The following is a 55,670-nucleotide window of genomic DNA, read 5'->3' as shown; positions in this document are numbered from 1 at the left end:
GGTGGCGATCGCGGCCACCAGCACCACCACGAGGGGAGCTATCGCGTGCTGCCACACCGGTTCCCCGGTGGCGGTGTACACGGTAGCCATCGCGACGCCGGTGAGTAGCACCACCATCCACTGGTAGTAGGTGCGGGGCGGCTCTACGGTGACCATCAGCCCGAGGAGCATCGCGGCTGCCGCGAGCACTGCGGCCACTGACCAGCCGATCGCTTCACTCACCGGAACAGCTGGGCGGGACCAGTCGCTGGTGGGGTCGATCTGGGCGAGTACGGAGTTGGCGCAGTACACCGCGAGCCAGACGGTCAGTGCGACCGCTACCGCGGTGACCGCGACCCCGGCGGCGAAACTGCCCGGGTGTCCGACGAACAAGCCCAGCCGCGCTGGTTCCGGCTCGATGCGGTAGTCGTCGCGGGGTGGGTCTGGGGTGAGCCACGGCGGGGTCGGCGCCGCAGTTGGCTGGTGCGGTTCAGGCTGAGTGAACTCGGCGGTAGGTATCGGGCCGCGGCTGTAGGCCACGGTGGCGGGATCGGGTTCGGGTACAGCGGAGTAGGCGATCGGCCGGGCGTCGGAGGGGTCGGGGCGGGGCGTGTTGGTCATGACCGGTACATCTCGGCGAGGGTGAGGATGCGGTCGGTGTTGTCCGGATCGGCGATGTCGATTCCTGCGTCCTCGAGTTCGCGAGCCAAGCCGCCGAGATCGACTTCGTGGCCGTCGGGTAGGTCGAGTAGCTCAGCCAGCACGTTGCGGGCGGTCGTGGCAGTCATGGCGTTCGCCTTCCAGAAGGTCGTCGGGTGGGATGCATTGGGGGTCCGAGTGCCGGGGCTCGGGTGGCTCCCGCTTCGCGTCCTGTGCGGTGCACAGCCGGTGCGGTTGGGGGCCGGGCCCGCGCTGTCGTCGTCCAGGACGGCGCGGGAGCCACCCGAGCTTCCTCGTCTCCGTTCCGCGTCGACCTAGTTGGGGGCCAGACCATGTCACGGACCGGAGGGGTCTCTATGGGTTATGCCGACCAGGGGCTGATGGCCCACCATTGGCCGTTGCCGGCGCGGTAGCAGGTTCCGAACCGGGGGCCGAACTTCTTGGCACCGAAGCTGGTCAACCGGTTGGCGGTCGGCGCACATTGTGCGGCGCTGTCGTGGGGCCCGATGCCGAATGCGCGGTGGCCGTCGACGGTGCCGATCGGGGTCACCGCGGCCGTCGCCGGGGCGGCGCCGGCCGTGCCGAGTCCGGTGGCGATCGAGGCGGCGAGCAGCGCTGCGGTCGCAGCGCGGCGCAGGCCGCGGTTGTGGGCGGTTGTGGTGGTGATCATGGCGCTCTCCTGTGGTTTGTTCGGTCTTGTGCTGGCTGCGCCCTGGTGAGCGCCCGACGTCACCACGCCGCCACTGCCTCGCAGCGGCGGACCCGATGACGAAGAATTGCCTGCGCAGCGACGAGCGCGGTGCACACGATCACGATCGTGAGGTACAGCGCCCATGACACCGATGCGACGGCGTTGACCCATGACGCAAGGGTCAGAAACCACACGGCGGCGGGACGTAGCAGCGCGAGAAGCGGCTTGTTTCCGAATGCTGCCGCCGCTATCAGCGCAGCAACGGCCATCACGACACCAGAGATCATCAGCGCGGCGAGGCTCTGCCACGGTTCGGCGAAGCTCACCGCACCGAATCCGAAAAGACCTCCCACGGAGACGATTACGAACAGTGCAGACCGCAGCCAGGAGCGCAGGGCGTCGAGGTCCTGAGTATGGGGAGTAGTGATCATCAGCTCTCCTGCGGTGGTCAGCAGTGTCGTTGGGCAGTGCCCTGATCGGCGGTGGTGATGGGCAGCTGGTAGTTCACGGCGACCCGGAGATAGGTAGCGATGTAGGTGCATACGTAGTCAGGGTTGGGTGGCAGCCATTCGGCGATGGGTTTGGAGCCTTTGGCGCTGTTGGCCGAGCCGTCGGCGGCCAACAGGTTGCTTGGGTCGTTGGCGAAGCTGACCCGCTTGGCCAGTGGCCAGTTGTGGGCGCCGGCATGCCAGGCTGCCTCGAGCGGGAACACGTGGTCGATCTCGATGTCACTGCTGGTGGTGCCTTTGCGGAACTGGAGGACCGCACCGGTGTAGGGGTCTGGATCGAGCACGCCGGAGAGGACTGTGCAGCCGCGGGTTTTCGGGTCGAGCTGCACGTGCGTGAGCTGTGACCTGAGGATGTCGTTGCGTGTGTCGCATCCGTTGTGCGACAACGCCGCATCCGAGTCGTCGGTCCAGGCCGGGCCGAACACGCACCCTTTGCCTTTGCGGCATGACCGCTGGTAGCCGGGTTCTTCGTTCATCGTGGGAACTACTGAGGCAGTGCGCAGGAGCGCCTGGACGTGAGCGGCGTCGACTGGGTCCGTGGTGGGGGGTGGGGCGTCGGCAGATGCCGGGGACAGGACTGACAAGTAGCGGGTGATCGCGTCGGTGGGGTTGTGCGGGTCGATGAATCCGGTTCCCATTCCGAGGCCAAGGACTACGGCGACGGCGATCGCTAGGCGTATCAGGCGGCGCATCAGTTGCCCGGGGCTGGTTCGGTGGACGTTGACGGATTGGCGGGCGTGCGGTCGGTGAGCTTGCCGTCGACCTGTTTACCGGCGGTTACGTGGACGGTGACCTTGTCAGCGGTGGGGCCGGTTTCGCTGTTCGTGCCGGTTGCCACGATTCCGAGTTGGGTGAGGGTGTAGTCACCTTCGGGTACCGCGAGCACGATGGGCTCTTTGCCGGTGATCAGATCGAAGGTGGTGCCGATCGGCAGTCGCACGCTCGCCGGTTGCGGCGCGGGAGTTGCTGCCTCCGAGGGATTGTCGGTGCGTGTCGAAGGTTCGACTGCTGATGTCGGCGGCGTGGAAGTCGTCGGACTGGGATCGGTCGTGGCACTGGGGGTCGTGGTAGTCGTGTTGTTGACGCGTTCGAACTGGATCACCGAGTTCTCCACCGGTGTCCCGTCGGTGGTGACGTGGCTGATGGTGAGCACGCCGATCTTGTCGGTGGGTCCGTCGCCGGGAACACTCGGGGCGTCGTCGGCACGCGCCAGACCGATTCCGGTGCCGACAATCAGGACGGCGAACACCAGGGCCACAATTGCGACGGCGAGTGTGCCTCGTCGGCCCTGGGGCTGCGTGGTGCGTCCGGGCGCGGACGTGGGGTCTGCGCCGGGGATGGTGCTGTGACGAGAGGTCATGGCTGAGGGTCCTCCGGGTGACGTTCAGGCGGTCCGGGCGCCGGTGAGGCCTGTGTAGGTGTGGGCTTCGGCGGCGGTGAGGATGAGGTGCTCGTTGGCTGGATCGCTGGGATCGATACCGGTGTCGGCGAGTTCGCGGACCAAGCTGGTGAGGTCGACCTCGTCGTCGGGTCCGACATCGAGGATGTCGGCGAGCACCAGTTCTGCGGTGGTGGCCATAGCGGAAACCTCCAGTTCGGGTCGGCGACGAAGCGGTTCAGTTGCGGTGTTTGAAAGCGTTGGGGTTGTTGGGTGCGTGGATGGGTTCGCAGCGCGCACCGAAGACGTAGCCGGGGTGCCAGCCGCCGCCGGAGATGTACTGGGTGCCGGGATGGCACGGGACTCGGGGCGGGTTGAGCGCCTGAGCGTCCGCAGACGGGTGGGGGGCGCTGACGAGCGTCAGGACGGCGGCGATTCCGGCGAGCAACAGGGTTGCGGCCAGGCGCCGACCGGGATTGGGCGTGTGACGGCTGTTGGTGCTCATACGCTGGTTCCTCCGACGACGGTGGCGATCCGTTGGTTGATCCAGTCAGCGAGCCATTGGGTGGCGCTGCGGCCGTGCTTGTCGACGGTGAGGTTGCCGTAGCTGACGTGGGACTGTGAGCCGAAAAACGCTGCGGCGTCGAGCCCTTGGGAGACCAGCTTCGTCAGGTCGCTGGCGTTGCTGGAGGTGGCCAGCTCGGTCAGCGATCCGGCGAGGCCGGCGAGGTTCTTGGTCTGGGCGCCCTGGATCAAAGTGGCGGTCTGGGAGGATACCTCGGTGGGCCGACCGAGGAGTTGGGGGTCGGTTTTGGCCGCGGTGCCGGTGAGCATGCCGCTGGCTACCGATGCGATGTCGAGGCCGATCGGGATGAGTCCTGCCAGCGCGGTCGGGTTTTTGAGCGCGGCCCAGGCGACTTCCTGTGCTTGGCCGATGTCGTTGGCCAGACGGACGATGTCGACGTTGCCGATGATCGAGAGCACCATCGCGGCGATCTGGGTGTAGCCGTACGGGTCGGGGATCATGGCCAGGACTTGCGAGGCGGCTTTGAAGTCGATCTGGGCGGCCATGGCCACCAGAGGCCGGAACAGGTTGTTGAGTTCGCCTGCGATGCGGTGGCTTCCGTCGATGTCTGCGGCGGCGATCCGCGCGGGCAGGGCCTGCAAGTTGGCGATGATCTTGGGCAGGTTGGCAGCCATGCCGCCGACGCCGCTGGCGACGTTGGTGAGCTGGTCGACGAGGACTTGCGGTTGCAGCACGGCGAGGACGTTGCTGGCGGTAGTCAGGGTGTCAGCGGGAGTGGCGGCGACTGGTGCGATCTGGTTGGACAGGCCTTTGGCGGTGGAGGTCAGTTGCTGGGCCTCGGGAGTGTTCGCCGGGAGCGATGAGGTGCTGAGCTGGCCGGCGGTCTGTGCGAGCTGACGTGCTGTGCCTACGGCTTGGGAGAGGTCGGCCTTGTTGACCGCGCCGAGCACGGTGGACGCTGCGTGCTCGGGTGAGTTTGCGGGTGCTGATCCGAGCCGCTGGGCCAGTCCAGGATCTCCGGCAACCGACGTAGCGATATCGACGAGCGGGGAGAGGGTGTCGACGAGGGTCGATGCCGTCTGGGCCAGCTGGTTGGGGTTGACCGAACCGTCGGCCGGGGTGGCTGCGCTGGTGAGGTCGGCATGCGTAGTGCTGATGCCGCCCAGAGCTTCCGAATCGAGGTTGCTCGTCAGCGATGTTGCCAGCTCGTCGGCGGTACCAGGTCCGCTTGTGGTCGAGTCGGGGGTGGGGCCGGTGGGGGTGGCCCCACTCTGGCTGAGGATGGTCCCGAGGCTGGCCAGTAGGCCGTCGCGTTTGGCGTCGACACCGCAGTACAGGTCTGCACTGCGGCCGGGGCCGGCGGGGGCGCAAATGGTGGCCACTTTTCCGGCCAGGGCGCCCATCCCCTGTTGGCGGGGCCCGGCGATGCCGGTGGTGCCCACCGGCTGCGGTCCCACACCGACCTCGCCGGCTGTGCCCCGCTTCGGATCGGCGAGCAGCGCTACGGCCAGGACCTGATCTGGCTCGAGGGGGCCCTTGCCGTTACCGATATTGCTGGCCACGTCACCGGCGACGTCGGCACCCTGGGAGAAGCCGCCGAACGCGACCTTGATTGCCCGGCAGGCGGCCGTGATTTTCGACAGCTGAGTATTGAGTGCGCGCACACCGTCGGCCTTCGACGCACCATAAGTCGTTTTACGGAACGCATCCGCGGTGTAGGGAGTGTAGATGATCTGGACTGCCGCACCGTATTTCGCCGCGATGGGGTCGGTGATCTGCTTGAGCATCCCGGTCGCTTGATGCGGACTGGCGGTGGGTGTGGTCTCCCAGGTGCCCGGCACCATCACCACTGCCACCTTCGGGCAGCTCGGCGCCGCCGAGGATGCCGCGGGCATGAGGAAGGTCGCGAACACAGCGATGACGAGGCTGAGGCACGCGGCAGGAACGCCCACTGCTGTCGCCCGGCTTAGCCGGCATCGTGACCCCTTCGCGACGGTCATCTCACTGCCCCCTCCGCGGTTACGCGAACATACAAGCCATTTATCCAGAACAAATATATGCACAATCGTACTACGGGACTCCCCCAATAGACGTGCGGTTTACCTGGCTACGGGCGTGTCACCGGATGGAGCGGCGACCGGCGTTCCTCCTGCGCGTTATGCAGGCGGAGCAAGGGACGCCAGGAGTTCGCGCATCCCTTCGGGGACGGTGTGGGTGGCAGCCACCGCCGGATAGTGCAGCTCGGGGAGAGCGTCTGGTCGCGGATGGGTCTCAAACGCCGTCGTCGCCGCGGTTTGAAGTGTCACCACGTAGCCAATCGGGTTGGGCTCGACCGACCATCGTGGGGCGGGCCGATCCGGCTCGTCGAGAGGGTCGAACCCGAAGCGCTCAACGCGTTGTGCATGCGACTGCCGAGCGGCCGCGCGGTTGAGAGACTCCCAGGTGGTGTCTCTGGCGGAGAAGATGCTGTAGCCGGCGGCCACTGCGCCCGCGGCGGCCAGCGCAAGCCAGGCCGGACCTAGCAGGGCCGCGAGAACGAGCCCCGCCAGGGTGGTTACCACCGCGGTATCACGCAAATATCGCAGCACTGTATGGCGGCGTGTGCGGGGTATCCAGATGCCCGTGTCGTACGCGGTTCGTTCCCCGGCGGTGATGGTGCCGAGGAGTTCCTGCCACTGCTGATGCCAGCGTTCGTCGACGTCGGCGATCCAGGTTGTGATCGTGAAAGCGCGTGTGACCCAGTCGGTGAAGAACTGGCCGTCGCTGGTCTGCCGCCAGATCGCGAACGCCTGCCGGTCGTGTTTGAGCGAGTCGTGGGCGTAGTCCTGGGCGAGTTGGCGTTGCTGGTGCCAGTGCGCGAGCTGTGCATCGAGATGCTGCGCCGCGGGTGCATCGTTGATAGTGGTGGCCTCGCGGAGTTGGCTGGACAGGTCATCGATGTGGCGGCCGTACTGCTCGTAGTCGGCGTCGAGACGTTGCTGCTCGCGGCGATAGAGCCAGATCTCCTCGGCCATGGTCACGTAGTCGTAGTCCGGGGTGAGCTCTGCTGCCGAGGAGTCGGTTGGCGCCGCCGCCTCTGGTGCGTCGGAGTCGGCCTTCGCATAGTGCGTGGTGACTTGGGTGACCGCGCGTAGCGCGTTGGGCAGGTCGGTGTCGGTGCGCAGCAGTGTTGCGGTCGCGTTGGCCGGCGCGGGGTATTGGGCGGTGTCGGGGGACAGTTCGCTGTGTTCGTAGTCGCCTAGGGGCATCACGGTGGTGACGATGTCGTCGAGGGTGGCGGCGAGGTCGCCGCAGCGGGGGCACTCGGCGGGAAATCGTTGATCGCGCAGGATCGCCCAGTGCTGATCGCACAGAAGGTAGTCGATGGTGGTGCCGGCACAGCAGTCCCGCACGGTGATGCCGTAGCTCACGGTGCGGGGTTGGGCGATGGAATACAGAACGCACCAGTCGCAGGTCAGTTCGGTGTCCTCGCTCATCGCGGGTGCCTCTCGTGTGTGGTCATGGTCGTTGTCGTCGGCGGTCATTGCTGGACTGAGAGTCTAGTGATGTGCCAGGCACCGGTGGTGTCTTTGCTGACGGTGGTGTACACCGCGAACGGGGTCGGTGGCCGCCCGGCCGGGCGGCCTGCGGGGTCGGTGACCTGGTGGGTGATGGTGACGATGCGCGACACCGCGGTCGGTGTGTCGGGATTGTCGTTGCTGGCGGGGATCGACACGATCGGTGTCACGGTGGCGCGGTCGTTCGTCCACTGGCGCCATTGGGCTCCGGTGATCGGGGCCAGGGAAGCGAATCCGGCGTCGATACCGGCGGGCCCGAGCAGTGGTTCGGCGCGGCGAGCGGCAGCGAGTTGTGTGGCGTCCTCCCCGGGCCGGTAGGTGAACAGCGCTTCGAGTCCGGCCTGCATGACCGCGATGGGGTCGGCCGGGTCGACGTCGGTGAACGGTTCGGCGAATCGCGGTGGAGCTGAGTCGGTGCCGCTGGCGTCAGTGCGTGGGTCCTGTCCGGGGGCGATGGTGACCGGAGAGGTCGCAGACGGTGGCCTGACTGGGGATGGCTGGTCGTCGGTGAAGGCGCCAGCAAGTACTAGTACAGCGGCGATCAACGCGACGGCGCCGACGATGGTGGCTGCGATGGCCAGTGGTCTTTTCATGTGGAAGGCCCCCAAGGCTTTCGGTTGTGTTGTGCGGGTTAGTGGTAGCGGCGGAAGGTGATGGGTTTGGAGAAACCGTTGTGGATGTTGTCGATTCGGACCTTGGTGCCTGACTGAGGGGCGTTGACCATTTTCCCTCCGCCCATGTAGATCCCGACGTGTGTGGCGACGCCCTCGCCGCCGAAGAAGACCAGATCGCCAGGCTCGGCGTGTGCCTCGTCTGGTACCGGGATGCCTCCGGTCGACTGCGGCTGGGAGGTGCGGGCGATGGTCTTGCCGGTCGCTTTGTGGACCGCGTAGCGGGCCAGCGCCGAGCAGTCCCAGCCGGGAATCGCGTAGTCCTGGTGCGCATCGCCGGCGCCACCGTCATCACTGATTCCCTTGGTGGGTCCATTGAGGTCGCCGCCACCCCAGGAGTAGCGGATACCCATCTGGGAGGCCGCAGCAGCGACAATGTTGGGTCCGGCCGGACCCCCGGGACGGAACCCCTCGATGTCGGCACTGCCGGGTACGGGTGCTTGTGGGAGGCACGCCCCGCCGCCGGAAGCTGCGTCGCCGTTGCCAGGAGCCGCTGTGCCACTGGGGTTGGTGCCGGTGGTGGCCCAGGCGGCGGGATTGATGGCGTGGCCGCCGTCGAAGTCGCGGTGCCCGCCATCCCAGACTTCGAAATGCAGGTGCGCACCGGTGGATTGGCCGTTGTTGCCGACCTTGCCGATGAGCTGCCCGGCGGTGACTTTCTGCCCCTTTTTCACCAGGACGCCATCGGGATACATGTGGCCGTAGACGGTAGCGAACAGTTTGCCGTCGATCTGATGGTTGAGAACGATCCACTGCCCGAACCCGCTGGCGGGCCCCGCGTCGACCACTGTGCCGTCGGCGACGGAATAGAACGGCGTGTTGACCGGAGCGGCCAGGTCGATCCCCTGGTGCTGTTCACCGCCGCGCGGACCGAACGGTGAGGACACCTGGTAGGTACCGTCTTTCATCGGCTTGACCTGTGTGCCCGGCGACGCGCTCTGTTCCGGAACCGCCGCAGCTGCATCGCTACCGACGGTCTCGACATAGTCGGCGACCTGCGAGTTGTCGGACAGCGCGGCAACGATCTTGGTTGCCTGCCCCATGTACTCCCGAGAGGCCTCAGCGCCGGTGGAGTTGCCCTGTACCTCGTGGCCTGCTTGGGCGGGGTCCATGCCCTGCCAGTTGGGCAGTTTGAGTAGGGCGTTGAGGAACCTGTCGGTGGCGATCGCCGGGTTCATCAGCTCTTGCGGGGTGCCCCATCCCCACTGCGGTTGCTGCTGGAGGTAGCCGATCGACCTGCCGTTGTAGCCCACGCCGTCGTTGGGTAGCGACATCGATTCTGGCTCAGCAGGATTGGAGAGATTCCGCAGACCGGATTCGTCGAGTCCGACCGCGATGACGATGATCGCTGCTTTGGCCGGCAGTTTTCGGGCTGCGACCCTGCCGACCGCGGTCGCGGCGATCCGCGTTTGCTGCGGGTTGAGGCCGGCGATTTGTGCCCCACCTGGGGCCAGCTCGAGTGTCGGGATCGGCCCGCAGGCGCCGCCACTGCCGCCGACCATCATCACCAGCATCAATGGCGGCAGTAGGAATACGACCGGCACGACGGCGAGCAGCCACAACCACCACCGACGCTTCCCCGGAGCGTCGGTGGCGGGTGGTCGTGTTGGTGTGGGCGGTGCAGGCGCGGTGGTGACTGTCACGGCAGCCCTCGCTCAGCGAACGCTGGTGGGTTGTGGCCCGTCAACCTGGCCACCGGCCCGGCGGGCGGCATCGCGCGCCGGCGGCGCCGGCCGAGGTACCGGCGGAGTCGGTGCAGGTGGCGCCGGGGTCCGCCGTGGGGATGGAGAACCCGCTGCGCGGGGCGTGGGCACCCAGACTTGCGTGCCATCAGCCGATGTTCGCGGACGGAAACTGCGGTTGTCCTCGGCTAGCTGTACTGACCCGCCAGGTTGGGTACGCGACTGACGGGTGAGTTGCCTCGCAGTGCGGTGTGGCCGCGTTCGTGATTGTAGGTGCGAAGGAACTCGGGGAAGGCTGCGACGCGTTCGGTTTCGCTGAGGTAGGGGCGGGCGTAGGCCCATTCCTCCTGCAGGGTGCGGTTGAAGCGTTCGACCTTGCCGTTGGTTTGCGGCCGGTACGGGCGGGTCCACTTGTGCTTGATCCCGTTGTCGGCCAACAACTGTCGGAACATTCGGGACCGATAACATGACCCGTTGTCGGTCATCACCCGCGCGGTGGTGACACCGATAGAGGCGAAGTGCGCCACTGCCCGGGTCATGAACGCGGTCGCGGTTTCCTTCTTCTCATCACCGAGGATCTCTGAGTAGGCGTAGCGGGAATGGTCGTCGACGGCGTGGTGGAGGAACGCGTACCCCAGGTTGGGGCGGCCGTGGACTTTGCGGGGTCGTGCGGGCTCGCGGTGGGCGCTGGAGTTGCGGGCGCCCAGGGCGCGTCCGTGGATGCGGTGTCCGCCACCGTCGGGGATTCTGCCGAGTTTCTTGATGTCAACGTGGATCAAGTCTCCGGGCGCTTGGCGTTCGTACTGATGAATCTCGCGTCTGCGGGCACGTACGGGCGCCCCTGTTGCGGGGTCGGTCCATGACAACCGTAGGCATCGGTACCGGGTCAGGATGCGGTGCACCGTGGAGACGTTCACCCCCAGGTGAAACGCGATCCTGGCAGGCCCCCAGCGGCGGGAGACGCGTAACCCGACGACCCGGCGTTCCCGGCGCCGGCTGGTGCGATGCGGACACGACCGGGGTCGGCTGGAGCGGTCGACCATTCCGGCTGACCCTGCCTCGCGGTAGCGGTCGGCCCACCGTTTGGCCGTGGTAACCGACACGTTGAATCGATCAGCCGCGCGACGCAGTGGCCACCGGTCGTCCACGACGCACCGAGCCAGACGCAACCGACCAGTCGGGGACAACGGTGAATTACGGTGAGACACGAAGACCTCCGGGTTGAGGAGCGGTTCCTAGACAGCTCCACACCTCACTCGGAGGTCTTCCCTATGTCACGCCGACTCGCCGAACGCCGTACCTAACGTCCCGGGTCAGTACAGCTAGCGAGCGAACGCGGTCGGTGGCCGAACGAGCGTCGGAGGGCCGGGTAGCCGCAGAGACTGCGCCGCGGGCGGAGGCGATCGGCGGAGCGCTCGTACCGGTAGGGGTGAGCGGGCGGTTCTGGATGTCGCGGACCTTGGTGACGGTCTCATACAGCGCCTGTGAGCGTCGGCGGGTGTCGTCGGGGCTCGACGTTGCACTACCCCCTCCTGTGCCCATGGGGACAGGAGCAGGACCCGACGACGCTGCAGGGGCGTCGGTGGCAGGAACATCGTCGGCGGTGCGCGCACCTGAGGTGGACTCGCCCAACTTGGCGGCCACGGCCGCCGCGGTTTGAGTGGCGGCGTACTCGGCGCCGATCTTGGCTGCCGTCGCCGCGACAGCGGAGGCTCCGCCGGTGCCGACAGCGGCCACGGCCTGCCCGCCGCCGGAGACCACCTTGCCGACAGTGCCCCCGACCTTTCTGGCGGTGTTGTAGCCGTGCTTGACGGCCTGGGCGCGGGCCAGCATCTCGTGCGCCGACGGTGCGGTCTTCTGTTTCACGGCCACCGGCGATGAGCCCGGTCGCCGCGACATGATCTCGGTGAGTCGGTCGGACCACTTGTTCAATCCGAGCATGCCTTTGCGGAACATCACCAGAGCGATGAGGATCAGGACGTCGGCGATGAGCACGGTGGCCATCAGCTGGGCGCCTTCTTTGTCGAACACCGAGGTGATGATGATGCAGTAGGCGCAGGTGAAGATGACTGCGAAACACACCTGGAGCAACGCCATAGCGACATCTGCCAGCGATCGCATCAGTTGGGTACGGAACATCGGTGCGATGCCGAGCAGGCCGCCCGGGATCAGCTTCACTCCGTTCCACAACGCCACCACGGTCGCCAGCACCACCCGTCCGGCGAGGTAGAGCGCGAACAGGAAGACTAGACCTGCCGCGGGGATCAAAAACATTGAGGCAATGGCCTGTTCGGGTCCGGGGTTCTCGGCGTAGTCCTTCATTTGCTCGCCCCCGGGGCATTTGCCGACAGCGTCGCGGACGCGGGCTTTGGCGTCGTCGCCGCCGGGCAGCACGCTGTCGACGGCACCGCCGACAAGTGGGATGTCTTCGACGCTGTCGCGGATCTCGCCGAGGGTCGAGCGCTCGGGGGGCTTTTTCAGGTAGGCCTCGTCGAAGGCTTTGACACACGCAGCGGCGCCGTCTTGTTTCGAGGTGTCCAGGACGCGACCGAAGTTGAGTAGTTGGGTGGGCTGGCGAATGAACGTGTCGGTCAGTTGTCCTGTGAGGTCGTCGATTTGGGCGTCAGGGTTTCCGTTGGTGTTTCCGTCGTTGCCGATGCCGGTGGCCACCTCGAGCGAGTAGTCCTTGGCCTTGGAGATCAGTCCGTCGTCTCCGGCGAGGGTGGCGACCGGGTTGGCCAGGAACCCCAGCACGCCCGCGGCAATGATCAGCGACATCAGCAGCTCGTAGAGACCGGTGGCATAGCGTCCACGAAAGAGCCACAGCGCCACCGCAAAACCGGCCAGAGTGAGCATCAGCGGCCGCATGTGCAGTTGCCCGGTCAGCGAGGTGACCGCATCTGCGATGTCGGAGATGGGGCGGGTGACCATGTCGAGCCACTTGAACGACAGAGCCTGCTTGATGAACCAGATCGCGATCATCACCACGCCGCGGTAGGCGTTGTACTCAAGGTTGATGATCCACGCCCACACCGCCTTGATGGGGCTGGTGGCTCCACCTTCGTCGATCGAGAGGTAGTAGTCGGCGGAGTTGATGCCGTGGGAATCCTTGATGTTCATCCAGCCGAACAGATTGCGCAGAGTGCTGCTCGCAGCGCCGTCGGCCGCCTCGGCGGTCGGTGCGAGGACCAACATGATCGCACCGACCAGATGCCACACGGCGACCAGAATCAGCAGGCGCCGCGCCCAGCGCCGCGACCACACCCATCGGGCCGCGCTGCGCACCGGGCGCGGCCATTCGAGGCGGATACCGGGAAGCTGCGGGTGCATCAGAGCACCTCGGGGGTCAGGGTCTTCGCGGTCGTCTGCGTCTTCTTCTGCGGGGTGGTGGTCGAGCTGGCGGTTTGGCGGTCGGTACGGAACGAGCGCAGGACTTTGATGCGGCCCACGGCGCCAGAGGCATCGCGCATGTAGCCTTCGCCGCGGCGTTCTGGCTTGACGTAGGGCTTGTCGGTGGCGTGCCGTGCTGGACGGGTGATCGGAGCGGTGTTGGTGGTGTATTCCTCCAGGACGTCTTCGGCGTCGGGGTCCAGCCCAACCCAGTCCAGGGCTTTGCGGGCGAGAGTTTTGTCAGTGTGACGCATTGCGACGCGGGTCTTGAGTAGGCCGCGCAGTTCCTGACTGCCGAATTCGCAGTCTTGATCGCCGAGGATCGCTGCGGCCTTTTCTTTGCGGCCGCGTTTGACGACTTCGGTGATGATCTCCAGACCGTCGGCGCCGGAAAGGATGTGAGCGACCTCGTCGGTGACCAGCGCCGACATCTGGGCGGGGTCGGCGTACATGATGCCTTGCGACAGTTTGGCGATGTGGGTGTAGATGACGTGGCCGTACTGCTTTTCGGGGGTCAGGTTGTCGAACAGGTGCTCTTTTTCCATCTGCTCGCGGGAAGGCAGTGAGACGTCCTGGGTGCGGAACACGATCGCGGGTGCGTCGATTGGCAGCGGCGGCAGGGTCTCGTCGAACAGGGCGCGGGCGTAGGTCTTGCGGGAATGGACCTCCAGGGCGCGGCCTACCTCGAGCGCGCCGTCGAGGGCGCATTCGCCCGAGAGCAGGTGTTTGACCATTCCGCCGGTGCCGAGGTAGGGGTGGCGGGCGCGGTAGCTCTCCGAGAGAACCTCGGACAGCAGGGTTGCGCGTGAGTCTTGCACCCGCAGTCGCAGCAGCGCGCGCAGGATGGTCTCGGTCTGTTCAGCACCTTTGGCCCCGCCGAAGATGAGCAACGGATCGAGGCTGTAGCCCGCGTCGACCATGTCGACGACGACCGCATGCGCCACTGAACTGGCCCAGCGGGCGTACTCCCCTGAGGCCGACTGGTCGATCACCAGGACCTGTCCGCCGCGATCGACGATCTGGCCGGCGACGAGCTTGATGAACTCAGACTTGCCGGCGCCGAGTTCACCGGTGACGCCGACCGAGTTCGACACGTCACGTTCGGTCAGCGCCGAGACGTCGTAGTGCACCGCACTGGGGACGTGGGTGGTGATGCACAGCGCCAGCAGCGGCCCGCTCGGATCGCCCAGGGAGGCCGCGACGACGGGAACGAACGCGCCGAATTTGCCACTGGTAGTGATCTGGGTGAACTCGGCGAGCACCCGGGGCGCCGGCGCGCCGGGCACCATCGCCCACCACAGGTCCTCTTGGTATCCCAACGGCTGGGCGAGGCGGAACTGCTGGCTGGCGAACTCGGTGGCCAGCGCGGTTGCCGCGGCCTGGGCGGCCGCCGCGGTGGTGCCGGAGGTGGCGAAGATCGCTGTCCAGCCGACCTCGATCTCATTCTTGTCTGATTCGAGCAGGGTGGAGTACTCGGCGAGCGCTTCGGCAGCGACGTCGAGGACACTGCGGCCGGTGGAGAGTTCCCCTTCGCGCTGGTGGAACTGGTCATTGAGCTGTTTGAGCGCTTTGCGGTTGCGACGCAGCACATCTCCCCCGGCGCGGGTGACGATCCGCAGGGCGAAATCGACGTCGACCGGGATCTTGACGTCCGGGCGCACCGGGTCCTCGACGGTGATGGATTCGGCCAGGGTGAAGAACTCCGAACCGGGAAAGTGGGTGCCGCCGGCGGGAGTGTCGGTGATGACCGACAGCGTCTGATAGGACGGCGGGGGCGGGTCGACCTCCCACGGGGTGTCGATCTTGAGCACGGTGGTGAACCTCGATGGTTTGGACTTCCCGCCCGAGTCAGCTCGGTCACTCAGGGCGCCCTCATCGAGCCGAGCAGCCGTCAACGCGCCGGCTGTTTTCGATTCAGGAGTGTCGGCGGCCACCGGAACATCGGGATCGACGAACAGGCCGCGTCGCAGCATGTGATTCCACAACCACACCGCTTGCGCCGGGGTGGTCGGGATGGGGTTGAAGACCGCGGGAATGCTCGCCGCGATCCGGCGGGCCTGGTCGCGGCGAGCCAGCAGCTCCTCGGCCGGCACCCGGGAGTGCGGCAGCCCCAGGATTTCCGTGGCCGAATGCCAGATGGCGCGCCCGGCGGTCGCGGCCTTCTCTTTCACCGAGGTGCCCGTCAGTGGCACCGAGAGCCAGTACACGCGGGTGCCGGGGCGGAACTGGCCGATACTGCCCAGGGTGGCTTCGCATTCGGCCAGCCATGCCTCGTGTTCGTCGAGGTCGACCCCGTCGAGCATGCGTTGCACGATCAGCTCCGGGGTCTCATCGGCGGTCAGTCCCAGCAGGATCGCCTCGCCGGGTAGGGCGCGCGCCAGCATCGTGTGGGCGTTGCGGACCCCTTCCTTGTCAGCCAGGCGCCGGTAGCGATACGGCAGGCCTTCGAGGAGGTAATCGGCCCATACCGTGCCATCGCGGGTGAAGCGCAGGTTGCCGGTGAGGGCGTAGGTCGGTTGACGCTGCACCACAACGCCACTCCTTTCGGTCTGATCTATCGAGTCGTCGTGTGGGGATGGGGTGTGGGCGGGGTGGGCCAGATGTAGGCCGCGGCCGCCACCACATGTGGGCGGCCGCGCTTTCGGCGGATCGCCGCAGCCGGCGACAGTGACGCGCGGTCGGCGGTCGTTCGGGTCTCCGCCTCTGCGCTGAGGGCGCGCGCGGCGCCTGCTGCAACCGACAAGGGGCTCCGTCCACCCGGGCGAATACGGCCGAGGAGTACCACCGTGCCGACGACCACGGTGACCACCAGCACAATTGACCACTGCAAGCCCAGCTGGCTCCACCACACGCCGCGGGTCAGATACAGCACGACCAGGGCTCCTGCACCGCCGACGAACTGGGTCAGCGTGTAGGGGCCACCGGCGATGCGTTTACCGTCCGGGGTCTTCCCGATCAGCTGCGGGAACTTGCGCGCCGCGGTGAAGTTGCGGATGACCTCAGCGGGTTGCTGCTGTTGGTCGGTCATTGCCGCCCCGCATCGACCGGAGGTCCGAGCGGAACCACCCCCGCCCAGTAGCGCCAATCGCTGCGGGCGTGGAGACGGTACTGGGCGCGTTCGCCCGCGCTCAACGCCATCCACTCGTAGCCCTCGTCTGCGGCCAACTGCTTGGCCCGGGCGGTGACCGCAGCCCGGTCCCGGGAGCTCAAAGCCGTCCCCCACTGGCGGCGTCGGTGGCAGTGGGGTGCGCTGTTGTCACCACAGCCGTCTGAACCAGCGGCGCGTTGCGCGCGAAGACCACCAGTGGGTGTTCCCCGCTGGTGTCGAGCCGCACGGTCGTCGCTGCTGACTCGGGTGCAGGGGCCAGTTGGCCTGAGGAGTTTTCGACGGTCTCGCCAGTCTTTTCCGACAGGAAATCCATGTTGTTCAGGCCCCAGAGAATGGCGCCGCCGCCGACCACGGCCACGATCCCGGCGACCAGGCCACCGCGGACGAATTCCTTGAGGACCATGTAGACGGCGAAGCCGCCGCCGACGGTCAGCAGCGCTTTGATGACGTCGCCGGTGAGGTTGTTGAAGGTGTCGATGAGCCCGTCGGCCAGAACGATCTGGGTGGCTGTCTCGGTGATCATGAGGAGTCCTTTCGCTGCGGGGTGGTCGGTGATGGGTTGATGGGGACGGGGTTATCGAGGGCCCAGGTCGATGCCGCCGGGGCCGAGTAGTGATCCACCACCGCTGCCGGATGACGGTGTTGAGGTGGGGGCAGAGGTGGAGCCGCGCGGGCTGCTTGGCTCGCTGGTCACTGTGGGCAGGACGTCGTCAGAGCCCGCCTCGTCATCACCGCCACCGCGGCCGGAGTCAGAGGTTGGTTCGCTGCTGGCGGGAGCAGAGGTCGCCGCGCCGGGCGGAGTGTCGGTGTTCTCGTCCTCCTCGCCGGCCAGCGAGGACGCGACGTCTGATCCGTTGACGCCGGCCGCCGGGGCGGGGTCGAGTGCGCTGACTTCCCAGCGGCCCGCGCGTGCAGCCATCGTCAGGGCATAGGCACCAGTGAGTGCATCGGTGGAGCTGGCGGCCCCGGGTGGTTGTTGGGAGATGGTGAGCAGCAGTCGTGCTCGTTGGCCATCAGCCGGGGTCTCAGCAGAGTCCCCGAGGGACTTCTGCGTGCGGGCTCCGATGACGGAGATGGACGCGTACGGGGCCGGGGTGATCGCACCGAGGTTGGTTCCAGGGCTGGTGAAGCGGGTGACGTCGCCGTCACCGGTGAGCATGGCTGAGAGGAATCCTTGTGCGGCGGTGACGATCGCGGCGTTAGAGCTGAGCTGGTTGGAGTAGTCGAGGTTGACTGTCAGACCGGTGGAGGGTGCCGGTACCGCGGCGGGCATCGCCATCGCCCGCACCCCTTTGTCTGACACCACCACTGGCACCTGGAAGTAGCGGCGGGTTGCGGTGTCAGCGCCAGCGGGGGTGACTTCGGCGGACACGGTCACCGCGTAGGTGTCGGCGCCGTCGACCCCAGACACTTCACGCACTCCGGCGATGTGGGTGTCGGCGGACTCGTAGAGCGCTTGCGCTGGCAGCGCGCCGGTCCCGGCATCGATGTCGACGAAGCGTTGTAGCGATCCCTCGTCACCGCGATGGGTCATCAGCCAGGCCGATACGAACTGCTGGGCGAGGTCACTAGCTGCGAACTGGGCGGTGGTATCGACCGCTGACACAGCAGGCGGCGCCACTACTTCTGGGGCCGCTGACGATCCGCTGCTGAGGTACAACGCGACAGGTCCTGACACCAGCGCCGCGATCACCGCTGCCCGCGCGGCGTGGGTCATCAGCCGTTGCGTACTGGTGCCGTTGGCGCGGGCGATGAACTCCGCGTCCTCGGGACTGTGATCCGCCAGACTCGGGGTCTGATCGTCGGAGTCTTTGTGGCGGCGCAGTATCCGGGGGACGTTGAGCTGGCCGCGTAGCCGCGCTAACCGCTCCCCGCGCGACAGCGCGGCGGCGTCGTCATGAAGGTCGCTGTCGACCGGGTCCTGATCGAGCACAGGTGTGGGGAACTCAAAGACTCCACGCAGGTCACCCTCGGGGCGTTGCTCCGTCGATGTCACCAGCTTTGACCCTTTCGTCTCACACAATCCGTCCATTCGTATCGTGCACTTATTTGTGGAGTCTACCCACGTTGATTACTTCGAGCGGAGGGTTTTGATGGCGTGTTGCGTGCAGGCGAGTTCTCATCGCGTCGGTATCAGCAGGATCGGAGGCGTATTACGCGGCACTCCACAGAGACCTACCGCTGCGGGGATGTCGCGACGGCGGCAGCCCGGCATGCGGAGAGATGGCGAGCGAGCACGCCTCTGGAGGCTGGACCTACCCGACAGCGCCCGGCGCGTGACACCGACGCAAGCCAGATCAACGCATCCGTAAGCGGCATGGCGCCTGAGTATTTCGAGGTCTGACGCGGATCGCGGGACACTCCCCCTTCGGGGGCAGAGCGGCGGCTACGGGTCGCTCGCGACCCTACGCCGCCGCTCTGACGTCTGGATAACATCTCGCTGCGCGTCGGCGTGTCGCCTGGCAGTCAGCGCGGGCCCCGCCACACGCCAGGCCCGCAGTGAAAGCGTGGACCAGGGCGCCCGCTTCCAGTCGCTAGGCAGGGCGCAAACACGCCGATAGTGCAGTTATTTGTGTTTTGTGTTTGTCTGATGTGGTTAGCTTGATTGCAATGTCGGAGTATTCGAGTGATGGGTTGTAGCGATGGGAAGTTCGGGGTCCTCTGATCCGGCTGCTCGGTTCGTGCAGCAGGTGGTCGATGACTTCGGTGGCGCACTGTCACACCGCGCCCAGCGGCCTCGTCAGAGCGGCACTGATGGTGCAGGAGTTCGTCTGCCGTCGTTTGTGCCGGTCAGTCCGGCGATAGCTGCCGTCACCGTGTTGGCCGTCGAAGCTGATCCGCTCGGTGACTGGCTCCTGAACGCCGCGGGTGATCTACCTGTGACGGCCCAGGTGGTGTCGGTGCTCGACCAGCTGTCGGGATGGCAGGCAGCCGCGGTCACCGCCACCGTGGGGGCTGTCGCGGTAGATGGGCTGCGCTGGTATGCGTTTCGGCATCGTCGCGCGGTCACCAACATGGTTGCTTCGACCACCCATCTGACTCCTAAACGGGTACGGGTTCGACATCCCGCGGGTATCGCCGCGCCGCGACGAGTGATCGTGTCGTTCACCGATGGGTCGGTCATCAGCGATCGGCGGTACAGCGAACTTGTCGATGCGCTGACCAAGTACGCCAACCGGTACCGCGGCGACTCGCTGGCCCGCCGGTTGCTGCGGGCGCGGGTGTGGGAGATGCAGGTCGAGTGGCAGGCCGGTAGCGCCCGGTTGGTGATCACGCGTGACGACCCGGAATCGCAGACCGCCGGGATGAGCCCGATCGTGCAGCGGCTGTCCGAGCTTCTCGACGAGAAATTTCCGCTTCCTGAGGCCCGGATCACCGAAATTGACCGCGACGAGGACGGCACCGAGATCGGGTTCACGATCTCCTACAAGACCACCCTGTCAGCGGCCTTCCCGGGATTGCAGCAGAAGCTGCGGGAATCGCTGGTCGCCAGTTTGCCCCGGCACGTCACCGAGGACGGGGCGTGGAACTGGTTCGTGGCGGTCATCCCCGAGGAGAACCAGCTCACCATCCGGCTGGCCAAGCCGCTGCCCAGCGGTGTGAGGCACCTGCCGCTCGCGTTCAAGGACTACGCGGCGATGGACGACAAGCAGCTCTACAACATCCCTTACGCCACCGCGGCCGACGGGGTGCTGGCGACCTGGAACATCCACAAGTCCTCGTCTCGCGGTCACGTGCTCGCGGCAGGCCGAACCGGTGGCGGTAAGACCTCGCTGATCCGGACCCTGATCACCGAAGCGATCGCGCGTGGAGTGCCGGTGGCCGGCGCGGTGGATGTGAAGATGCTCGAACTCGACGGATTCGATCAGTACCCGGGTGTGGCGTCGGTGATCTATCACGTCCGCCAGATCGTGGAGTTCATCAACGCCGTGCACGCGGAGATGGTGGCACGCCGGGAGTTTCTGCACCGTCTGCGTATCCCTGACGAGAACCTGCCGCCGTTCATCGTCGTGCTCGATGAGTTCTTCGTGATGAGTGCGTTCCTGCGGCGCGCGGCAGCTTACAAGGGCGACAAGGACGACCCTGACGACGAGCAGGCCGTGTTGGCGCGGTTCGTCAAGAACTCCAACCCGCTGGGCAAGATCGGTGAGATTCTCGCGCTCATCCGAAGCTTGCAGGGCCGCATCATCCTGGGCGTGCAGCGCCCTGACGCCACCAACTTCGGTGAAGACGCGACCTCGGTGCGCGACAACTTCGGCACCCGCATCTCGCTGTCGAGCCTGTCGCAGCAGGGCGCGGAGATGATGTGGGGTGATGCCCACGTGGGGCGCGACGTCGACGCCAGTGTGCCCGGCCGGGCCACCGTCGCCGACGCCGAAGGCCGACCGATGCACGCACAGGTGCACTGGACTCCCAACCCCGACATGCATCCCAACCGGTGGAACCGCCTGGACCCCGACGACCAGGAGATCGTGACCGCGCTGCGCGAGGCCGCCATCCGAGGGGCCCAGTTGCAGAACTTCGTGCCCGAAGTGCGTGAGCACCTGGAGAAGGTCGGCGGGTTGATCCGCACTCCCGGCGATGGGCCGATCATGGCGTGCTTCTCCTCGGAAATGCGCACCTTCCTCACCGAGCAGCGCGAGGCCACCCCCGAACCGCCGGCACCGATCGCCGGGCTCGACCCGACCACCGCCGGCGACGACGGCGTCTACGCCGCCGACCTGACCGAGGGCATGCGGGTGCACGTCGACGACGACGGAACCGTAGCCACAGTCGTCGCGGTTACCCGGGTCGGCAAGAAGCTCGTGCGCGCGAAGCTGCGCGACGACGCCAATCCGCGCGTCACCCTCAACGCCGAGTTCGCACCCGACGAAGTCGTCCTCACCGCCGAGCCGGGCGAGGCCGAGTCCATCGATCTCGACAAAACCAGTTCTGTCGCTTAACCCACCACCGAAGAGAGGACACCTCTGTCATGGGCATCCTGCGTTCCATCCTCACCCCCGCTCCCGATGAAGTGGCTGCCGTGCGCACCGCGCTCGACGCCAAAGCCACCAGCGAGCCCGTCGTGCGTGAACAGCGCGCCACCCTGTCCAAGCCGGTACCGACCTGGGCCGCGCGTATCGACGACAAAACGGAGATCTCACACGCCAGCCTCAACGAACTCGAGGCCGCGATCACCGAACGGTTGCAGCTGCTGGAGACCTACCCCGCGGGCCCGCGGCGAGACAAGGCCATCGAGCGGCATCGCCAAGCCGCTGCCCAGATCGACGCATGGCGCCAAGAGCTACCCGCCGACATCGGCACCGATGCCACCGGGGACACCAACGAGCACGGCGTCAATCACCACGAGCACGCCCTGTCGGCCATCTGATCGGCCCCGCCCGACTGACCCCTCGACCTTGATCTGAGGTTTCTCCGATGAGTGCATCCACTGTCGACAACGCAGTGGTGGTCACAATCACCTCGGCCACCACCGCCGCCACCACTGACGGCATCGAGTTCAGCGCTATCAGCGGCGCCGAGCTCCAGGAACAGATCCTCGACTACGCCCACCACCTCGCGGCGAGCGACGATCAGCCGGTCCTGCTCGAGTTACGCAATCCTGCAACCGGGCGCGGCGATGTCATCGAGATGACGCCCGACGGCACATGGCACCCCGCCCACGCCGCCGCCCCAGAACCCGAGCATCCCGAGGCCGCTCCGGTGGAGCCCAGCGCTCCCCCGCAGGTCGAGATGCACGAGCATCCAATCGCTGACGATGGCGGGCACACCGGCGGCCAGATCGTCGCACCTGCCGCTGCGCCGGACGTGCCCCCTGTTGTCGATGAGCAGCTGGCCCAGCCTGCCGCTGATGAGGCCGCGAGCCAGCCCGGCCCCGTTGAGGCAGCAGTCGAGCAGGACAGCCCCTGGCGCGGGGTCACCCCCGGTCACGTCAGCCCGAACGCGCGACCCCGCTCGACACCGACCGCCGAACGTCGCAGTCGAGGCCCCCACGTGCCACCACCAGCTAGTGGTCGTCTGCGTACCGTCTGGCGGCGCCACCGCACGCCGCTGCTGGTGATTGGTCTGATCACGCTGGTCGCCCTGGTCGGTATCGGGGTCGGCGCCGGGCGGCTCATCGGCGCTGCCGGCGGCGACACCACACCTCTCGACCCGGCCACCGCACTAGCTCCACCCGTCGCCACCGCCGACCCGACCTCTGATGAAGTCGAATGTCCCTCTCGCACAACCGGCGCGCTCACCACCGGCCGTGACCCGGGGAACCAGACGAGTGGGCCGAACGCGATCAAAGCGTTCAACTACGGCTACTACAAGTGGCGCAGCGGAAACGCTGCTCGCGCGGTGGTGTCGTCGAACGCCAAGGTCGGCACCGCCATCACGTTGCAGAGCTACATCGACGTGCTCGACCCCAATATGCGCTACTGCCTTGCCATCACCGAAAAGCGCACTGGCCCCCGCAACACCACCGTGTACGAGGTCGTACACACCATCATCCCGGCGGCCGGCGGTGAGCGTCAGACGTTCCGCCAGGACGTCACCACCACTGTGATCGGCGGCAAGCACTGGGTCTCCGAGATCGACGACAAGTAGAAGTTCCCCGACTTCGGCCCTCAACCGATTTTCCGCACTCCCACAACACCATTCATCACCACCGAAAGGCGCTTCTGACATGTACATCACCTCGCCGGTTCCCACCGGACGTCCGGGCGGCGACGCATTGACACCTCCTCGGGCCGTGCGACGAGGGCGGGCTGCTGTCTCCCCGCCGTCGCCGGCACTCATGCGTAAGGTCATCGCGGCGGTCCTTGTCGGCGGCACGATGACCGGAGCGGTACTCACCACGTCCCCTGCGTGGGCCATCAAGCAGGGCGGAGCCGACCCCGACAGCTCGACCAGCCAAGGTCCGAGCCAAGGTGGCGCTGATCCAGGCCAGCCCGATCCAGGCAGCGACAGCACCCCTCCGCCACAGGCGCCGCCGACCTACAACCCGGGGCCGGGTGTGATCCCTGCACCGCCGCAGGAAGCGCCGTACCAGCCCTACGTCGAGCCGCAGGTCTACAACGAGCCGACCTATGACCAGGCCTACAACCCCGCTCCGCCGCGGGCCTACACCCTGCCGCGCCCGGTCGCGCCGGTCCGCCCGATTGCCCCACCGCCGAAGACGCTGCGTGTCGGCAACTTCGTCATCGAGGAAGACCAGCTCAAGCGTGACGCGCCGTGGCTGACCGACCGCCAGCGCAACTCGATCAACGCCTGGTCGGCCTACGGCGAAGCCAAGATCGCCCAGGGCCTCATCAGCGTGGGTGTGCCCGAAGACGAAGCCTCACGCCAGGCCGCGGCCACCATCATCGGCGTCGCGCTCGGCGGCACCGCCGGTGCGGCAGCCGCGGGCATCCCCGCCGCAGTCGTCGGCGGCATCGGTGGTGCGCTCATCGGTGCCGGTGTGGGTGCCGCAGTCGGCTCGTTCCCCGCGCCCGGGCCCCAGACCCCGGGCGCGATCGCCGCGGGCGCCGGCATCGGTGCCGCAGCAGGTGCCGCGCTGCTCGGTGTTCCCGCAGCGATCGCCGGTGGTGTGGCCGGTGGTGTCGCCGGCGGCGCGATCGCTCACGCCCTCGGTGCCGGTGACCCCGGCGCCCGTCCGGACCGCCCCCGGCTCCCGGGCGAGCCCGAACCGGTGCGTCCGCAGCCGCGCAAGCCGCAGCAGCAGGTCGTGATCGACAACCCCGGCGCCAACCAGTACGAGGTGCACCTGCCCGCCGACCAGGCCGCCAAAGCCGGTCTGCCGGCCGTGCACTACCAGGTCAACATGCGCGGAGATGTCAACGCCCAAGTCAACGTCGGTGGCCGCAACCTCGAAGCCAACTGGAGCGGTGAGCAGGCCCGCGCCCCGTATGCCGCGCTCGGCGCGGCGAAGGACCAGGCCGAGAAGACGGTCAACCAGTGGACCCGCCAGGCCAGCGACCAGCTCAAGCAAGTCGTGCCCGGCATCGACGTCGCCTGGCCCCAGGAGAAGAAGCAGCCGGCCAACCCCGGCCCCAGACACGCCCGCCGGTAACGAGGGGTGCGGGCGCAGCATGCCGGGACGGGCCACTCATGGTGGTCTGTCCCGGCATCTATCCCCGTTCACCGTCCTCTCCGCGTGCACCCACAGGAGGCCTGACGTGTTCACCCACAACCTCACGACCTACCAGGACCGGCGCCTGGGCATGCAGTACCGGGCAACGGTCTACCTCGACGGTCAGTGGTGGATGGAGTGGACCGGCGGCCTCGACTACGTCACCGACCATCTCGCCGCCGCGGTCCGCGCTCCTGCGCCAGCTCGCGAGAACCGCGATTTCTGACCACTTTGACTCGATTGAAAGGACCGCTCCGACAATGATCACTGGCCACACTTCAACATTCCGTACCCAAACATTGCTGACGGCTGTGCTGTTACTGAGCGTGCTGGCCACTGCACTGGCCATCGGGGCGGGTGCCGCGACCGCCCGCCCGACCGAAGCGCCGCGGCTGTCGGCCTACGGTGATGAGATCTGGACCTTCGGCAACCACGCGAACTGCCGCGGCACGATCCACGTCAGCGCCAAGACCGACCCCCGCCAGCCCGGGAAGCTGTTCGTCACCTACCGCCCCGGACGATTCACTGGCGACGGCCCAGGCTGGGCCCGCAACCCGGTCTGCACCACCCGTGTCTTCGCCAACTGGACCATTCCCGCCCGCTACCACTGGAGCGCACCGGTCAGCGCCGGCCCCCGCGGCGGCAAGGCCGTCACGCAGGTCCTGCGCACCGGTGCAGGGCTGCACGGCATCGGTTTCGCCACCCCCGCAGTCCCGCAGAAGCCCGTCCAGTACACGCTGTTCGTCTCGTAGTAAACATCAACGGACACAACAGGTTCGGCCCGTGAAAGCACCGCACCCATGATCAGATTTCTCAGAACCTCGTTCAGCGTGGGCGAAGATCAGTGCGGGCGCCGCGGCCGAGCCTGTTGTGGATCCAGTAGTCGACCGTCTCAGCCTTCCAGCCCCGGTTTCGTCCGACCAGCGCGTCAGGGTCGGGCAGGAGTCCTTTGCGCAAGTAACTCTTCATGGTCGCCACAGACAGCCCTGCGCGATCGGCAAATTCCGACAGCGACAGGTAGCGGTACACGTCAGAAACAATACCTCCTTTAGGCTAAACAATGACCCCTAAAGGAGGTATCGTTGGGCTGCGGATCAACAGAAGGGAATGACGATGAAGGCCTTGGTTCTCACTGATCGCGGTGACGCCGAGTACGTCGAGCTGCCCACCTCTGATCCGGAGCAGGCGTTGCGCGAAGTTGTTGGCGGGCCGCTCAATCCGCTGCCGCTGACCTACCTCGCGGATCACCTGGACCTGTGGACACTGTTCGAACCCCTATCCAGGGTGACTGTCGGTGGGATCGGTTACAACGATGTGGCCTCCCAGATCGCCACGGCCGGAGTCGGTAAGCAGCGGGCGGTGATCGGTACCGCGGTTCTCACCGCGCACACCGACTCGGGCATCCTCGCCGCGCTTTCCCCACACGACTGCGCCGCCCTGGACCGCATCATCACCGAGATCTACACCGGCTACCGCACCGCCGGATAACCCCCACCTCGAGGACGAGCTGATGAGCACTCACTCCGCACACCCTGCCGGCGACCCGGTCACCTGGACGGTGGCCCGGCTCGCCGAGCACCCGGCTGTGCGCACCACTTTCACCGTCCTCGGGCATGTGAACCCGCGGGTGTTCGAGTCGATCGAGTTCTCCCTGGCTTGCGACGAGATCGCCGCTGTCAATCAGATCCCCGCGCCCTGCGGTCTTTTCGCCGCGGCGATCCGCCACCTGGCGGCCACCGCTGCGCGAGAGGTTGATTCTTGCGAGCTCGATGTCGAGGCGCGCCCCAGCGAAGACGACTTCGAGTACGTGCCGACCGCGCGGGCCGAGCTGCGCATGCTGATCGCCCAACACCAGCGGCGCGTCCTGGCATCCAATCGCGACGTCGACGCAGAGCAGCGCGCCGTGCACGCCGCGGTCGCCCGCCACCTCAACTACTGCGACCCCCGCAACTACGGCGGCGTCGACGGGCTGCCCGACGTCGAGGTCCGCGACCTCATCGCCGCCTCGATCAACCAGCAGATCCGTGCCACCGCTCACCCCGTGATCCGCGGCCACCTGTACGGCGCGCGGCTGTTGCTGACCGGCGCCGTCGCACCCACACTCGTCTTCGACCCGCAGGAGGCCGTGCAGTGACCGCCCCGACCGGTGACTCCTACCCGCTGACCTTCGTTGAGCTGTCACGGTGGAACGTCGCCCAAGCACACCCGGTGAGCTGCCCGCGTCACCGCACTCCCGAACCGATGGTCGCCGGCACCCACGAATCCGCCGGGCACCCCATGTGGATCTGTACCGAATGCGGCTACGCCACACCCGTCCTCGACGACGAAGCACGCATGACTCTCGGCGCCACCCAGACCTTCACCACCGCCGCCCGGACCGCGCAGCTACGCCCCGACACCCGCCTAGTCGCACTCCCGGCAACGCCGGGCACCGACCACACCACCGGCACCGTCGCTGTCCGCGAACGCAACGCTGATCCGCGCTCGGCGCAAGTGGCCAGTTTCGGTGCAGCTTTCGCCGCACTGGTCATCGTTGGATACCTCGTCGGGCTTCTGCCGGTCGCACCAATCGTGTCCGCCCTGACCGCCCTGGTCGCCGCCGCTGTGGCCGGCGCCCTCACCCACGACCGGGTCCGCGCCCGCCACCACCGCCGGTCCACACCCACGACCGGTGTGCCACGGACCATCCAGGCAGGGCATCTGCTGGCCGGGGACTGGATCATCAAACCCGCGCCGTCAGTGGGTGGCCACCCGTGGCCCCAGCCCACCACCGAATCCGCCGCCGCGGTGATCACCCACCACCGTGCTGCCCGCGTTGTCCAGGTCGCCCGCCTCGGCGTCACCGCCCAAATTCAGGTCATCACCACCGCGGGCACCCTCGTCCTGCCCGACCTCGCGCCCGTCGGCGTCGTCGAGATGGCTGACCCTGCCTTGGCCGATTTCACCTACCACCCACGCGGATAACCACCAGCGCCGCACACCCTCTCACCCTGGAGCAGGCACTCATGGACCACATCTACCTAGCAGTCACGGCGCTGACTGCCGTCGTTGCCCAGATCGCGTTCCTTCACGACGTCTGGCGCCTACGCGGCCGAGTGGGCAGCTACACCGTCTCGGCGATCGCGGTCCTGATCACAGCGATGTGCGCCTCCCTGTTGGATTCGGTGTGGGCCTCAGTCACCGCGCTTGTCGTCGGCGTCCTCACCGTGGCACTGGGCTTCTGGCTGGCATTCGGGCCTGACCCCCACACCGACGCAGACACCCCTACCGACATCCCTGTTCACGACTAGGGAGGGCACCATGAGCATGACCCTGACCGACACTGCGCCAACTCAACTGGGCGTCGAGTGTGACTGTGACTGCCACCGCGAGGACCGACACTGTGAACGTTGCTGCCTCGACCCCGACACCGGTTTCTGCGACGACTGCGCCTACTACCTCGAGCTGAGCCGCCACAGCCACACGGTGCGGGGCGGTGATCGACGGTGACCCAGTTGAGCCTGAACCTGCGCGCTCACGACTTACCGCCACGCTGGGACGGCGACCCGGTCGACTGGTCACCCTGGCAACCGATGCCCGCGCTGACCATCTGTCCGCCACCACGCACACAGGGGTGCGACAACTGCGGCTCGGCAACCCGGCCGCTCACCTGCCACGGCACCCGCACCATCGCCTACGGCCCCAACGTCATCCCCATCGGCCGCGACCGCCTCCGCGACCGCCACATTCACGCCCAGCTGGTCGTGCACCGCTGCCCGGACTGCCACCACGACACCGTCTTCGACCCCCACACCAACCAGTGGTGGGACCTCGACGACAGCGACTACCAAGACGCCGGCTCCTGGGAACCGACCACAAGCTCCGACACCCACCACGAGGAGTGACTGAGCATGCCCGGCGCCTACTGCCGCTACTGCGACCACCGATGCTTCGTTGGCCGTGTCCTGCCCGACACCAGCCGACGCCTGCACATGGCCACCTGCCCAGCCGGCAAAGCCCACGACCGCACCGTGTCTGGCTTCGACGCCGACACCGCCATCAACCCCTTCACCAACCCGCTGCCGCAGGATCAGCGTCGCTGCCGATGCGGACAACCCGCCACCGCCAACGCCTACGGGCACTCGTGCGATCAGTGGCCGTCGTGTGAAGGTCCGATGAGTGACCTCCCGCCAGCACAAAGGAGTCCGAAGAATGTCTGATCGCAACGTGGCCGGTACCTACGACCCAGAGATTCCGTCAGAGAAAGCCCAGTGGAAGTGGGACCGCGCAACTCTCGTGATCGGCGGAATTGTCGTCCCGGCTGCCGTCTATCTTGTTGCCCCCGTGATCACCCACGGCGAATTGGCGTGGCTGTTGACGTTCGCCGCGACTATCTGGTTCATCACCGGCGTAGTCACACTGTGGATCGCTGCCCGCCGACGCCACACCACACTTGCCCGCCGAGCGATGGCAGACATGAAAGCGGCGGAACGAACGATCAAGCGGCAGTAGAGGAGGTCTGCACCTATGGCGGTCTACGTCGACGACATGCGCCGGCATGCCACCGTGGGCAACCTCCGCGCCCGGTGGTCGCATCTGATGGCCGACACCGACGACGAGCTCCACGCCTTCGCCGCCCGGTTGGGCCTGCGCCGATCCTGGGCGCAATACCCGGGCACCCCGAAGTCTCACTACGACCTCACCGACTCCGTCCGCCGGCGAGCCCTGAGCCTGGACGCCATACCCATCGGCTACGGCAGCGAAGAATCAGTAGCGCTGATCCGCCGCAGACGCGCCGCGATGGCAGCGGTGCAAGACATCAACCCCCGGGCGCGCGCCGAACTCGAGGCCGCGCGAGCGCAGTGGTTCACCGTCCTGCCCTGCACCCAACCGCCGGCACTCTCACCGCACTGCGCTGACGCCGGCCACGTGGGCTGCTGGCACGGCCATGCTCGGCCGAGCTACGTCAGCGTGCGTCACGCCGCCGCGCGCCGCCAGCACGGCCCCCGCGGGTACGTCGCCACCTTCCGGACAGGGTGGTCGCGCTATACCGAGACCACCTCGGCTCGCATCGTCATCCCCGCTGACCACTACACGTGCGAATGCAGCTGCCACACCGACGGATACGTCGGACAGCAGCTCGACCTCTTCGTTGAGATGCGTTGGACGTAAGCCAACCTCCCACTCGCTGCCGCATCTGATGTCGGTGGCGCTGCTTACTTCTTCAACAGGTTCATTGCACAGTTTCGGAACGGTGATGCACTGCGCATCGGGACGTGTCTTATATCGTTCGCATATGTCCACTGGCGGTTTGGAAGACTTTGAGCCGGCACGGCTGAAGCTGCTCCGCGAACGGTCGGGATTGACCCGCGCTGATATCGCTGTGCGGTGCCAAGTGACGCTCGGCACCGCCCGTAGTTGGGAGGTCGGCCGCAGCGTGCCTTCCGAGGTCAATGCGCTGCGTCTAGCTGAGGCTCTCAGCATTCATCCTGCTGACCTGACGAACACTCCACGTAACCAGCCCACGCTGCGCCAGCTGCGGCAATGGCGGGGCCTGCGGGGTGAGGATGCCGCCAACAACGCCGGAATCGGCACCACCCCGTTGTACAACGCTGAAACCTACATCTCCCCCATTCCCGAACACATCCGCTCAGCGCTCGCCGAAGCGTATGGCGTCACGGAGAACCAGATCACCGCGGCGTGGAAGCGCGGACGCAAGCTACGGTTCGGCGACGTCGAGTGAGGCGCGCTGGTTCGGGGAACAGCGACGTCGTCGCCGTGGAACGATCCTGTTGTTGCACCATAGAGGCATGACTTCTTCGTCGATCCCTGTCTCCGAGTACACAGCCGGGGGCCACGTCACTCCTGATCAGAACCCGTTAGTGCGTCAGATAGCTGGCGGCCGGATCATCAAAATGTCGGTGGGCGGCGCAGACAACAACGTGTACCTGCTGCAATGCGCAGCTACGGGAAAGGCGTTGCTAATTGATGCCGCCAATGACGCCGAGCGAATCGTCGAGCTGGTACGCCAGGAGTGTCCCGCCGGACTGGAGCTTGTAGCAACCACTCATGAGCACATCGACCACTGGTGGGCGTTGCCGGACGTCGTCAAAGCGCTCTCCTGTGCGACGGCTGCGTCGAGCGCTGCGGCCTCCGAGCTGCCGGTCACTCCCGATCGCACTGTTGCCTCAGGTGACACCATACGAATCGGCGAGTTGCCCCCTGCAACAGTGATCGAGGCGCGCGGTCATACGCCCGGTTCCATCATCTTGGCTTTCACCGACGCGTCGGGGCAGAGTCACCTCTTCACCGGCGATTCGTTGTTCCCTGGGGGCCTCGGTAAGACCGCCGACGCTGCGGCTTTCGCGAGTCTCTTTGCCGACGTCACCACGCAGGTATTCGATCGATATCCCGACAACGCGATTGTCTACCCCGGCCATGGTGACGACACCACTCTTGGTGACGAGCGACCTCACCTCGAGGACTGGCGGTCCCGAGGATGGTGAACGCTGCGGGGTCGGCCGCTGGTGACTGGACAGAGGGCATCAGCGCAACGGCAGTGCTGACCGCCAAGATGCGCGCCCTGGAGCTCGAGTCCGAGAATCCACTCGTAACTGATCTCGCCGCGGCGCACCTGGTGGCCGCGTCAGGTCTTGAGATGGGCGCAGTAAGCCTCTCTGAAGTGACTGGTCAACGGCTCTTTGAGTCGAACGTCGTGCGTACTTGGTGGCTCGATGAACAGATCGGGAGCGTGTTGTACAGCGCCGTCCAGCCTCGTCAGGTGGTCATCTTGGCTGCTGGTCTCGACAGTCGTGTGACTCGACTTTCATTCCCCGCGGGCACCATAGTCTTCGAGATCGATCTCCCACAGATTTCCATGTTCAAATCGACGGTCTTCGCCGAGGAACCATCGATCGAGCTTGCCGCGACCTGGCGGCAGGTCACCGCTTCAATCACTGAACCCGGCTGGTCTGACCAACTTGTCAAGGCCGGCTTCGATCGAGCGGAACCGACGATCTGGGTAGCTGAGGGCATTCTGTTCTACCTCAGCGATGCCGAGACTTCCTCGGTCCTCTCTACCGTCAGCGGATTGAGCGCGTCGGGCAGCACACTCTTGGTGGCCCACTTCGGGCCAGGATCGAGATCGGATGCACAGACCCGCGAGATGAACTCAACAGCAACACAATCGGGGTATGGCTTTCAATCCGTCGTCGAAGACCCAGCGAGCTGGCTTGGCGACTACGGATGGACAACCGACGCTACGACCATCGCGCGAGTAGCTGAGAGTTTGGGCCGCAGCATCGATTACGGAGAGCCGGAGCGCGCTGGCGCTGAGGTCACCTGGCTCATCCGAGCCGACCGGTGAGGTCTACTCACACCTGCGTGGCGTCAGCAATGTCGCTCAGTTCCACCTGCAAGTTGTAAGCAGTCAGAGGGTCTTTGGCTGCTCTCCAGAGGTGAAGTCGGTTGCTACTCGGGATCGCAACTCCTGGAAGGGCGAATTGTGGATTTGAGTGTCGCGCGCGCTCCCACTGCGCAGCCGAGCGACGCAGTGTGCGATACCGGCGATACCGGCGTGGAAGTTGGTTCACCGGATAAACCAGCAAGGTCGCTCCAGCCGACACGACGATGAGAAGTACCAAGGCGAGTGATATCGATGGTGCGTGATCGAGGTACCAGTTGCGGGTGTTGTCATCGGAGGCGTTCTCGACGATGAGATTGAGCATCTTGTTGCCGATGTAGAGGGCTGCCGAAGCTGCGGTGGCGGCCCAACCGAGCAGTGTGAGGCCGAACGGGCCTGTCAGCGGAACGATGGTCAAGGCATTGAGGGCCAGAACCAGGTTGACGACCGCTGCTGTGGCGATGACACCGAGGAAGATGCTCCAGTACGCCCAGGTCGACATGGACCACGGTTGGGGAATGCCGTCGGTGATGTAGGAAGTCGGCCCGCTTCGTGGAATCGGTGACCACAAGAACGTGGCCACCATCGCGACGATTATTGCCAACTCCGCCAGCAACCCGCGTCGCCAGGACGGCTGGTAGCCGGTGAGGCTGAGCATGAACACCACGGCCGGCACAGACACCAAGGCTCCCAACGTCATACCCACCAGGGTCATGAGATTGTGCTGCCCAGTGAGGGCATAGAGCACCGTTTCGCCGAAGCTGTCGGCGATTTCGGGTGTGCGAGCAAGCTTCGCAAGGGCGATGAGCGCAGCCACCTGGGTGAATGCCCACCAGCTTGGCGAAGCGTTCGGCGGGACATTGCACATGCGGTAGAGGACCAGCAGCAGCAGAGAACCGCACAACGCGATCGTGACGACGAGTGCCATCGTCTACTGCCAGCCGAAGACCCGGGAGGCCTGAACAAGCATCCTGCGTTGGGTGGGCGTGGCGTGGTCAGGGACAAGCACGTCCCGGTATTGATCCGCTTTGGAGATGAGCAGCCGGGCAAACCATTCAGCCTGTTGCTCGAAGGGATGCTCGTAGTTGCATCTGGCCAGCGGTGAGCACGGGCGTGAGGAACGAACTGGTGACAACTGATCGTTAGTGCCGGGAGGCGCTGACGGGGAGGATGTCATCATGCCCGGCCCCTATCCCAGAGAGTTCCGCGAGGACGTCGTTGCGGTTGCTCGCAGCCGCGAGAGCGGCGTCACCATCAAACAGATCGCCGCCGACTTCGGTATCAGCGAAGCGACGTTGCAGAACTGGCTCCGTCAAGCCGACGTCGAAGACGGTAACCGTCCCGGCCAGACCGCCGCGGACGCCGCCGAGGCGCGGGAGTTGAAGAAGCGGATCCGGTTGCTCGAGCAGGAGAACGAGGTCCTCCGCCGTGCGGCGGCGTATCTGTCGCAGGCGAACCTGCGGCTTGGTGGCTCCCCAAAATGACGTACCCGCTCGTATCTGAGCTCGCCGACGCGGGGATCCCCGTGACGGTGTCGTGCCGGGTTCTCAAGCTCGCCCGCCAGCCCTACTACCGGTGGCGCAACGACCCCGTCCGGGACGCGGACGTGCTCCGCGCATATCGGATCAACGCGCTGCATGATGCGCACCACGAGGACCCGACGTTCGGCTACCGATACCTCGCCGACGAGGCCCGCCGAGCGGGGTGGCGGATGAGCCGGCGGACGGCGTGGAAGCTGTGCTCGCAGGCGGGGATTCTCTCGTCCGCGCAACGCCGGCGACGCGGGAAGGGGAAGAAGGCCGGGCCGCCCGTGTTCGACGACCACGTCCAGCGCGTGTTCCGCGCCGATGCACCGAACCGGCTCTGGCTCACGGACATCACGGAGCACTGGACGAGCGAAGGCAAGCTCTACTGCTGCGCGATCAAGGACGTGTTCTCCAACCGAATCGTCGGGTACTCGATCTCAGATCGGATGACCGCGAAACTCGCCGTAGACGCCGTCCGAAATGCTGTCGCGCGCCGCGGTGAGGTCGCCGGCTGCATCCTGCACGCCGACAGGGGCAGCCAGTTCCGCAGCCGCGCGATGGCCCGCGAGTTGCGCCGCCACGACATGGTCGGATCGATGGGAAGAGTCGGCGCTGCGGGGGACAACGCGGCCATGGAGTCGTTCTGGTCACTGCTGCAAACGAACGTCCTCAACCAGCAGCGGTGGGCGACCCGGCAGGAGCTGCGACTCGCCATCGTCGTTTGGATCGAGCGGAAGTATCACCGCCAGCGCGCCCAGGACACCCTCGGCGGCTTGACGCCCATCGAGTTCGAAGCCAAGCTAGCCGAGCCGCTCACACTCGCGGCCTAAACCGAACCTGTCACCAGTTCGTTCCTCACGCCCCACTGCATTGATGCAACGTGCAATTTGAGGACTTCCCTGGGGACGCGCGGAAAGATCTCTTTGAGATAGTCGGCACGCTCGTCGTCGGTCAGGGTATGAGCCAGCAGGATGTGCCCCAGTTCGTGCGAAATTGAGATCTCGCGCTGGACGTCGGTCAGCTGGTCGCGGATATAGACATAGTCGGCGTGAGGCTTCGGGAACCAGGCGGCCGAACAGTGCTTGGCCAGATCATCAGGCAGGCGGCGCAGAGCGATCGGCCTCCCTCGGCTCAGAGAGACCTTCGCTACCAGCGACTCGATGGTCCAGGGACGGAAGAACGGCAGCGATTCGACAACGTCGTACGCGGCGCGGTAATTGGGATCGTCACGAAGCGAGGTCACCAAGACTGTCCATCGCCTCCGGAGATAGTGGCTTGCTAGAAGCTCTCAGCGCGACGAGTCCTGTCTCATTCGCCGCAAGACTCCACACGGTCCTTGCCTGGAGTGCAATTGGTCCGTACTTCTCGACGTCGTCAGAGATCATGATGTCCACCGAGTCGGGTTCGCCCCACCCCAGGACTTCGGCGAGAGCTTGTCGATGCACCTCGCTCGGGGTTTGTCGTCCGTCGAGCCACGACTGGACGGTTCTGGGGGCCATAGCCTCGCCAAGGTGCTCGCCTAGCCGATTGGCCAAGACCTTGGCGGAATCATCTGCCAAGGTCTTGTTCGCCACCGCTAGCTGGATCAAGAGCTGCAACCGGTCGGCAAAGCTCATCGGTGCGTTCACAGGGATCACTCCTCGAGGAATGTCGTTAGTTCGTCGTGCGGAGCATTATATCTTTGCGTTTTGCAGCCAATCGGGCCTCGAAACTCGGCACGAGGTGGTGCGCATCGCTTGGCAAAACGAGTCCTGCCAGCCAGCGTCGATACAGCTGCTCGATTCGCGTGCCGTGGTCTTCGGCTAGCGGGGCGGTCAGGTGAGGCCGGAAGGTCACTCCGATCGCTGGCGGTATCTCTGAACCTGGGCCGCCCACGCGTTCGAGTACCTCGGTGACGTAGACCGCGGTCAGTCGCTGAACAGCGTGGCGGAGGCCGGAGCTGAATTCGGATTCGGGCTGTTCAGAGAGCAGACGGTCAGCTGCGCGTACCACGTCGTGAATAAGGTCGACTGGCATCGCTACGGTCGCGAACGACAGGCTGTTCTCCAGGCTCGGCCGGGACACCTCTTCGCGCCGCGCCGCCGAGGTACCAGCATGGAGGGTGCTCGCCGCTGTTCCTTCCGGCCACCGCAGACCTTTGTCGATCTTCTGCAGGGTCGTGGGGCGGGGCGGCGCGGTATCAGGCGTAGGGGCCTCGATACGCGCCAAGGTGGTATCGGCCGGCCCGCCGTTTTCGTGCACCTGTAGACGCGTCAAGCCCAACGTGCGTCGGCGTTCACTCACCGCACTCGCCAGTCTCTGCAATTCCTGTGGCACCTGTGGCCCATCCGCCATAAGTGGAACCGTATCGGATTGACCTAACCACTGTGTGGCCCCCACAGGCGGAAGCGTGTCATGAAAACGAGGATGAAGCCTCATAAGCCACGCAAGATCCACACTTTCCATAGTTTTGTAGTGTAGATGACCCTCACTGCGCCGTGCGTGTAACGGTTGTGTACTGAGAAAAAGTGACTTAGTGTGATGCTCGCATGGACCAGAGTTGCTGACTACTAGACACTAGGGCGACACAAGTGGGTGATAAGGACACGTAACTCCCCTGCACGTCCGCTCAGCCAGGCAATTTTGAAGCCACGCAGAAAAGTTGTTTCGCGTCGCACTCGAAGCGACACCACCAGATCCATCACACGCCTTGGGGGCCACTCACATGACCCGACACAGATTCGACAGCGCTACTACATCGTTAGCCGTGCTCTCGGTTGCAGCGCCAGCACCACAGCCAGGGACACTTGACTGGACTACTCCACTCACCGTGGCAGAGTTCCCGCACATGGTTCTGGCGGTAGCTGGGACTGTGCACACTCCTCGGGGCCAGGAGCTGTCCGCTGACAGCGCGTTTGCCACGGGAGTGGCATTGCTCGCTGCGGCTTGGTGGGCGGGGTTCCGCAGCGCCAGTCAATTCACCGAGGCCGAGCATGCTGATGTGGTGGTTCTGCCGGCACCGGCAACACCCGCTTGGGGAGACCCCGGGTATCTCTACTTCTTCTTTCCCGGCAGCTACGTTGCCGTCCGACCTGAGACGGGCACCGTAATCGTCGGAGACGGCACCACGTTGACCGCCCCCCTGGCGTGGGCCGAAGGCGCGGCGACAGTGGCGGCTGCACGCTTCGTCGCCAACTCTGATGAGGCGGTAGTGGCGTGAACGCCGATCACCGCCGCGTCGGCGGCTGGGCAGACCTCGCAGCGGAGATTCTCGATACCGATCCCTCGCCGCGTGACTGGATCGGCGATGCTATCTGCGCGCAGACCGATCCCGACATCTTCTTTCCCAACAAAGGACAGTCGACTGCCGCCGCCACCCTTGTGTGCCAGGCATGTCCAGTCAAGACCGCCTGCGCGCAGTGGGCCGCGGATGCTGGTGAGCGATACGGCGTGTGGGGCGGTATCAACACCCGCGCCCGTGATTCCGTCATTGTGGCCGAGGTCGGGGCGAAGGCGAGCTGATGATCAGCGAACAGCCGACACCATGCGCCGGGCAACCCGAGCAGTGGGACCTCGACGTTCTCGTCCACTCCCCCGCATCAGCCCATCAGTCCCTGGTGGCATGCCTGCGTTGTCCGGCCCTGCAGGCATGCCGTCAAGACCTCGCCGTCAGCGGTGTCGCGCCCCGCGGACTGATCTGGGCAGCTGACGCCTACGGCGACGACGGCGAACGTATCCCTGTCCACGCACTCCTGGCGTATCTACGGCGACGCCCGCGCAGATGCGAGAGCGCACCATCTGGCAAGCCCACCGCAGGAGCTGCCGCATGACTCGCCCATCGCCCGAGCCGAGGTTGGCAACCCGTGGCGCGCCTCCACTGTCGAAGGTCACGAACGTGAAACGATCACGCTTGGACCCATGTCTACACCCGGCGAGGAGGCCTCTGTCATGTAGCGGACAACACGCGAATGTCTTGCGTAGCAATCGTTTTGCCCGTAGCCGGGCGGAATGGGAGCCGCCGTAGGACTACAGCGGAAGAAATAACTACACAGTGACGGAGATACCGGTCCCCCCGAAGGGGAGTACACGGATTTTCGAGTGGGGAGCGAAGTTTGGCCGCTTCGCTTCACCCCGAGAACTGGTTCGGAATCTAGTTAGCGCTAGACCCCGGGAGCCTCCCTAAACGGAAGGAATTGCCGCCTCAGGCACTTCTGATGGTAAAGCACACCCTCGATACGGGCAACAACCCCGCTCGTGTCGCATCTTTCGCACATCTCGCGCGAACATTTCCCCAGGTCACAACGCTTGTTGTGGCGTTGGGTGAGTGTGGCGTGGGAACGCTCCGACCACCGTTGCGGTGACTGTCGGGGCGAACGCCCCTACCAGCGTTGCCTTCGACACCCTCCACATAGCTGCAACAGCGTTCGCGGCGACGGGCGGGAATGACCGTTCAGCACGTTTGGACGGGGGCGCACACACCACACCTCGCGCGGCGATCGGCCGCGCCGAGCGCGTGATTGCTGGCATCCTCGCGCGCTGCCACACACTGAGCCTGGCCCAGCTGATCGCGGCCGTCGACGAACCGGCTGCGGCGGTGATCGACGCCGTGCTCGAGCTGGTCGATACCGGTTCGGCTGATCTGTGGCGCCACCGGGTTGATGGCCACCTGGTGGTCGGCGCGTTGACGACTGCGGCGACAGGCCCGCGGCGATGACCGCCGCGTTGTCCGCGCCTGACGCCTACCTCGCGGCACCGGCAGACCTGGAGACCCCGGAAAGCGTTGCGTCACAAGCGTGTGTGCTGTCGGCGTGGGCGCCGTTGAGCCAATTGCTGACCGGCGCCGACATCCCGGTGCGGGTCTTGGGCCGTTCCGACGTCGACAACGAGCCGGTCCCAATCGCTGCCGGCTCGCTGAATGACATGTACGCCGTGCTCGACGACCGCAGCGACACCGCGGCGCTGGTCGCTCCGTTGCGACCAGATCTGGTGGTGGTCGACCTCGACGGTTGCGCCGGGCAGGTCCTGCCGCTGTTGCGTGATGCTGCCGCCGCAACCGGCGGGGTCCTGGTGTATCGGGCCACTTCTGGATCAGCCGACTCAGAGCATGCGGCGTGGGCGTTCCCTACCAGCCACGGGTGGGCAGCGTTTGTCGATGCGATCGCTGCGGTGCGTTCGTGGGCGGGCCTGGATGCGCGGGCGGTGGATGTGATTGCTGGCGGCCGCGGGGTACGCCTTCCTGGGTCGGCGTCGTTGAAAGCCGCTGGCGGCCGCTGCGTACCGCTGGACCTCGACGACGACACCCACGACACGCTCCCCTGCGGCGGCGAGGACCAGGCAGCCCGGGACACGGCGGTCGCTGGCCTGTCCCCTGCCGAGGCACTGCGTCAAACAGCAGCAGCGCTGGCCAGTGTGCCCGTCATCTACACCCCGCCTCTATCAACCGCCTCCCCCGCGGACAACTCCCCTGCCGATGTGGTCGCCACCCAATGGCGGCCGCGCAAATCGTTCACCCCCGATCAACGTGCCGCACTCGAGGCGCGCCCGACCGCCGGTGAACGCTCGGAGGCAGCTGTCGCAGCGTTCCGCGCTCTGTGGGAGGCCAATATCCGGGACTGGGCGGCGGCTCAAGAGTTCTTCGATCTGCCGGTATTCGCCAAATACCGCGAGCGCCGCGACCGGGGGCAGGTGTTCTTCCAGGCCCAGCTTGACCGATGGGCGACTTTCCGCGGTGATGTCGATCCGGCCGATCAGGCTGTATGTGACCAGTGGCTCGTCCGCGCTGGCAGCTGGATCGATCATCCTCACCTCGAGGCCGCTCTGCACGCGCTGGTCCGTCACCGCTTCACCGATGGCCGGGGTCTGCACTCGCGGCCGATCTCATGTCGAGACCTCGCACAGTGGTTACACGCCGGCATCACTGCCCGCACCGCCTCCCGGTATCTCCAAGAACTTACTGCCAAGGGCGTTCTGGACTGTGTGCGTAGATCTGGCTATGACACCGACCCCACCAACGCTCACCACTACACACTGCGCACCCCAGGAACAGAGGTACAGGACCTTTACCCGGGGGGTTTGGCTCATGACAGGACACCCCCACCCAGCGCACTCCCCCTCCATCCCTTGTGGTCGGTGCTAGGGCAGCGCTGTCGGCAGCTCTACCAGGCCCTCACACCCGCCACCCCCTCCCCGACTGCGGTGCTAGCAACCCAATGCGGCCTCCCCACCGGCGATCACACCTCCGGTGCCCTAGCGATGCTGCACCGCCTCCACACTGCGGGCCTGATCACCCGAGTTGGCAGGGGGCGCGGCACCACCTGGACCCGAACCGGTCTGGACCTCGACGAAGTCGCCACCACACTGGGCGCCCCCGAACGAGCGACCGCGGCGGCGGCCGTGACCGCAGCGGAGCGACGCGCCTGGCACGCCCCTGACCAGGAACAACGACGCCGCGCGCTCGCCGCGCTGACCGAGCTGCGCCGGACGTGCGACGAGATCACCACCACCTACCCCGACCTCGCGCCCAAGTCCACCCCGCCAGCGACGACACCGCCCGACCCCAGCCCCAGGCCCACAGCTGGAGGCCGGCAACTCATGCGTGCAGCACGCACCGCACTGACCGACCGCATCGCCAACGCCCTCACCCACCGGCCAGCACACACCCCCACAGATTCATCGAGAAAGGACAACCCGCCCATGCCAGCGACCAACAGTCCACACCGAGACCACCACCCACCGCAGCGACGGCGCACTAGCGTCTCCCGGGCCATTACCCCAGCGCCGTGGATATGCGTCACCGACGCCAAGACGTTCGCTCGTCACCTCCAGGCCGGACGTCGACGAATAGAGGTACGCCGTACCGTCCTCGACCCACCCCAAGACGGACTGATCGCCCTCGGCGACATCCCCGACGGAGTCCAGGTCCGCATCACCGGCTGCGCAGCCGTGCTGGTCACCGGCGGCGCCGTCCACGCCACCGACACCGCCCACGTCGAAGCACACGGCACCACCACCGTTCACACCTACGGCCGGGCCACCGCCATCGGATTCGACACCACCACCCTCACCGGACACCACCGCAGCCAACTGCAACTCTGCGACCGCGCTCGAGCGGCCGGCACCGATCAGACCAGCATCATCGCCTGGGACCCCGAACCGGCCATCAACGCCGGCGACCACACCCGCGTCATCATCGCCGGCCCCAAACTCGTCCCCACCGCCGATCTTCACCTGCACGGCGACGCCCAGCTCTACTCACCAGTCCCCTGCACCCCCACCGGACCTGCCCGCAGCCACATCACCCACACCGTCGACCCCTTCGCCGCCGCCGGCATCGAACCCACCACCCACTAGAAACGGAGCACACCAATGACCATCACCGTCTACACCAAACCCGCCTGCGTCCAGTGCAACGCCACCTACAAAGCCCTCGACAAGCAAGGCCTCGACTACCAGATCGTCGACATCACCCAAGACGACGCCGCACGCGACCACATCATGGCCCTCGGCTACCTCCAAGCCCCCGTCGTCATCGTCGACGACACCGAGCACTGGTCAGGGTTCCGCCCCGACCGCGTGAAAGCCCTCGCCAAAGAAGCATCGTTGTCGTCAGTTGCATCATAAGGGCGATGTGACCATGACTGTTGTGGCTGGTGAGGGGGCAAGGATGGTGCGGCGACCTCCGTTGTCCCAATGTTGGCCAGCGTGGCAGACTCGGTGCATCAATGTTGCATCTGATACAACATTGTCTATGGGTGCTGACAACGGTGGCGCCGGCCGGGTGTGGTCGTCGCATGGGGTGGTCCATCTCGATCCGAAACCGGCGGTGTTCGACGCGATGCTGACAGGCTGGGAACGCCAGCAGCGAGCGAGGTTTCTGCGTGAGTCGACGATCGGCAATAGGACCCGGCTGGTCCGGAGGTTTGCAGAGTTCACCAATCTGTATCCGTGGCAGTGGACCCCAGCTGAGGGCGAGGCGTGGATCAGCGCATTGCGGTCCGGGCCGAAACCGCTGCGGCTGTCGACGTTACGGAGCTACGAGGTTGAGTTGAAGATGTTCGGCGAGTACCTGCGCGATCCACGAAACGGGTGGGTGCAGGAGTGTTCTGAACTGTTCGGAACCGTGCCGCAGGAGGTCTTCCACGACGACAACTCGATTGTCCATGTCGGCGAGTACGAGGGCGATCCGGGCCGGCGACCGTTGACCTATGACGAGGTGCAGACGCTGTTCGACACCGCTGATGCCCGGGTCGACCGGATCCACGCTCTGCACCGCAAGGGTGTGCTCTCGGCGATGCGTGACGCGGCCCTGCTCAAGTTCTGTTACGCCTATGGCCTGCGACGCCGTGAAGCCGCTCTCTGCGATCTGGTAGACCTGCGCTCCAACCCGAAACTCCCACAGTTCGGCCGATTCGGATCGGTCACCGTGCGCCACGGCAAAGCCAGTCGTGGCGGGCCGAGTAAACGGCGCAGTGTGCTCACCGTGCCGGAGATGGGTTGGATCACAGAAGTTTTGGAACACTACATCGACGAAGTCCGGCCCCAGCTGGGCAACGGACGGGCACCTGGTTTGTGGCTGACTGAACGGGGCACCCGGATCAGCACCCGCGCGACCGGCGCGGTGTTCGCCAAGACGCGCGATGCCGCAGGCCTGGACCCGCTACTGCAGCTGCACTGCCTGCGCCATTCCTACGTCACCCACCTGGTGGAGTTCGACTACCCCGAGCGGTTCATCCAAGAGCAGGTCGGTCACTCGTTCTCCGCGACCACCGCGGTCTACATCGGGGTGTCCAACGAGTACCGCAATCGGCTACTGACCCGTGCGGTCGCCGCCCGCTACGGTTCGGCTCTGCAGGGAGATTAGTCATGAAACACCTGGACTACCACTGGCATCTGCGCGCGAAGATGGCTGCCCAGGGCATGTTCGCGACCACCGATCTGCAACCGCACCTCGCCGAACGTGGCATCACACTTTCCCGTGAACAGGTCTACCGCCTGGTGACCGGCCACCCCCAGCGGATGAGCATGGACACCCTGATCGCGCTGTGCGACATCCTCGACTGCACCCCCAACGACCTCATCGAACCTGCCATCACCGAAACCGCCACAGCCACCAAGGCCGCGGCGGCCGGGCGGCGTGCTATCCGAGCAACGGCACCCCGACGACGCACCACCATCACCCGACCCACCGAGACTCCAGAATGAGCGCCCCTGCACCGCAGCACAACTGCGATAAGTGCGGTCGACGCGCCGCACGGGTCACCCGCACCGATGATGGCGGGCTATGCCGATCCTGCTACCGCCGCGACCCCCGCCGATTCGAAGACTGCGCCCAGTGTGGCCGCCTGCGTTACCCATCGAAGCGCACCCCCGCCGGTTCAGCGCTGTGCAGCAACTGCGCTCGGCCCAAACACCTGTGCGTGTCCTGCGGCCGACTCGATCATGCCAAGAAGACCACCGACCGCGGACCACTATGCCAACGCTGTTACACCCCACCTCACCGCATCTGCGGGCAATGCGGTGAGCGCCGGCCCGTCGCAGCCCGATCCCAAGACGGCATCGACAACCTGTGTAAGAGCTGTTTCGTTGCGCCCTTGCACACCTGCGGAGTGTGCACCCTGCAACGCCCGGTGCACACCCACTGGCCCGTGGGCCCAGTCTGCCTGCCCTGCTACAAACGGGAACTCCGCAACCCCGCCCCCTGCGCCCGATGCGGCCACACCAAAGTCCTCACCGCACAACTGGACAACCAACGAATCTGCGGGCCGTGTGCCGGGACACGAGACTATCTGTGCCGACACTGCGGAACCGCTGGGCCACACCACTTCACCGCAGCCTGCCTGCCCTGTTCGATCACCCGACTGGTCACCGATCTACTCGCCACCGATCATCCAGACCTCACGCGGCTACCTCAACTACTGAGCGAACGAGGTGATCCGGCCTCCACCATGCGGTGGCTGATGCGACCACACACTCGCACGTGGCTGACCCAGCTGGGCAACCGCGCACAACACACCGAGCTCACCCACGCCGATGTGGACGCGCTCCCGCCCAGTCAGGGCCGTCACTTCCTGCGCGCCCTCCTCGTCGAGACCGGCATCCTCACACACCGAGACGAACACATCGAACGACTCGGCACCTGGCTGACCGAAACCGCCGACACACTCCCCCACCACCACCGAACACTGATCGTGGCCTACGGCCACTGGTCAGTCCTACGAGCAGCACGCCGCCGCGCACACCGCGGCCACACATTCACCACCTACGCCGACGCAGCAGCACGCGAACAGATCAGGACCGCTATCCGATTTGAAACGCCCCGGGTTTGTCGGAGGCTCTCGAATCTGTGAAGGATGGAGAGCATGGCAGCACCACGGAAGTACAGCGTTGAGCTGAAGGAGCGGGCGACGCGGATGGCGGTGGAAGCCCGCAAGGACCCAGCCACGCGACCAGGGGCGCTCAAACGGATCGGCGATCAACTCGGTGTGCACCCGGAGGCGCTTCGCACCTGGGTCAAGCAGGCCGAGATCGATGGCGGGGACCGCCCGGGGACCACGACCAGCGAGGCTGAGCGGATCGCGCAGCTGGAACGGGAGAACCGGGAGTTGCGGCGGGCGAACACCATCTTGAAGCAGGCATCAGCTTTCTTTGCGGCGGAGATCGACCGCCCACAGCGTTGATCGTGGAGTTCGTCGCCGCTTTCCGCGACGAACACGGAGTCGATCCGATCTGCGCGGCCCTGCGCGACACGGCCGCCCAGATCGCTCCGTCCACAGTCCGAGCCCATCTGAGCTCTCGACGAGTCGAGGCGCCACGGGTGGTCCGTGACCGCGAGATCCTCGGTGAGATCCGCACCGTGCATGCCGACAATCTCGGCGTCTACGGTGCCCGCAAAGTCCACGCCGAACTACACAGGAAGGGTATCGGCGTGGCCCGGTGCACCGTCGAGCGGTTGATGAAAGCTGATGGGCTGCAGGGGATAACGAGATCCAAGACGCGGAAGACCACGCACAGCGAGGGGGCCGAAACTCCGCAGCCGGCCGATCGTGTCGAACGGCAGTTCACCGCGGCGGCGCCCAACGCGCTGTGGGTGGCGGACCTGACCTACATCCGCACACACTCGGGGTGGGTGTATGCCGCGTTCATCCTCGACGTCTTCTCAAGGATGGTCGTGGGCTGGCAGGTCTCGACCACCATGCACACCGACCTCGCGCTCGACGCCTTGGATATGGGGTTGTGGGCGCGGTCGCGTGCCGGCCAGGGCGTGGCCGGGCTGATTCACCACTCCGACCGCGGAGTGCAGTATCGAGCCATCCGCTACACCGAACGTCTCGCCGAAGCAGACGCAGTGACTTCTGTTGGCTCCAAGGGTGATTCGTACGACAACGCGATGGCTGAGGCGTTCAACTCGCTGTTCAAAGCCGAATGCATCCGTAACCCCGTCATGCGCCCGCGAGGTGGCTGGGGCGGTGTCGGCGAGGTCGAGATCGCCGTCGCCGAGTACATCGACTGGTTCAATCACCGCCGCCTGCACGGCGAGATCGGGCACGTCCCACCCGTCGAGTACGAGACCACCTACTGGTCGACCCACACAGTCACCAGCTACCGTGAGAACCCGGTCCCGGCAGTCGCTGGAACCAAGTAAACGAGCCCCCAGCAAACCCGGGGCGATTCAATTCCTGGCACACCTCGGCGATCTCGGCATCGCGATCAGCAATCTCACCCAACCCATCACCGAGGCATGGACTGCCGGCAACCGCGACCGCACCCGCAGACTCGCCGCGTTCATCGCCTGGCTTGAACGCCGAGACATCGTCACCGACATCATCATCGGCACACCACCTACCGGTCATAGCGCCGATATCGCCGCCGCCGACGATCACACACGCCTCATCACGTCACTGGTCAACGGCTCCCCGACCTCCGACCTCGCCACCCGAGTCGCCGGTCTGCTGGTCCTGCTCTACGGCGCCTACATCAGCAGAATCCACCAACTCACCACCGCGGACATCACCATCACCGCGACGACCACCCAGCTACGCCTGGCCACACACCCCATCGGCCTACCCATACCCGTCGCCGCGCTGCTGCACCAACTCGCCGCAGCAACCGAAAACGACGCCCGCACAACAACACCAGACCGATCCGGCCACTACCTATTCCCCGGCGCCCGGCCCCACCACCCCATGCATCCGACCACCCTGCACCGCAAGCTCGCCGCGATAGGCATCACCAAAGCCCACCGCAACCACGCCCTAGCCACCCTGACCAGCGAGCTACCAGCCGCCGTCGTAGCCACCCAACTCGGATTGCACATCAACACCACGACCAACTGGGCCACAATCTCCAAACGCGACAACGCCGAGTACCTCCTCGCCCGCCAACCATGACCACCAACCAGAAAGGCCAAGACCATGAATAACGACCACCCAAACAATGACCTTCCACCAGTTAAACAGGCCGCATAGGAACATGCATGCACGCATGCATGCATGCTTGCGTGTGCCCGTGGCCTGGCGCGGTACGTGCTCAGCGAACTCAAAGTACTTACATACATGTAGCCATGCAGGTAGGTGTGTGTGCATGTTGACTCGGGCCCCTGGGTGATGGGCTCGCATCTATGTATGTACCTATAAATGAATGCATACATGTATGCAAACAATTAGCTATGCAGGGTTGCTGGTGAGTATGCAAGCAAACTTGCGTGCGAGTGGTCAGTCAGGTATACATGCAGCTATGGCGAAACCGCACGTACTTGCTGTTGCTATGCAAAAGGGTGGAGTGGGAAAGACCACGACCGCGATCAACCTGTCTTACGAGTTTCACCAGGCGGGACTGAGAACGTTGTTGATCGACTTGGACCCCCAAGCGAACGCAACCGACGGCTTCGGGATCGTCCTCGCTGACGACGACGGAACGTTGTTTGAAGCGCTGACGTCGGTTCGTGACGAGCGAATGCCCCTCACTGATGTCATCAAGCCTTCGGAATTCGGTATCGACGTTGCTCCGGCCGACGACAGTATGTACAAGCTCGACGAGTCAGGACTGGGACCAGGAGGGGAGAACCGCCTCCGTGTGTCACTCGAAGCCGTTGCTGACGAATATGACGTGGTGGTTATCGACTGCCGCCCCTCACTGGGGCCGCTGACCATTTCTGCGTTGGCCGCTGCCGACGACGTCATCGCCGTGGTCTCACCCGGGGGGCCGGACGAGCTCAAGGGTTTGACCAAGCTCGCCGAGACTGTCTATGAAGCTCAGGACCTACTCAATCCCAACGTCGACATTCGTCACGTGATCTTGGCTGATTACCTTGGCGGATCGGCGCTCGCCAAGGGGATACGACGAAACCTTGAGCGCGATTGGTCAGAGGAGTACGTCGGCGAAATCTCTCACACAGTGCGTGTGGGGGAGGCTAAGGATCGTCGCGTCCCGGTTGCGGTACACGCTCCGCAGAGCACAGCGGCGGCCGACTACCGAACGGCAGCCAAGAAGCTCATCGATCGAATCCCCACCATCGAAGGACAGTGACGACTATGGCGACCAAGCCGGGCATCAGCGAGCATTCGACCCGCCCTAGCCGCAGAGCGGCTCGAGAACAGAGCACAGGCCTGGGCTCCATGCTTAGCAACAGCAAAGAGGGGAACACCGCCCCTGGGCCGTCGGCAGATCCCGCGGGTTCCTCCTCGGGATCATCTCTCGAGCGCACGGACACCCCCGGTGAGCCAGGCGCGGCGGAACGCCGCCAATCAGCCCCGGCGGTGGCGGCATCCAGGCTCTCAGCAGCAAAAAAGGTGAGAAAGGTGCCGTTCTCAACCCAAATCGAGATGGACACCGAGAAGCGCGTGGAGTGGCTGATCCGCACCAAGGGCTACAAAAAGACAGACATCACTGGGGATGCCCTCGACGCCCTTCTGGACGCTCTCGGCGTTCCTCCAGCGGACAAGATTAAGGACTGACTGACATGCATGCATGTAGAAATACATGCATGTCAGTCAGCCAAGGTGGAGGACTGATCGATGGCGCACCCTGATGATCACGCGATGATCATCACGTCGGGCAAGGTGTTGTCCCCGTCGGGGGCTGTGTTGGTGGATAAGCCTGTTGACTCTGTGGACAAGCTCCTCAAGGTGTTGGAGTGGCGCCAGCGCCGACAGCCGTTGTCCCCGGCGGGGTTGCCAGCGCAGGTGTGGGTGATCGACGCCGCATGCGCACAGCTCGGGTGGGGCCCGGACGATGTCGACCCAGGCGACGAGGCGGACTACTCCGATGAGGAGCTGCGAGAAGGCCGGATGAAGACCGACGTGATCGCGCGCCTGGATGACGCCACCCGCGAACTCCTCGGCCCCTACCTGGCGCCCCAGGGTGAGGACGGCTGGCATCTGTACCAGCCGGGGGAGGAGATCGGCTACCGCCTGCACCTTTCTCACACCGCAGGCAACCGCAAGCTGATGGTCGATGTGATCCTCGAGGGCTGGGCGTGGACCGCGCGCATCAACCACGACCGTATGGGCATCCTTGGCTCCGAAACCGCGGGCACTCTCATCGATTTCGAGGACGAGATGGACACCGCCCGGGAGCTGGCCCGCCGGTTGTGCTGGCATGTCGACCACCTCGGCGTCCTACCCGGGATCACTCCCGCACGTACCGGGGCGGTGATCCTCGACCGGATCTTCCGGGACCGCCGCAAGACCGGGCGCGGCATCATCGTCGATGCGCCAGTTCCGTTGCCGCCCATCGATATCACCGACGCCGACGAGCTTGAACCGGTCATCGTGTGGTCGCGTGGCTGGATCGACACCGAGGAACTCGACGCCGCCGATGAGCTGGTGACGATCGACCAACGCGCCTCGTATCTGGCCAGTGCCGGCATGATCAATCTGGGATACGGCGAACTCGTCCACCACAGCACCGGCGCCGAGGAACTCGCCCACACCAGTAGCCCTCTTCCGTTCGGTGTTTGGCAGATCACGCTGCCGGCCGCCGACACCCTCGCGCTCCCGGACAAACTGCCGCTCCCGCATCCACGGATGCGCACCGACCGGCCCGTGACGACCTGGGTGACTACCGAAACGATCATCAGCCTGACCGCGCCAATACCGGATGGGGGAGCGGGCCTCGACATCGCGGATCTGGCGATCACCGAGGCCTGGACCACCACCGACCAAGGACAGGTGCTCAAGCGATGGAAGGAACTACTCGCTGCCGCCCGCAAAGCCGCTGTGGAGGCCGACGACCCAATCCTCAAGTCGATGGTCACCGACATCTACAAGGGCTACCTCGGACGCATCGCCGGTGACCGCAACTGGGATTCCCACATGCGCCACCACTACCAGCCGATCTGGGCCGCGGCCGTCAAAGCTCACGCCCGCCACCGCTCCCGCGCCAAAGCTATGAAACTCGCACGCGAGCACGACATTTGGCCCATCAAAGGCCTCACCGACGCCTGGACCTACCTCGCCCCCGCAGGCGTCGACCTCGCCGACGAACTGACCTACCTCGGCAAGTTCGTGATCGAAAAGCGGCGCCCGCTCGACGACGACGTCATCCTTGCCCTGCTCTCGGCCACCACACCCACCGAGGTCCGCAAGGCGATCAACACCGCCTACACTGTCTCCGGCCAACCAGACGACGACGACTCCGCCACAACCGATCTCACACCCGAGAATGACACGGCCACCACCGCGGAGGTGGTGAGCTGATGGCCCAGTTCCGGCCGCGGCGGCGCGAACGCCGCGACGAACCCACCGCCACCACCACCGCGGCCGCCGGCCGGCAGGTCTCCGTCGCAGCCGGCACCGCGGCCGACCTCGCTCGTGCCGATGCGGGTCTGGTGGGGGAGCGCACCCCTACCGATCACCTGGGCACTATCGGCTACGACGCCGCCTGCAAGGCCGCCCAGGACGCGGGCCGCCGCCCGCCCTCGCGACGAACCTTCCGCCGCTGGAAACAGCAGGGACGTATCCCCGATGACCGCACTGCTGACCTCGTCGCTCGCCGCGCCGAGATCACCCGCATGGGCGGGGTTGACGGAGCCGCACAGCAGCTCGGCCGCTCACCGAGCGCCGTCTACGACTGGCGAGCCGGACGCACCAAGAGCTTGCGCCCCGACGCCCAGGGCCGACTCGTCGATGCACAGGTGGCACAGCGCCTCGTCGACAGCGGCGTCGACGTCTCCCGCATGCGACCGACCATCCACTTCACCGCCGATGTCCACGCCCGCACCGACGGCGGCAACTACGACTACCGCATGGCCAAATCCTTCGACTTCGGCGGCCCCCAGGGCCTCGACCACACCCAGATGAGCCGCCAACAGATCGCCGCCCTCGGCGACGCCCTGGCCCGCGACGACCACGCCCGCGTCGCGGCCATCCTCGAAGAGCACGCCTCGGTCAACTTCGCCGCTTTCGACGACTTCGACGACGACACCGGATTCCACTTCGACGGCGTCCGCGACTTCCGCATCGACTGGAGCTGATATGTCGAGCATTCCGTGGCACACGAGCACTGACCTACTCAACCTCGACGAGCTGGTGGAGCTGGTCGACAGGGTCGAACACGTCCGCGGCCACGCCCTGGCGATCGGGGAGTCCTCGGCGGTCAAAGCCGCCTTCCACGCCGCCGGTGCGATCAGCCTGCCCACCGCCAGCTACACCCACGGTGTCGACGCCGACCGGTTCTGCGCGCTCCTGGCCGCCACGGACCCTGACCTCGCCGAACACTTCCGCACCCACCGTGCCAGTACGCGGTCGCCCGCTCCCGGCCCCTGAGCGGCCTCTGGCCGCGGAACGGTGCGCGGTGGGGCAACTGAGCCCGCGGAGCCGCCGCGGCCGTCTGAGGCCCGATACGCTGACATCAACCCGAGATCCACGATCACCACACCGAAGGGACACCAGGCGATGGCACACGATGCAGGCCAGGGCTCGTTCGACCAGCTGGCCCCCGAACTGTTCACCGTGTCCTCGGTCGATACCCCGACCTCGGGTTACCGGGTGCCGGCGGTGCTGGAGATCGTCGGAGTCACCTACCGCCAGCTCGACTACTGGGCTCGCACCGGACTGGTCGAACCAAGCGTCCAGGCGGCCGCCGGGTCGGGGTCGCAGCGTCTCTACAGCTTCCGCGACATCCTCGCGCTCAAGATCGTCAGACGCCTCCTCGACGCCGGGATCTCGTTGCGCAACATCCGCACCGCGGTCGAGTTCCTCGCCAAACGAGGCACCACCGACCTCGCACAAACGACCCTGATCAGCGACGGCACCACCGTCTTTGAGGCCACCTCCGATGCCGAAATCATCGACCTGCTCCATGGCGGGCAAGGCGTGTTCGCGATCGCTGTTGGCCACACGTTGACCGACCTGGCCGGCACCGTGCACCAGTTCCCCGCCGAAGACGCCACCGAAGCGCCGGCCGTCGACGAACTCGCGCAGCGCCGCAATGCAGCCGTGTCCGAAGCAGTCTGATCAAAACGAGTAGCCGGAGGTCTTTGTCATGGTTGACGTGCTGTCACAGCCGCTGGGTGTCTACATGATGACGTTGTGGTGGCATTCCCGTGGCGACGAGGTCGCCAATGCTGAACTCGCCGACATCCTCACCGCCCGAGGATTTCTCGACGCCACCGCAGATATGAGTGTGTCGCGAGACAGCAGTGCTGCGGTACATGCGGCGACCGAAGACGACACCACCCGCGAGTTACTCGCGCAGTGGTGCGTCAAAGTCCGTGCACGCCGCGGGGGAGCGGGTGTGCAGCACCCGTCACGTTGGCTGCCGCAGGCAACCGCGGCCATGGCCGCAGAGACCGACCCCGACGCCGTGAATCGCCAGCATCATTTGGTGATCGACATGGTGACCAAGCTCCCGCCCGCCGATGCCGCCGATCCCGCTGTCTCCGAGCAGATCGCCGAGCATTTCCATACCTACAACACACACGCCATCCACCAGGGCCGTAGTCCGGACCGCTACTCACACAGGTGATTCAGCTGACGACGACGAGCACCACAGCCACACAGTGCGCGTTGATGATCGACGCGTCCACGACTCGGGATCGTGATGACGCGATCACCATCACCCCGAGTGACGCGGGGTGGGATGTGACGGTGTTGGTGGCCAACGTCGCCGATCTGGTGCTGGCTGGATCACCGACAGACCGCACCGCAGCCACCCGGGTGGAAACCCGCTACCGCGCCAAGGACACGGTGCCGATGCTCGGAGCGCAGCTCGAGCACGCCGCGACCCTCTCGGACACCCAGGATCGGGACGCCCTGGCCACCCGCCTGCGCGTGTCCGCCGACGGCGACGTGACCCTGGCCGGCCTGGGCCGTGAGGTGTTGGCGGCCGGGTCGTGTGTCGCGATCACCCACGATCAGGTCACCACGATCCTCGACGACCCAACACACGCCCACCACGCACAGCTGTCGGCGGCCACGCAGCTGTCGCAGGTGCTGGCCGGGCGGCGCCGCGCAGCCGGGGCGTTCGTGGTCTACGACCTCACCCGCGGACTGGTCTCGGGCGAAGACGGACGGCTGCTGGCACTGCCCGAGGGGCATAACGCTGCGGCGTATGTGATCGTCCAGGAGTTGATGATCGCCGCGAACGCTGCTGTGGCGCAGTACGCCATCGACGCCGAGCTACCGATCTTGTTCCGCAACCACCTGCGCAACCCCGTCGCGCCGGCTGATGTCGATCGGCTCGCTGATCTGGCCGCCGCGCTGTCCACGGTCACCACCACCGCCGAGCTGGCCGCTCTGCAAGGACAGCTCAACACCGCGATCTCCAAAGCCACCTACGGCGCGGTCGTGCGCGGACACATCGGATTGCAGGTCCCGGCCTACACCCACGCCACCTCACCCTTGCGCCGCTACGCCGACCTGGTCACACAACGCCAACTCCTGGCCCACCTCGACGGCACCGAACTGCCCTACACCGCAGAACAGTTGGCCACGATCGCCGACGCCCTGGCCGCGATCACCGCCGAACGTGACGCCGACTCCGAAGCCGTCCAGAAGGCCCGCACCCGCCGGGCGAACGAAGCCGCGATCGCCGCCGGCGACCTGTCGCACATGAACGACCGCGAGTTCCTACGCGTGCTGCGCCTGGGCGCCCAAGCCGCACCACCAGCCTCGGTCGCCACCGAACTGACCGACCGCGCCACAGCCGGACGGCTACACGCCGGGCACATCGCGGTGCTCTACACCACCGATCACCCCGACTGGAAAACACTGCGCGCCAACCTGACTGCACGGCTCCGTGCCGAGCACGCGTACCTGGCGCCGTCAGCGATCTCAGCACTCCAGCAGATCGACGGCGGACAGATCGTCACCCCCACCCTCGACACCGACATCACCGGCCCGCCCCACCAACGCACCTTCGCCACCCGCGCCCACCTCGAGGACATGACCACCCGCTGGCACACCGGCCCGGTCAAGAAGACCACCGAACACGTCGCCCTGTGGGACCTGCTCGACATCATCGGCGGCCACACACCCTCGGCGGACCCCACCACACCACCACCCGCGCCACCCGAGCCCGAGCCGACACCGACGGTGGCGCCGCCGTGCGCACCTGCCAACCACACCCCGCCCCCGGCGGCCCCGAGAACCCCCAATCCAGCAGAGGCCTTGGATGCGTTCGCGCTGCACGCCGCGCTCGGCGGCGACGACGACACCCGGCGCGCGCGCCGCCGCGCGAACGCCCTGAAAAACCCCGTCGGCTGGCTGACCACCCTCGCGCCCACCATCGGCGCCGGCGAACTGCACGTCGACACCCACACCGAGGGCCCACCGCATGAGCGCACCTTCACCGTCACGCTGGCCGCCGGTCCCGCCCGCGGCACCGCCGCCGCATCGAGTATCAAGGCGGCCAAAACTGCTGCCGCCCACGCCGCAGTCACCGCACTGTTCGACAACCCCGACACCGCGGTTGTTTCCCACAACCTCGATGGCGGGGCATGAGCACGAACACACCGGTCGCCCTCGGCGATATCCACACCGCCCCGCTCTATCCCAGCCGCAACCGGCGCGCGGCGACCCAAGGCCCCACCTGGGCCCTCGTGGAATCCCCGGCCCGCCACCTACCCGCCGACGCCATCCCGGCATGTGCCCGAAACCCCGACGCCTGGTTCCCCGACCGGCTATCCACCGCCCGCGACGGTGTCGGGCACGCCGAGATGACCGCCTGCCGTCGCTGCCCGATCCGACAGGGCTGCGCCCGCGTCGCCCTCGACGACACCGCACACCTGTCCGGTATCTGGGCGGGGGTTTACGTCTCGCCGCCCGGATCAGCCAGCCAGAAGGCTGTTCGTGACACCGCGCTCGAGGAGCTAGGCGACATCGCCTACCCCAACAACAGTCGAGTCGAGTCGGGATAGCCACCGAGCAGCACGAAGGCGCGGACACCGGCCAGGTCGGCGGCTTCCCGTCCGCGTTCCTCACCGGACGTCCGCGCCCGTGCCTCCGATACTACAGATAGACTCGAATGGGTGTTCGAGGAGTGGTCTGATCAGCGGACGCTACGGGTGTTTGACCCGCCGCGCCCGGTGTGGGTCGACATGACCGCGGCGGGCATGGCCGGCGGGTTCACCCCGGCCAACACGGTCCCGCTACGCGTGCGGACGGGCGGCGCGCGCCTCGAGCAACGCATGCAGGGCTGGCAGCACGCCTGGCTCCAGAGCAGCCAGGGCAAATGGTGGGCGGTGGTCTCGGTGCGCGTGTCCAGCGCGAACGAGCAGTCACACGCTCTGATCGCACTGACGGTCGCCTCCGGCGCGATCCGCCCCGCAGGGAATTCGACAGCGAAAGAGGAGTCATGACCGAGGGCATCGAGTCCGCCGGTGGGATCAGCGACCGCCGCGTACCCAAGCGCTCACGCGCCGACCTCGCCGATCTCACTCTCATCGTTTGTCCGCCTGGACAGCCGGCGCAAATCCGCGCATTCACCGGTGCCGAACAGGCCGAGGCCCAGGCTTACGCGAACGAGGTCGGCGCCAGCGTTGACGTCCTCGGTGGTGCTGCCTCCACATGACTGTGCAGGAAAGGCTGACGATATGGCCGGGGTCGGGTGGCGGATAGCACGTTGCGTCTACGCAACTTTGAAAGTACTTTCTAAGTATGAGTGTTCGTGAGGTGCCGTTCTCGGAGTTGCAGAATCGGGGCAAGGCTGCGGTGTCGGAGTGGTTGGCCAGCGAGGGTGGCCGGCCGCTGCGGGTGACCCGGCGTGATGCTGAGGACCTGGTGTTGATGACCGCGGCGCGCGCTGATCAGGAGCATGAGGTGGTTTCGGCTGCGGCGGCGGTGTTGCGTGCGTTGGCGGCCACGGCCGAGGCGGGGGTGTTTCGGGCTGCGGTGGTTTCGGCGTTTGCGTGGGCCACGCTGCTTTCGGACGCCGAGGTTGATCAGTTTGCGCGCGAGCTGGCGGATGCGTTGCAGCTGGGTGCGTCGCTGGATAGTCCGGCTCCTTCGGCGCAGGCGATCGAGGCGTGGCGGCACACTGCGGAGGTGTATGCCGATCCGGACTTGGCGCGTTTGTTGCGTGCAGCCACCAGCGGTGACGGCGGGGCGGTCCCCGCGCCGAGTCTGTGACCCCGCCCAAGCGGGGTGCTCGCGTCGCGCCGCCGGCCGCGCGCGGGCTGTGGGAGATGCGGTTTGCTACCACCGAGGCGGCTAAGGGTTGGGACGAGCTGTGTCGTGTGGCCGCGCCCAATGCGTTGGTGGCTTGGGAGGAGCTACGTCAGCGTTCCGAGCGGCCGACGCCGACTCCGCGTCATCATCAGCTCAAGGGCGATCTGGCCACCGGTGTGCATGGGGGTGTGGTGATGGAGCAGTGGCAGTACGAGGTCACCAGCGGCGGCCGGGTCTGGTACCTCGTCGATGAGGACAAGCACACCTTGTGGTTCAAGTACGCGAGCACGTCCCATCCCAAGCTCACCGATCGCTGAGTGCGCAGTAGTCCACGACGGTCTCCGCAGGGGTCGGGTCGCGGCGATCCTCAAGGCTTCGCCCGCGAACCTCGCGAGCTGCAGCGTCGGTTTCAGCGGGAGAGGACGACGAGTTCGACGTCGTCTTTTGAGCAGATGGTGGAGTAGCCCTGCTCTAGCGCTCTCGCGGCGGTGGGGGAAGCGCAGCTCCATCCGTCGAACTGGCGGATGTTGGCGTTGCCGAAATCGCCGGGTGGGAGCGCGCGGTAGTGATCGATGACGCGGAGTGCTTCGACGCAGGAGATGCTGCCCGAGCGGACTTCGACGACGGTGCGCCTGGTTGCGGCTCCGCAGGCTGTTCCTGCGGGCACTGGCGTGGTGGGCTCGGTGTAGTGGTCCATTGGCGGACGGTCCGCGGATGGTGGTGTTGTGTCCGGTGGGGAGCTGGTGAGGCGTCCGTCGTCGAAGCGGAAGTGCCCTCGGGGTGTTGTGCAGTCGATGCCGTTGCTGGGTAGCGCGGTGCAGGTGATGTCGCCGACGGTGATTCGAGAATTGGCCGGCAGTACGGGCGCAGTAGTGGGTGAGAGCGGCTCGAAGGTGGTGTTGGCGACGCTG

Annotated in this window: 64 protein-coding genes, 3 pseudogenes and 1 other annotated feature (1 of these 68 running past the window's edge); of the genes and pseudogenes, 42 read left to right on the top strand and 25 right to left on the bottom strand. The window is 66.0% G+C overall.

The genetic code is table 11. The features are described from left to right. The 19 genes from AB4Z55_RS27155 to AB4Z55_RS27065 form a co-directional block, all read right to left on the bottom strand. On the bottom strand, positions 1–600 hold the 5' portion of the coding sequence (locus tag AB4Z55_RS27155) for a hypothetical protein (RefSeq protein WP_369521151.1). Its footprint begins 108 nt before the window's first position; only the first 600 of its 708 coding nucleotides appear in the window; it begins with the start codon at positions 598–600; its stop codon lies off the left edge, out of view. After that, positions 597–767, bottom strand: a complete 171-nt coding sequence (locus AB4Z55_RS27150; protein ID WP_158037506.1) for a hypothetical protein — start codon at positions 765–767, stop codon at positions 597–599. Before AB4Z55_RS27150 ends, AB4Z55_RS27155 begins: the two co-directional genes overlap by 4 nt. 233 nt (positions 768–1,000) lie before the next feature. Further along, the gene (locus AB4Z55_RS27145) at positions 1,001–1,309 is read right to left on the bottom strand and encodes a hypothetical protein (protein WP_369521150.1); all 309 of its coding nucleotides are present in this window, start codon (positions 1,307–1,309) and stop codon (positions 1,001–1,003) included. 59 nt (positions 1,310–1,368) lie between these two features. Next, on the bottom strand, positions 1,369–1,761 hold the full coding sequence (locus tag AB4Z55_RS27140; protein WP_139319487.1) for a hypothetical protein: 393 nt from the start codon (positions 1,759–1,761) through the stop codon (positions 1,369–1,371). 17 nt (positions 1,762–1,778) lie between these two features. Further along, positions 1,779–2,315, bottom strand: a complete 537-nt coding sequence (locus tag AB4Z55_RS27135; RefSeq protein WP_247452217.1) for an HNH endonuclease family protein — start codon at positions 2,313–2,315, stop codon at positions 1,779–1,781. 215 nt (positions 2,316–2,530) lie between these two features. Next, a complete protein-coding gene (locus AB4Z55_RS27130; RefSeq protein ID WP_369521149.1) occupies positions 2,531–3,199 on the bottom strand; it encodes a hypothetical protein in 669 nt (222 codons plus the stop codon). A gap of 24 nt (positions 3,200–3,223) precedes the next feature. Then, complete coding sequence (locus tag AB4Z55_RS27125; RefSeq protein WP_369521148.1) at positions 3,224–3,418, bottom strand: hypothetical protein; 195 nt, start codon at positions 3,416–3,418, stop codon at positions 3,224–3,226. A 37-nt stretch (positions 3,419–3,455) separates the two neighbouring features. Continuing rightward, the gene (locus tag AB4Z55_RS27120; RefSeq protein ID WP_369521147.1) at positions 3,456–3,722 is read right to left on the bottom strand and encodes a hypothetical protein; all 267 of its coding nucleotides are present in this window, start codon (positions 3,720–3,722) and stop codon (positions 3,456–3,458) included. Further along, the gene (locus AB4Z55_RS27115; RefSeq protein WP_369521163.1) at positions 3,719–5,638 is read right to left on the bottom strand and encodes a cutinase family protein; all 1,920 of its coding nucleotides are present in this window, start codon (positions 5,636–5,638) and stop codon (positions 3,719–3,721) included. The genes AB4Z55_RS27120 and AB4Z55_RS27115 overlap by 4 nt, the downstream gene beginning before the upstream one ends. A gap of 261 nt (positions 5,639–5,899) precedes the next feature. Beyond that, a complete protein-coding gene (locus AB4Z55_RS27110; RefSeq protein ID WP_369521146.1) occupies positions 5,900–7,267 on the bottom strand; it encodes a hypothetical protein in 1,368 nt (455 codons plus the stop codon). Continuing rightward, entirely contained in the window at positions 7,264–7,893 is a 630-nt protein-coding gene (locus AB4Z55_RS27105) for a hypothetical protein (RefSeq protein ID WP_369521145.1), read from the bottom strand. The genes AB4Z55_RS27110 and AB4Z55_RS27105 overlap by 4 nt, the downstream gene beginning before the upstream one ends. A gap of 38 nt (positions 7,894–7,931) precedes the next feature. Further along, positions 7,932–9,614 carry a peptidoglycan DD-metalloendopeptidase family protein gene (locus AB4Z55_RS27100; RefSeq protein ID WP_369521144.1) on the bottom strand — a complete coding sequence of 561 codons (1,683 nt, stop codon included), beginning with the start codon at positions 9,612–9,614 and terminating at the stop codon, positions 7,932–7,934. A 227-nt stretch (positions 9,615–9,841) separates the two neighbouring features. After that, on the bottom strand, positions 9,842–10,861 hold the full coding sequence (locus AB4Z55_RS27095; RefSeq protein ID WP_369520268.1) for an IS481 family transposase: 1,020 nt from the start codon (positions 10,859–10,861) through the stop codon (positions 9,842–9,844). A gap of 61 nt (positions 10,862–10,922) precedes the next feature. After that, on the bottom strand, positions 10,923–12,983 hold the full coding sequence (locus AB4Z55_RS27090; RefSeq protein ID WP_369521143.1) for a hypothetical protein: 2,061 nt from the start codon (positions 12,981–12,983) through the stop codon (positions 10,923–10,925). Then, a complete protein-coding gene (locus tag AB4Z55_RS27085; protein ID WP_369521142.1) occupies positions 12,983–15,571 on the bottom strand; it encodes an ATP-binding protein in 2,589 nt (862 codons plus the stop codon). Before AB4Z55_RS27085 ends, AB4Z55_RS27090 begins: the two co-directional genes overlap by 1 nt. 26 nt (positions 15,572–15,597) lie before the next feature. Then, complete coding sequence (locus AB4Z55_RS27080; RefSeq protein WP_369521141.1) at positions 15,598–16,071, bottom strand: hypothetical protein; 474 nt, start codon at positions 16,069–16,071, stop codon at positions 15,598–15,600. Further along, positions 16,068–16,253 carry a hypothetical protein gene (locus AB4Z55_RS27075; RefSeq protein ID WP_369521140.1) on the bottom strand — a complete coding sequence of 62 codons (186 nt, stop codon included), beginning with the start codon at positions 16,251–16,253 and terminating at the stop codon, positions 16,068–16,070. Before AB4Z55_RS27075 ends, AB4Z55_RS27080 begins: the two co-directional genes overlap by 4 nt. After that, the gene (locus tag AB4Z55_RS27070) at positions 16,250–16,675 is read right to left on the bottom strand and encodes a hypothetical protein (protein ID WP_369521139.1); all 426 of its coding nucleotides are present in this window, start codon (positions 16,673–16,675) and stop codon (positions 16,250–16,252) included. Before AB4Z55_RS27070 ends, AB4Z55_RS27075 begins: the two co-directional genes overlap by 4 nt. 51 nt (positions 16,676–16,726) lie before the next feature. Then, entirely contained in the window at positions 16,727–18,148 is a 1,422-nt protein-coding gene (locus AB4Z55_RS27065; RefSeq protein WP_369521138.1) for a conjugal transfer protein, read from the bottom strand. A 787-nt stretch (positions 18,149–18,935) separates the two neighbouring features. On the opposite strand from AB4Z55_RS27065, the gene AB4Z55_RS27060 reads away from it, so the two are divergent. The 6 genes from AB4Z55_RS27060 to AB4Z55_RS27035 all read left to right on the top strand — a co-directional run bounded on the left by AB4Z55_RS27060 (position 18,936) and on the right by AB4Z55_RS27035 (position 25,020). Continuing rightward, positions 18,936–21,095 carry an FtsK/SpoIIIE domain-containing protein gene (locus AB4Z55_RS27060; protein WP_369521137.1) on the top strand — a complete coding sequence of 720 codons (2,160 nt, stop codon included), beginning with the start codon at positions 18,936–18,938 and terminating at the stop codon, positions 21,093–21,095. A gap of 29 nt (positions 21,096–21,124) precedes the next feature. After that, positions 21,125–21,523, top strand: coding sequence for a hypothetical protein (locus tag AB4Z55_RS27055; RefSeq protein WP_369521136.1), 399 nt, complete (start codon positions 21,125–21,127; stop codon positions 21,521–21,523). Between the two features lie 47 nt (positions 21,524–21,570). Next, positions 21,571–22,743 (top strand): hypothetical protein, encoded by a 1,173-nt coding sequence (locus tag AB4Z55_RS27050; protein ID WP_369521135.1) that lies wholly within the window; start codon positions 21,571–21,573, stop codon positions 22,741–22,743. Positions 22,744–22,822: 79 nt separating this feature from the next. Further along, positions 22,823–24,208, top strand: a complete 1,386-nt coding sequence (locus AB4Z55_RS27045) for a hypothetical protein (RefSeq protein WP_369521134.1) — start codon at positions 22,823–22,825, stop codon at positions 24,206–24,208. Positions 24,209–24,314: 106 nt separating this feature from the next. Then, the gene (locus AB4Z55_RS27040) at positions 24,315–24,494 is read left to right on the top strand and encodes a hypothetical protein (RefSeq protein WP_369521133.1); all 180 of its coding nucleotides are present in this window, start codon (positions 24,315–24,317) and stop codon (positions 24,492–24,494) included. Between the two features lie 85 nt (positions 24,495–24,579). Further along, on the top strand, positions 24,580–25,020 hold the full coding sequence (locus AB4Z55_RS27035; RefSeq protein ID WP_369521132.1) for a hypothetical protein: 441 nt from the start codon (positions 24,580–24,582) through the stop codon (positions 25,018–25,020). Positions 25,021–25,093: 73 nt separating this feature from the next. Here AB4Z55_RS27035 and AB4Z55_RS27030 read toward each other — a convergent pair whose 3' ends face one another. After that, complete coding sequence (locus tag AB4Z55_RS27030) at positions 25,094–25,297, bottom strand: AlpA family transcriptional regulator (protein WP_247452236.1); 204 nt, start codon at positions 25,295–25,297, stop codon at positions 25,094–25,096. A gap of 84 nt (positions 25,298–25,381) precedes the next feature. Between AB4Z55_RS27030 and AB4Z55_RS27025 the strand changes: the two genes are divergently transcribed. The 11 genes and pseudogenes from AB4Z55_RS27025 (at position 25,382) to AB4Z55_RS26975 (ending at position 31,613) form a co-directional block, all read left to right on the top strand. Continuing rightward, on the top strand, positions 25,382–25,756 hold the full coding sequence (locus AB4Z55_RS27025; protein ID WP_369521131.1) for a hypothetical protein: 375 nt from the start codon (positions 25,382–25,384) through the stop codon (positions 25,754–25,756). A gap of 22 nt (positions 25,757–25,778) precedes the next feature. Continuing rightward, entirely contained in the window at positions 25,779–26,402 is a 624-nt protein-coding gene (locus tag AB4Z55_RS27020) for a hypothetical protein (protein WP_369521130.1), read from the top strand. Continuing rightward, complete coding sequence (locus AB4Z55_RS27015) at positions 26,399–27,232, top strand: hypothetical protein (protein ID WP_369521129.1); 834 nt, start codon at positions 26,399–26,401, stop codon at positions 27,230–27,232. The genes AB4Z55_RS27020 and AB4Z55_RS27015 overlap by 4 nt, the downstream gene beginning before the upstream one ends. Before the next feature lie 41 nt (positions 27,233–27,273). Further along, on the top strand, positions 27,274–27,558 hold the full coding sequence (locus tag AB4Z55_RS27010) for a hypothetical protein (protein ID WP_369521128.1): 285 nt from the start codon (positions 27,274–27,276) through the stop codon (positions 27,556–27,558). A gap of 195 nt (positions 27,559–27,753) precedes the next feature. Then, on the top strand, positions 27,754–28,152 hold the full coding sequence (locus AB4Z55_RS27005) for a hypothetical protein (RefSeq protein WP_369521127.1): 399 nt from the start codon (positions 27,754–27,756) through the stop codon (positions 28,150–28,152). Between the two features lie 6 nt (positions 28,153–28,158). Beyond that, positions 28,159–28,467 (top strand): hypothetical protein, encoded by a 309-nt coding sequence (locus AB4Z55_RS27000; protein WP_369521126.1) that lies wholly within the window; start codon positions 28,159–28,161, stop codon positions 28,465–28,467. Then, complete coding sequence (locus tag AB4Z55_RS26995) at positions 28,460–28,759, top strand: hypothetical protein (RefSeq protein WP_369521125.1); 300 nt, start codon at positions 28,460–28,462, stop codon at positions 28,757–28,759. Before AB4Z55_RS27000 ends, AB4Z55_RS26995 begins: the two co-directional genes overlap by 8 nt. A 15-nt stretch (positions 28,760–28,774) precedes the next feature. After that, positions 28,775–29,041 (top strand): annotated as a pseudogene (locus AB4Z55_RS26990) (DUF4031 domain-containing protein); the annotation flags it as partial. 502 nt (positions 29,042–29,543) lie between these two features. Next, positions 29,544–29,990 carry a helix-turn-helix transcriptional regulator gene (locus tag AB4Z55_RS26985; protein WP_075863460.1) on the top strand — a complete coding sequence of 149 codons (447 nt, stop codon included), beginning with the start codon at positions 29,544–29,546 and terminating at the stop codon, positions 29,988–29,990. A gap of 67 nt (positions 29,991–30,057) precedes the next feature. Continuing rightward, positions 30,058–30,753: an MBL fold metallo-hydrolase gene (locus tag AB4Z55_RS26980; protein WP_369521124.1), complete on the top strand. Its 696-nt coding sequence runs from the start codon at positions 30,058–30,060 to the stop codon at positions 30,751–30,753. Beyond that, the gene (locus AB4Z55_RS26975) at positions 30,747–31,613 is read left to right on the top strand and encodes an SAM-dependent methyltransferase (protein ID WP_369521123.1); all 867 of its coding nucleotides are present in this window, start codon (positions 30,747–30,749) and stop codon (positions 31,611–31,613) included. The genes AB4Z55_RS26980 and AB4Z55_RS26975 overlap by 7 nt, the downstream gene beginning before the upstream one ends. Before the next feature lie 7 nt (positions 31,614–31,620). Here the strand turns inward: AB4Z55_RS26975 and AB4Z55_RS26970 are convergent, their stop codons facing one another. Beyond that, positions 31,621–32,577 (bottom strand): hypothetical protein, encoded by a 957-nt coding sequence (locus tag AB4Z55_RS26970; protein WP_369521122.1) that lies wholly within the window; start codon positions 32,575–32,577, stop codon positions 31,621–31,623. Positions 32,578–32,827: 250 nt separating this feature from the next. Between AB4Z55_RS26970 and AB4Z55_RS26965 the strand changes: the two are divergent. Beyond that, positions 32,828–34,005: pseudogene (locus AB4Z55_RS26965) on the top strand (IS3 family transposase). On the opposite strand, the gene AB4Z55_RS26960 reads toward AB4Z55_RS26965, so the two are convergent. Genes AB4Z55_RS26960 through AB4Z55_RS26950 form a run of 3 tightly spaced genes read right to left on the bottom strand, consistent with a single transcriptional unit; the run spans position 34,002 to position 35,458 of the window. Next, complete coding sequence (locus tag AB4Z55_RS26960) at positions 34,002–34,418, bottom strand: ImmA/IrrE family metallo-endopeptidase (RefSeq protein ID WP_369521121.1); 417 nt, start codon at positions 34,416–34,418, stop codon at positions 34,002–34,004. The pseudogene AB4Z55_RS26965 and the gene AB4Z55_RS26960 overlap by 4 nt on opposite strands. Then, positions 34,402–34,803 carry a hypothetical protein gene (locus AB4Z55_RS26955; protein WP_139319521.1) on the bottom strand — a complete coding sequence of 134 codons (402 nt, stop codon included), beginning with the start codon at positions 34,801–34,803 and terminating at the stop codon, positions 34,402–34,404. Before AB4Z55_RS26955 ends, AB4Z55_RS26960 begins: the two co-directional genes overlap by 17 nt. Before the next feature lie 25 nt (positions 34,804–34,828). After that, complete coding sequence (locus AB4Z55_RS26950; RefSeq protein WP_247452241.1) at positions 34,829–35,458, bottom strand: hypothetical protein; 630 nt, start codon at positions 35,456–35,458, stop codon at positions 34,829–34,831. A gap of 526 nt (positions 35,459–35,984) precedes the next feature. Between AB4Z55_RS26950 and AB4Z55_RS26945 the strand changes: the two genes are divergently transcribed. The 24 genes and pseudogenes from AB4Z55_RS26945 to AB4Z55_RS26830 all read left to right on the top strand — a co-directional run bounded on the left by AB4Z55_RS26945 (position 35,985) and on the right by AB4Z55_RS26830 (position 55,076). Continuing rightward, positions 35,985–36,374 carry a hypothetical protein gene (locus tag AB4Z55_RS26945; protein ID WP_369521120.1) on the top strand — a complete coding sequence of 130 codons (390 nt, stop codon included), beginning with the start codon at positions 35,985–35,987 and terminating at the stop codon, positions 36,372–36,374. After that, positions 36,371–36,676, top strand: coding sequence for a WhiB family transcriptional regulator (locus tag AB4Z55_RS26940; protein WP_369521119.1), 306 nt, complete (start codon positions 36,371–36,373; stop codon positions 36,674–36,676). Before AB4Z55_RS26945 ends, AB4Z55_RS26940 begins: the two co-directional genes overlap by 4 nt. Further along, complete coding sequence (locus AB4Z55_RS26935) at positions 36,676–36,984, top strand: hypothetical protein (protein ID WP_369521118.1); 309 nt, start codon at positions 36,676–36,678, stop codon at positions 36,982–36,984. Before AB4Z55_RS26940 ends, AB4Z55_RS26935 begins: the two co-directional genes overlap by 1 nt. A 527-nt stretch (positions 36,985–37,511) precedes the next feature. Continuing rightward, positions 37,512–37,868: a hypothetical protein gene (locus AB4Z55_RS26930; RefSeq protein WP_369521117.1), complete on the top strand. Its 357-nt coding sequence runs from the start codon at positions 37,512–37,514 to the stop codon at positions 37,866–37,868. Further along, a complete protein-coding gene (locus AB4Z55_RS26925) occupies positions 37,865–40,504 on the top strand; it encodes a hypothetical protein (RefSeq protein WP_369521116.1) in 2,640 nt (879 codons plus the stop codon). The genes AB4Z55_RS26930 and AB4Z55_RS26925 overlap by 4 nt, the downstream gene beginning before the upstream one ends. A 15-nt stretch (positions 40,505–40,519) precedes the next feature. Further along, a complete protein-coding gene (gene nrdH / locus AB4Z55_RS26920; RefSeq protein ID WP_369521115.1) occupies positions 40,520–40,774 on the top strand; it encodes a glutaredoxin-like protein NrdH in 255 nt (84 codons plus the stop codon). Between the two features lie 127 nt (positions 40,775–40,901). Continuing rightward, complete coding sequence (locus AB4Z55_RS26915; RefSeq protein WP_127963134.1) at positions 40,902–42,014, top strand: tyrosine-type recombinase/integrase; 1,113 nt, start codon at positions 40,902–40,904, stop codon at positions 42,012–42,014. Between the two features lie 2 nt (positions 42,015–42,016). Next, a complete protein-coding gene (locus AB4Z55_RS26910) occupies positions 42,017–42,355 on the top strand; it encodes a helix-turn-helix transcriptional regulator (RefSeq protein ID WP_127963133.1) in 339 nt (112 codons plus the stop codon). Positions 42,356–43,110: 755 nt separating this feature from the next. Beyond that, positions 43,111–43,500, top strand: a complete 390-nt coding sequence (locus AB4Z55_RS26905; protein WP_369521114.1) for a hypothetical protein — start codon at positions 43,111–43,113, stop codon at positions 43,498–43,500. Positions 43,501–43,512: 12 nt separating this feature from the next. Next, positions 43,513–44,795 (top strand): annotated as a pseudogene (locus tag AB4Z55_RS26900) (IS3 family transposase). After that, positions 43,791–43,919: a sequence feature (AL1L pseudoknot), on the top strand. It overlaps the preceding pseudogene by 129 nt. Continuing rightward, entirely contained in the window at positions 44,758–45,540 is a 783-nt protein-coding gene (locus tag AB4Z55_RS26895; protein WP_369521113.1) for a hypothetical protein, read from the top strand. Before AB4Z55_RS26900 ends, AB4Z55_RS26895 begins: the two are co-directional and overlap by 38 nt. 346 nt (positions 45,541–45,886) lie before the next feature. Beyond that, complete coding sequence (locus AB4Z55_RS26890) at positions 45,887–46,678, top strand: ParA family protein (protein WP_369521112.1); 792 nt, start codon at positions 45,887–45,889, stop codon at positions 46,676–46,678. Between the two features lie 89 nt (positions 46,679–46,767). Beyond that, positions 46,768–47,106: a hypothetical protein gene (locus tag AB4Z55_RS26885; RefSeq protein ID WP_369521111.1), complete on the top strand. Its 339-nt coding sequence runs from the start codon at positions 46,768–46,770 to the stop codon at positions 47,104–47,106. Between the two features lie 60 nt (positions 47,107–47,166). After that, positions 47,167–48,849, top strand: a complete 1,683-nt coding sequence (locus AB4Z55_RS26880) for a hypothetical protein (protein ID WP_369521110.1) — start codon at positions 47,167–47,169, stop codon at positions 48,847–48,849. After that, complete coding sequence (locus tag AB4Z55_RS26875) at positions 48,849–49,625, top strand: hypothetical protein (protein ID WP_369521109.1); 777 nt, start codon at positions 48,849–48,851, stop codon at positions 49,623–49,625. Before AB4Z55_RS26880 ends, AB4Z55_RS26875 begins: the two co-directional genes overlap by 1 nt. Before the next feature lies 1 nt (position 49,626). Then, positions 49,627–49,917, top strand: coding sequence for a hypothetical protein (locus tag AB4Z55_RS26870; RefSeq protein WP_369521108.1), 291 nt, complete (start codon positions 49,627–49,629; stop codon positions 49,915–49,917). Positions 49,918–50,046: 129 nt separating this feature from the next. After that, positions 50,047–50,607, top strand: a complete 561-nt coding sequence (locus AB4Z55_RS26865; RefSeq protein ID WP_369521107.1) for a MerR family transcriptional regulator — start codon at positions 50,047–50,049, stop codon at positions 50,605–50,607. A gap of 28 nt (positions 50,608–50,635) precedes the next feature. Further along, a complete protein-coding gene (locus tag AB4Z55_RS26860; RefSeq protein ID WP_369521106.1) occupies positions 50,636–51,118 on the top strand; it encodes a hypothetical protein in 483 nt (160 codons plus the stop codon). A gap of 44 nt (positions 51,119–51,162) precedes the next feature. Then, entirely contained in the window at positions 51,163–53,094 is a 1,932-nt protein-coding gene (locus tag AB4Z55_RS26855) for an RNB domain-containing ribonuclease (protein WP_369521105.1), read from the top strand. After that, entirely contained in the window at positions 53,091–53,510 is a 420-nt protein-coding gene (locus AB4Z55_RS26850; RefSeq protein WP_288817424.1) for a WhiB family transcriptional regulator, read from the top strand. The genes AB4Z55_RS26855 and AB4Z55_RS26850 overlap by 4 nt, the downstream gene beginning before the upstream one ends. Positions 53,511–53,621: 111 nt before the next feature. Beyond that, on the top strand, positions 53,622–53,951 hold the full coding sequence (locus AB4Z55_RS26845; protein ID WP_288817421.1) for a hypothetical protein: 330 nt from the start codon (positions 53,622–53,624) through the stop codon (positions 53,949–53,951). After that, positions 53,948–54,163: a hypothetical protein gene (locus tag AB4Z55_RS26840; protein WP_288817418.1), complete on the top strand. Its 216-nt coding sequence runs from the start codon at positions 53,948–53,950 to the stop codon at positions 54,161–54,163. The genes AB4Z55_RS26845 and AB4Z55_RS26840 overlap by 4 nt, the downstream gene beginning before the upstream one ends. 86 nt (positions 54,164–54,249) lie before the next feature. Next, positions 54,250–54,720 carry a hypothetical protein gene (locus AB4Z55_RS26835; protein ID WP_369521104.1) on the top strand — a complete coding sequence of 157 codons (471 nt, stop codon included), beginning with the start codon at positions 54,250–54,252 and terminating at the stop codon, positions 54,718–54,720. 107 nt (positions 54,721–54,827) lie between these two features. Then, positions 54,828–55,076, top strand: coding sequence for a hypothetical protein (locus tag AB4Z55_RS26830; protein WP_369521103.1), 249 nt, complete (start codon positions 54,828–54,830; stop codon positions 55,074–55,076). Between the two features lie 92 nt (positions 55,077–55,168). On the opposite strand, the gene AB4Z55_RS26825 is transcribed toward AB4Z55_RS26830, so the two are convergent. Further along, positions 55,169–55,670, bottom strand: a 502-nt coding sequence (locus AB4Z55_RS26825) for a hypothetical protein (RefSeq protein WP_369521102.1), incomplete at its 5' end; no start/stop codon positions are given.

This window comes from Gordonia sp. ABKF26 (assembly GCF_041103195.1).
Classification (GTDB): domain Bacteria; phylum Actinomycetota; class Actinomycetes; order Mycobacteriales; family Mycobacteriaceae; genus Gordonia; species Gordonia terrae.
This window is presented reverse-complemented; position numbering and strand designations above follow the sequence as displayed.

Coding starts and splice junctions, on each gene's coding strand:
- AB4Z55_RS27150 (WP_158037506.1), bottom strand. CDS start 767: ATGACTGCCACGACCGCCCGCAACGTGCTGGCTGAGCTACTCGACCTA.
- AB4Z55_RS27145 (WP_369521150.1), bottom strand. CDS start 1,309: ATGATCACCACCACAACCGCCCACAACCGCGGCCTGCGCCGCGCTGCG.
- AB4Z55_RS27140 (WP_139319487.1), bottom strand. CDS start 1,761: ATGATCACTACTCCCCATACTCAGGACCTCGACGCCCTGCGCTCCTGG.
- AB4Z55_RS27135 (WP_247452217.1), bottom strand. CDS start 2,315: ATGAACGAAGAACCCGGCTACCAGCGGTCATGCCGCAAAGGCAAAGGG.
- AB4Z55_RS27130 (WP_369521149.1), bottom strand. CDS start 3,199: ATGACCTCTCGTCACAGCACCATCCCCGGCGCAGACCCCACGTCCGCG.
- AB4Z55_RS27125 (WP_369521148.1), bottom strand. CDS start 3,418: ATGGCCACCACCGCAGAACTGGTGCTCGCCGACATCCTCGATGTCGGA.
- AB4Z55_RS27120 (WP_369521147.1), bottom strand. CDS start 3,722: ATGAGCACCAACAGCCGTCACACGCCCAATCCCGGTCGGCGCCTGGCC.
- AB4Z55_RS27115 (WP_369521163.1), bottom strand. CDS start 5,638: ATGCCCGCGGCATCCTCGGCGGCGCCGAGCTGCCCGAAGGTGGCAGTG.
- AB4Z55_RS27110 (WP_369521146.1), bottom strand. CDS start 7,267: ATGACCGCCGACGACAACGACCATGACCACACACGAGAGGCACCCGCG.
- AB4Z55_RS27105 (WP_369521145.1), bottom strand. CDS start 7,893: ATGAAAAGACCACTGGCCATCGCAGCCACCATCGTCGGCGCCGTCGCG.
- AB4Z55_RS27090 (WP_369521143.1), bottom strand. CDS start 12,983: ATGCACCCGCAGCTTCCCGGTATCCGCCTCGAATGGCCGCGCCCGGTG.
- AB4Z55_RS27080 (WP_369521141.1), bottom strand. CDS start 16,071: ATGACCGACCAACAGCAGCAACCCGCTGAGGTCATCCGCAACTTCACC.
- AB4Z55_RS27070 (WP_369521139.1), bottom strand. CDS start 16,675: ATGATCACCGAGACAGCCACCCAGATCGTTCTGGCCGACGGGCTCATC.
- AB4Z55_RS27055 (WP_369521136.1), top strand. CDS start 21,125: ATGGGCATCCTGCGTTCCATCCTCACCCCCGCTCCCGATGAAGTGGCT.
- AB4Z55_RS27050 (WP_369521135.1), top strand. CDS start 21,571: ATGAGTGCATCCACTGTCGACAACGCAGTGGTGGTCACAATCACCTCG.
- AB4Z55_RS27045 (WP_369521134.1), top strand. CDS start 22,823: ATGTACATCACCTCGCCGGTTCCCACCGGACGTCCGGGCGGCGACGCA.
- AB4Z55_RS27025 (WP_369521131.1), top strand. CDS start 25,382: ATGAAGGCCTTGGTTCTCACTGATCGCGGTGACGCCGAGTACGTCGAG.
- AB4Z55_RS27020 (WP_369521130.1), top strand. CDS start 25,779: ATGAGCACTCACTCCGCACACCCTGCCGGCGACCCGGTCACCTGGACG.
- AB4Z55_RS27010 (WP_369521128.1), top strand. CDS start 27,274: ATGGACCACATCTACCTAGCAGTCACGGCGCTGACTGCCGTCGTTGCC.
- AB4Z55_RS27000 (WP_369521126.1), top strand. CDS start 28,159: ATGCCCGGCGCCTACTGCCGCTACTGCGACCACCGATGCTTCGTTGGC.
- AB4Z55_RS26995 (WP_369521125.1), top strand. CDS start 28,460: ATGTCTGATCGCAACGTGGCCGGTACCTACGACCCAGAGATTCCGTCA.
- AB4Z55_RS26985 (WP_075863460.1), top strand. CDS start 29,544: ATGTCCACTGGCGGTTTGGAAGACTTTGAGCCGGCACGGCTGAAGCTG.
- AB4Z55_RS26980 (WP_369521124.1), top strand. CDS start 30,058: ATGACTTCTTCGTCGATCCCTGTCTCCGAGTACACAGCCGGGGGCCAC.
- AB4Z55_RS26975 (WP_369521123.1), top strand. CDS start 30,747: ATGGTGAACGCTGCGGGGTCGGCCGCTGGTGACTGGACAGAGGGCATC.
- AB4Z55_RS26970 (WP_369521122.1), bottom strand. CDS start 32,577: ATGGCACTCGTCGTCACGATCGCGTTGTGCGGTTCTCTGCTGCTGCTG.
- AB4Z55_RS26935 (WP_369521118.1), top strand. CDS start 36,676: ATGATCAGCGAACAGCCGACACCATGCGCCGGGCAACCCGAGCAGTGG.
- AB4Z55_RS26925 (WP_369521116.1), top strand. CDS start 37,865: ATGACCGCCGCGTTGTCCGCGCCTGACGCCTACCTCGCGGCACCGGCA.
- nrdH (WP_369521115.1), top strand. CDS start 40,520: ATGACCATCACCGTCTACACCAAACCCGCCTGCGTCCAGTGCAACGCC.
- AB4Z55_RS26915 (WP_127963134.1), top strand. CDS start 40,902: ATGGGTGCTGACAACGGTGGCGCCGGCCGGGTGTGGTCGTCGCATGGG.
- AB4Z55_RS26910 (WP_127963133.1), top strand. CDS start 42,017: ATGAAACACCTGGACTACCACTGGCATCTGCGCGCGAAGATGGCTGCC.
- AB4Z55_RS26905 (WP_369521114.1), top strand. CDS start 43,111: ATGCGACCACACACTCGCACGTGGCTGACCCAGCTGGGCAACCGCGCA.
- AB4Z55_RS26890 (WP_369521112.1), top strand. CDS start 45,887: ATGGCGAAACCGCACGTACTTGCTGTTGCTATGCAAAAGGGTGGAGTG.
- AB4Z55_RS26885 (WP_369521111.1), top strand. CDS start 46,768: ATGCTTAGCAACAGCAAAGAGGGGAACACCGCCCCTGGGCCGTCGGCA.
- AB4Z55_RS26880 (WP_369521110.1), top strand. CDS start 47,167: ATGGCGCACCCTGATGATCACGCGATGATCATCACGTCGGGCAAGGTG.
- AB4Z55_RS26875 (WP_369521109.1), top strand. CDS start 48,849: ATGGCCCAGTTCCGGCCGCGGCGGCGCGAACGCCGCGACGAACCCACC.
- AB4Z55_RS26870 (WP_369521108.1), top strand. CDS start 49,627: ATGTCGAGCATTCCGTGGCACACGAGCACTGACCTACTCAACCTCGAC.
- AB4Z55_RS26865 (WP_369521107.1), top strand. CDS start 50,047: ATGGCACACGATGCAGGCCAGGGCTCGTTCGACCAGCTGGCCCCCGAA.
- AB4Z55_RS26860 (WP_369521106.1), top strand. CDS start 50,636: ATGGTTGACGTGCTGTCACAGCCGCTGGGTGTCTACATGATGACGTTG.
- AB4Z55_RS26855 (WP_369521105.1), top strand. CDS start 51,163: ATGATCGACGCGTCCACGACTCGGGATCGTGATGACGCGATCACCATC.
- AB4Z55_RS26850 (WP_288817424.1), top strand. CDS start 53,091: ATGAGCACGAACACACCGGTCGCCCTCGGCGATATCCACACCGCCCCG.
- AB4Z55_RS26840 (WP_288817418.1), top strand. CDS start 53,948: ATGACCGAGGGCATCGAGTCCGCCGGTGGGATCAGCGACCGCCGCGTA.
- AB4Z55_RS26835 (WP_369521104.1), top strand. CDS start 54,250: ATGAGTGTTCGTGAGGTGCCGTTCTCGGAGTTGCAGAATCGGGGCAAG.